Origin of the sequence: Ursidibacter arcticus, from assembly GCF_009761375.1 — a bacterium.
GTDB classification, from domain to species: domain Bacteria; phylum Pseudomonadota; class Gammaproteobacteria; order Enterobacterales; family Pasteurellaceae; genus Ursidibacter; species Ursidibacter arcticus.
This window is the reverse complement of record NZ_LEKM01000221.1, coordinates 57,672-98,929: the sequence shown is the minus strand read 5'-3', so window position 1 is coordinate 98,929 and position 41,258 is coordinate 57,672. Positions and strand designations below refer to the sequence as shown.

Sequence of the window (41,258 nt, the reverse complement as noted above, 5' to 3'; positions counted from 1 at the left end):
ACAACCCCCCAATTTGTTGTATTCAATAAACGGACGCCAGCGTGGCGTCCCTACACAACAAAATAAAATCTGTTATTTTTCAATTGGTTATAACTTTCCTTGTAGGGGCGCCACGCTGGGCGTCCGAATGAAAAAAGACTTTGTCAATAATCTGGCTCGTCTGTGACCACAACTGTTCGAAACCCTAACTCGGAACCCAAACATCATCAACTCTGTTTGGGTCTCCGCCACAAATAATAACCACTTCTTTTATTAATAAACTTTCTAATTCTAACGCCATTTTTAATTTCGGAATCTTATAACCAGATAAATTATTTTCCTTTTTATAAACTAATATTAATATCGCCAAAATTAATGCCATATACATTTCAACTTGCATTCCATTATAGTGGCGAGATAATAAATGACTAAAATTTAAATATTGTTTCAAAAACGTAAAGAAAACCTCAATTTCCCAACGTTTCTTATATAGTTCTGCAATTTATAATGCACTGTATGTCTTATTATTTGTAAGAAAATAAAGACTTTTTTCTTCTTGCTTTAATCTACACTTAATTAATCGTAAAGTATGTTGTGTTTCTTTATTCTTTTTATTAAATAACTTTACCATTAAATCACTCTCAATGATTAATGTCTCATTTTCTTGACCTATTGAATCAGGAGCACTACTTTGCTCAAGGTATCTCACCTCATTTCTGGCTCGAGTAATAAAATTTAAGCCTTTATCACTAAACTCATCAAAGCTCGCTCGTGACTGTATCCCCATATCAAATAACAAAATATTCTCTTTACTTAAAGGAGAATCTAAAATTAATTCTTTTAAGGCAATATCTTCTGAAGCATAAACACGCTCTCGAAATAATTTTGACATAACGGGTACGCCTGAAAAGGCAACACTATATTTAACGCCCTTTACATTGTCACTACTTCCTACTTTAATGCCTTCTTTTAGTAATTTACTGGATAAAATCACTGTTGTTGAATCAAATGCAATGATATTATCTTTCTTACTTAAATATTTACTGGCGTATTTTTCAAATACACTTTCAAAAATAGCTTTAAAATAATTCACATTAATAGTTCTTAACCTATCACTGATTGAATTATATTTTGCTTTTTCTATTTTTTTATCAAATAATCCTGTAAAAGTGGCTGAACTATAAAATTGTTCTAATGTTCTTAGGCTATTTTCTCTTACATTTAAAGATGAAAAGAGTAATAAATAGAACATCACTTCACCACGCAGTTTTTTACCTGTCTATCGACTTTATATTCCAGCCCAAATTCAACCAGTTTTTCTCGTGGCACATAGCTTAAGATTTCTCTCAGTTTCATTTTTTATACCCATTGTCATTAGTCAATATGCCGATAGTTTACTACTTTTTAAGGTTTCGAACAGTTGTGGTGTGGACACGAGCGCCATCGGGGGCGCATCTATAGATAATAAATTTTATTTGGCTAACTTTTTTGATATAGATTGTTTTAAAATTTCCAAATTAATTTTATCAGGACTAATCTTGATTCTATAATTACGTTGCATAAAATTATTAAACTTACTTAATTTTTTTTCTACTGAACTAGTAGATAGTATCCTCAATAGTAACTTTAAATTTTCTTCCTCAATGAAATTTATTAAATTATTAATATCAGAAAAAACTTCAGAAAATATAATCTTATCTATTGTTCTAACACTATTAATTGATATAGAAATTATTGTTGTAATATCTTTGAGAGTAATCTTATTAGCATTATAGTGTTGAATTGTTTTTTTTATATCAATGTTTGCATGTTTTTCTTTTATTTTTGAGCATTCTTTTTCTGAAAAAAGATCGAGATCTATCTTGTGGTCATTCTTCTGATGTACAATCTTATTCCTCCAGTCAACAAGTAATATTAAAATTTTTTCCCAATATACTTCTAATTCATTACTCTTATCCTTCTCTTTTACAAATATAAAAATATCTTTTATCTTATCTTTCGCATCAGAGCTTGATTCTTTATAAATCTTAGATATTTTATTAACCGATTTAAAATAAGATAATATCAATGTTTGTATATATACAAGGGATGAATGGAAAATATAATACTTTGCATCCTCAGAAGCTTTTTTTAAGTCTTTTGGATTCCAATATATAGATAATGAATCAGGTTTCTCAACTTTACGATTGGATACGCCTTCAAGCCCGACGTAAATTGTATTTATTGAAATCACTGATTTTCCAATTTCGTCAAGGAAATATTTTAAGAAAGGGCTTTTGTTACAATTGTTTTCGCTATTCATAGATACTCTTTTGACTGTGAAGGGATTCGAACCAACATTTCCTGCAATATTGAAAAAATAAATATAAAGGGCAGGGGTCTTACCTATTAGACGAACAGTCTTGAGCAGGATAATAAAAAGTATAATAAAAAAGCACTCATCAGAGACAAGTGCTATCATTTCTAACTTAGATTATTTTAATGAAACCCTCGCATTCCTAAACAATCTCATCCACGCGCCGTCTTCGCTCCAGTCTTCTGGGTGCCAAGAGTTGCTGACGGTGCGGAATACACGCTCTGGGTGAGGCATCATAATCGCAACACGTCCGTCTGTGTTACCGATTGCAGTGATACCTTGAGCCGAGCCGTTCGGGTTGGCTGGGTACACTTCGGTCGGTTGTAGGTTGTTGTCGATGTATTGGGCAATCACGAGGTTTTGTGCTTGCAAATTATTGAGCTGATCTGCCCGCTTGAATTCCGCCAACCCTTCGCCGTGAGCAACAGCAATCGGCATATGCGAGCCAGCCATTCCTGCGAACCAGTGGTTGTTGGTGTCGTTAATACGAACTAAGCCAACTCGTGCTTCATAGCGTTCGGATTTGTTACGTACGAAACGTGGCCAGTTTTCTGTACCCGGAATGATTTCCGCTAGGTTGGACACCATTTGACAACCGTTACATACACCAAGAGTTAAGGTATTTGGGTTTGCGAAGAATTGACTGAATTGATCACGCAACATTGGGTTGAATAAGATCGATTTCGCCCAACCGCCACCTGCACCTAATACGTCGCCATAAGAGAATCCACCACAAGCCACTAACGCATTGAAATCTTTTAAGTTTCTGCGTCCGCTCATCAGATCGCTCATATGTACGTCAATACTGTTAAATCCTGCTCTGTCAAAAGCTGCCGCCATTTCGTAATGGCTGTTTACACCTTGTTCACGCAAGATTGCGATGGTTGGTTTTACCCCTTTATTGATATAAGGTGCGGTAATATCTTCGTTGATATCGTAGGTTAAGTGAACTGATAACCCTTTGTTATTCGGGTCTTTTTTCGTCTCAAATTCTTGATCTGCACATTCAGGGTTATCACGCAAACGTTGCATTTGATGGGTTAATTCTGCCCAAATTCCACGCAATTCAGAACGTTTTTCGCTGAGTAATTTGCGTGTACCACGACTGATGTCGAAACGGTCTTCAGCTACCACTGCCCCTAATTCTTTAGTGATATTGAGTAAGTTGTGTGCTTGGAGAATTTCACGCACTTTGGCAAAGTCGCTGTCAGCAATTTGGATTACTGCACCAAGTTCTTCGTTAAATAATACCGCTAAATCGTTATCACCTAAGGCACTGATATCAACTTCTACACCACAGTTACCTGCGAATGCCATTTCCGCTAAGGTCGTAATTAAACCACCGTCTGAACGGTCGTGGTAAGCAAGTAATTTCCTTTCAGAAACAAGTGCTTGCATTGCATTGAAGAAGTTTTTCAAGGTTGCAACATTGACCACATCAGCAGGTTTGTCGCCTAGTTGTTTGTAAACTTGTGCCAGTGCTGTTGCACCTAAGCGATTGTTTCCTTCGCCTAAGTCAATCAATAATAAGCGAGTGGCTCCTTTATCGGTACGCAGTTGTGGCGTAACCGTTTTACGCACATCTTCGACACGAGCAAAGGCTGAAATAACCAGTGAAAGCGGTGCGGTAACGGCTTTTTGTTCGCCATTTTCTTCCCAAGTGGTACGCATTGACATTGAGTCTTTACCCACAGGAATCGTAATGCCTAACGCAGGACAAAGCTCTTCACCCACTGCTTTTACCGCTTCATATAAGCCCGCATCTTCGCCCGTATGACCTGCCGCCGACATCCAGTTTGCAGAAAGTTTAATGCGTTTAATATCACCGATATCTGTTGCTGCAATGTTGGTAATGCTTTCAGCGACAGCCAAGCGAGCAGATGCCCCAAAATCTAATAATGCAACAGGTGCACGTTCACCCATTGACATTGCTTCACCGTGGTAGCTGTCTAAACTTGCAGTAGTGACGGCACAGTCTGCCACTGGAATTTGCCAAGGACCGACCATCTGATCACGAGCAACCATTGCTGTTATAGAGCGGTCGCCAATGGTGATTAAGAATGTTTTTTCCGCAACCACAGGCAAACGTAATACACGATGGAATGCCTCTTTTAGTTGAATATCATCTTGTGCAAGCGGTGGGTTTTCCACAGTTTTTGACGAAACTTGGCGGTGCATTTTTGGTGTTTTGCCAAGTAATACATTCATTGGCAAGTCAATCGGCTTATTCTCAAAATGGCTATCTGCAAGGGTTAAGTGTTTTTCTTCGGTTGCTTCACCGATAACCGCAAAAGGTGCACGCTCACGCTCGCAAAGTGCGGTAAATAATTCGAGTTTTTCAGGTGCAACCGCTAATACATAGCGTTCTTGTGATTCGTTACACCAAATTTCTAATGGCGACATTCCTTTTTCATCACACAGGATAGAACGTAGATCAAATTTACCGCCACGCTCGCCATCGTGGACTAATTCAGGCATTGCATTCGATAAACCGCCTGCACCCACATCGTGAATAAATAGGATTGGGTTATCTTCGCCAAGTTGCCAACAACGGTCGATCACTTCTTGGCAACGGCGTTCCATTTCAGGATTTTCACGTTGAACTGAAGCGAAATCTAAATCTTCTTTGGATTTACCTGATGCCATTGATGATGCCGCACCGCCGCCTAAGCCGATATTCATCGCGGGGCCACCAAGCACGATTAGCTTCGCACCAACTGGGATTTCCCCTTTTTGAACGTGTTCCGCACGAATGTTACCAATACCGCCTGCAAGCATAATCGGTTTATGGTAGCCACGCGTCTCGATGCCACCAAAGCTGTTCACTTTTTCTTCATAAGTACGGAAGTAGCCAAGTAATGCAGGACGACCAAATTCATTGTTAAATGCCGCACCACCAAGTGGACCTTCAATCATAATATCTAATGCAGACGCAATACGGTTTGGTTTTGAGAGTGGATTTTCCCAAGGTTGTTCAAAGTTTGGGATCACCAAGTTAGAGACCGAAAAGCCAGTTAAGCCTGCTTTTGGTTTTGCACCACGACCTGTTGCCCCTTCATCACGAATTTCACCGCCCGAGCCTGTTGCAGCCCCAGGGAAAGGTGAAATTGCTGTTGGGTGGTTGTGTGTTTCCACTTTCATTAAAATATGAGCATCTTCATTGTGATAACGGTATTGTCCGTCTTGATCAGGGAAGAAACGTCCAACCGTTGAACCTTCCATTACCGCCGCATTATCTTTATACGCAGAAAGCACATAATCTGGGGTTTTCTCGAAGGTGTTTTTGATCATTTTGAATAATGATTTTTCTTGTTTTTGACCGTCAATTGTCCAATCCGCATTAAAGATTTTATGGCGACAATGCTCTGAGTTCGCTTGAGCAAACATATATAGCTCAATATCATTCGGGTTACGACCAAGTGCGGTAAAATTCTCCACCAAATAATCAATTTCATCTTCGGCTAACGCTAAACCTAAATTGATATTCGCTTCTTCTAGGGCTTTACGACCGCCTGCTAAAATATCAACAGTAGTAAAGGGTTTTGGCTCGTGCTGAGTAAATAATGTTGCACCTTGTTCTACGTTGTCTAATACCGTCTCTAACATACGGTCGTGTAGTAAGCCTTTTAAGGTGTCGATCTGCTCTGCTGTTGGCTCTGAACTAAACTCAAAATAGTAGGCTAAACCACGCTCAATACGATCTACTGCTTTTAAACCGCAGTTATGGGCAATATCTGTGGCTTTTGAAGACCAAGATGAAATTGTCCCCACACGAGGTGTAACAATTAAACAAAAACCAACTGGCTCGTGCTCTGCAAGCGTTGGACCGTAATGTAATAATTCTTGAATTTTGACTGTTTCTGCATCTGTAAGCGGTGCGTTTAGCTCAACAAAATGCAAATATTCCGCATAAACGGACTTAACAGGTAATTGCTGTTGTTGGAATTTTTGAGAAAGTTGATTTAAACGAAATTCTGATAGGGCTGGAGAGCCACGAAAAGTTTGTACAGTCATTGCTGAAGTTCCATAAAAATGTAAGAAAATTGGCGTGATTATACCCCATTACGCAAACGTTTGCATTAGTTTGCTTATAGACGGTTAGTTGGTATATGATGGACTACCGCTATATTTTCTAACTTGGAGCAAATTTTATGAAAACATCAATCTCATTATCTCTATTAAGTTTAACAATACTATCAGTAACAGCTTGTAGTTCAGGGTCTAATGGTTCGCCAGCATCATCAAATATGGAGAAAAATAACATATCATCAAATACATCTACTTTAAATAATTCACCGAATAACAACTCTGCTACTTCTTCACAAGCATCTTCTGCTCCACAATTAGGTACACTAGATAAATTAGGAGAAAATATTAAGGTCGAAAAGAAAACATCCACTGCTACCATTTCAATTGATGAAAAACCAGTGAAAAATCATAAGTTTATTATTCTTGGTAAAGATTATGGTCACAACGATATTGAACTTGATTTATTCCCACGTTACAAACTTTCGCAAGAAAATTGGGAAGAATCTTTTAATATTGAAAACGAGCATTGGAATGAAAAGGGATTTTGGCGAGTTTATAATCAGCAATATTCTGCAATTGTTGGAAATCTCGAAACTGCGGCATCTGTACGAGACCAAAATAGAAATATTATGACCGAGACTAAGGTTTTTGAAATAGAAGATGTGGTTGGTTATAACACCAAAGAGAATGAATTACCTAAATTAGGAAGCGTTAAGTACAATGGAATTGCTTTTGACAAAGATCAGCAAGGAAATCTAGTTTATCACGTTGATTTTGATAAAAAGCAAGGATATGGTGAAATTACAGGAATTGACAATGTTGGAAAAATTAATTTAGAAAAAGGCGACATCACCACAACAACAGAAAATAAACATAAATACATCACAGAATACTTTAAAGAAAACCAATTAGGTATTTTTGGCACAGCGAAAGCAGAAAAAGCAACTGACGATAAAACTGTTAAAAGTTACCATTTGCAGTTCTTCGGTCCAAATGCAGAAGAAATTAGCGGAACGGTATTTACTCTAAAAGAAGATTGGAAAGCTGAAGATGCTGAAGCATCTATTGGGTTTGCAGGAACCAAATAAAGGTTGGTAAGTGTACACTATTCTAGAAAATAGGAGTATTAGTAATAACGCCCGATAAATCGGGCGTTATTACTAGGTGAACACTAAAATGAAATTAGAAAGTATAATTTACCCCTACACGATATTCACGACCACGACCTGGGAATGCACCACGTTGGCTGTGAGCTTTGTATAGTTTGTTTGCTACGTTATCAACTGCGAAGTTTACATTCATACTATCGTTATTGAATGGTTTCCAGTTAAGGGTAATATCGGTTACGTTATAGCCGTCTTTGCCACTAGTAGCACCAGTTTTTAATGTACCCCCAGTAATAAAGTAGTTATCAGATGCTTTGACTTTTTCTACGATACGGTGGTGTACACCCACTTCTACATTTGGTTGTGCAAAGCGGTAGCTTAGAGAAGCTGTCCAAGTACGACCAATTGCTGATGCGTATTCTGGATTGCCGCTTAATAAGCTAACTTCTTCAAGTCGCCCTTGATTATTTGTCTGCCATCTAGTTTGAGAATGGAAACGAGGTTTGCTATGTGCAACACCTATACGCGCAGTAAAACCGTTATTATGATAGCCTGCATTTAACTCATAGCCACTATTTTTAATCTTACCTGCATTTACAATAGCTTGTGCAGCATTACCGTGGTTATCACGACCATTAGTTGTACCTAACGCATCTTTGATATTTTGCCAGAAGTAACTACCATCAAAGCTGAATGTACCATCATTATAGTTGAAACCGATTTCAGTATTACGAGCTTGCTCTGCTTTGGTATTGTCGCCAATAGTCACTACACCACGGTTACCGTGAGACATAATCGCATCGTGCATACGTGGGCTACGAGTTGCGTAGTTATGGCTCGCACTGAGGCTTAAATATTGGATTGGTTCATAAATTAAACCTACACTTGGGTTAAATGCACCATCGCTACGTTTTTTACCGTCCATTGCTTTAAAATTGAAGTGGTCGTAACGTACACCAGCAGTGAAAGTAATTTTATCAACAGGAGCGGTTATAGCTTCTACATATAATCCAGTATCTTTCTTTTCCTGATTGACTAAATTTGCATTGAATTTAGTGTGTGGCTTAACTTCTTGATGACGATAATTCACACCATATTTTAATAATACATTTTCGTGAACAGCAGAATCAAAGTTGATATTACCACCAGTGGTTACTACTCTATTTTTAGTGGCTCCTGGATTTTTATTTCCACCTGCATAGCCATTACCTTTATCGCTCTCAGACCAACGACTATGAACTAATTGATATACGTTAGCTGTTACTTCTTGGGCAAAACCTAAGTTTTTACCTGTCCACTCCAAGTTCGTATTTGTTACTCTCATCTTACGATCTGCTGGAGCTTGACGATCAAGCGTTAATCGACTACCTGGTGTACCTACTGGTGCAGCATCAAATTCCTCACGAACTAAACGCTCACCTTCGTGTTGTTCATTCATACGACTTAACACAAAACGGTGATCGCCAACAGTTGCTCCTACTTTTGCTAGATAGCTTACTTTATCTAGCCCACTAAACGGTACACGTTTAGTATTAAAGTTGCTTACATAGCCTTTACCACCTTCGTAGTTACTCTCTTTAACAAGATTGCCTGACACTAAAACATCAAAAATATCACCTTTACCGAATAAGGTTGCATTAAAATTATGAGCGTGGTTAGTGCTAAATCCTGCACCTAATTTTGCACCGACATTTTTGTCGCTATTTTTTAATAAATCTAACGCATCTAAGGTTTTTGCAATTACCGCACCGTTAGTTTGACCGATACCAGCTGAAGCACTGCCTGCCCCTTTTTGTACAGAAACAATTTTTACTAATGCTGGGTCTAGCATATGGCGGCCTTGGTGGTAGTGAATTTGGCTATCTGAATAAGCATTATCGACTTTAACATCAATAGAATTTTGACCCATACCACGAATATATAAATATTGAGAAGTACCATTACCACCACCAATACTAATCGCTGGCTCATTTTTAAGTAACCCACGCAAATCCGTTTGAACACTTTCATCTTTTTTCTGCGTAGTAACCACATTGGTTTGAACTTTCAAACCTTGGTTATCAGTAACATTGATCACATCAAGCGTTGCTGTATCTTTATTTTCTGCAAATGCAGAACCTGTAGCTAATGCACTTAACACCATAGCAGATACAGGGAGTAGTTTAAATTTTGCCATATGCATTCCTTAGATAATAACTTTTTACACTTATTTTTACTATTGAAAACAATTCTCAATAGTAAGCCAAATGGAATGGTTACATATTCAAAATTAATTGTCAATTGTTCTTGCATTAAGTATTTACTTGTAAAATTTTTGTAAATACAGACCGCTTGTTATTTATTCAATTTGATTTACATCAATCAATGAGCTATCTATTACTCAATAACTAGAAGTTTTTTGTAGAATAGAGAATGTTTTGATAAATAATTCAAACAATAAAATAAATTATTTTTTAATCGGAGAGCAATATATGAGCTTATTTCAACAAACAAACCCAGCCCGTCGTCGTTATGGGTTAGCCGTTTTCATTGGTATTATCGCAGGTATTATCTCTGCATTTGTAAAATGGGGTGCGGAACACCCATTCCCACCACGAAGTCCGTTAGATCTTTTTACCGCAGCGTGTAAAGATCCATCACAGGCTCTTGAGGTTTGCTCTCGTGCATTCCTAAATCCACCGCACGTTTTCTTGCGTGATTATATTGGAATTGATCCAACTGAAGCGGCATTTATGTTTGCCGACCACGCATTTAACTGGATCGGTGTAACTCATATGATTTTCTCGCTAGTTTTTGCTATCGGTTACTGTGTTGTAGCGGAAATTTTCCCGAAAATTAAATTTTGGCAAGGTATTGGAGCGGGTATTATTGCGAATATCTGTGTTCACTACATTACTTTCCCTGCACTCGGTTTAACACCACCTGTTGCAGAATGGCCACTTTATGAACATATTTCTGAGTTAGTTGGTCATATTTTTTGGTTCTGGACGATTGAAGTTATTCGTCGTGATTTACGCAATCGTATTACGAAACAACCAGATCCTGAAGCGCCTTTAGATCAACCATTCCGTTAATCACTTTACTGTGATAAAAACCGTAATATAGCAATATTGCGGTTTTTATTCTTTATGGTTATAAAAAATATCATATTAAACTTTCATTTTTTATAACAACCGCACAAAATTCCCTTTCATTATTTTCAATTTAATTATGATATGAATTGGTCTTACGTTTTTGATGCTATTCCACGTTTTATTGACGCAGCATTTATTACTTTACAGCTCTCATTTTGGGGGATTTTTTTATCCTTGCTCCTCGGTATTGCCGTAGCAGTTGTAACTGCATATCAAATTAAACCGTTTTACCTTATTGCTCGTAGTTATATTGAGCTATCTCGTAATACGCCATTACTTATCCAGCTATTCTTTCTTTACTATGGCTTACCTAAAATTGGCGTTCATTGGGATGGCTTTACCTGTGGCATTATAGCTTTAACTTTTTTGGGTGGAAGCTATATGGCTGAAGCATTACGAGCAGGTTTATTAGCGATTCCTAAAGGACAAATTGAAGCGGCAAAATCAATAGGACTCACTCGCTACCAAATTTTTGGCTATGTTATTTTTCCACAAGCTTGGGCAATTGCAATTCCTGCATTAGGTGCAAATATTCTCTTTTTAATCAAAGAATCATCGGTAATTAGTGCAGTGGCGGTAGCAGAGCTAATGTTTGTTACTAAAGATATTATTGGAATGGATTATAAAACAAACGAGGCATTATTCCTCTTATTTATCAGCTACTTAGTTATTTTATTACCGATTTCACTATTAGCACGTTATGCAGAAAATCGAGTACGGAGAGCAAAATATGGGATTTGATTGGTTATTTGAAGGTGAGAATGCGCGCCGATTAGCACAAGGGCTATGGATAACGGCTCAAATATCTTTTATCTCTGTTGCTATTTCACTCATACTCGGTACTGTTTTTGGTTTATTGATGCGGATAAAAAATACAGCTCTACAGCTCTTTTGCCGTATTTATCTTGAAACGATTCGGATAGTGCCTATTCTCGTTTGGTTATTTATGCTCTACTTTGGGCTTTCTATTTGGTTTAATATTCATATTAGTGGCTTTTGGGTTTGTGTTTGGGTATTTGTGCTATGGGGAACCGCAGAAATGGGAGATCTTGTTCGTGGCGCATTAACTTCCATCGAAAAGCATCAAATAGAGTCAGCCAAATCTTTAGGGCTAACGCCACTACAAATATTTTGGTATATAGAATTACCACAAGGGACTAAACGTGTTTTACCCGGTGTAATCAACCTATTTACCCGAATGATAAAAACCAGCTCACTTGCTGCTTTAATCGGTGTAATTGAAGTAGTTAAAATCGGACAGCAAATTATTGAAAACGCCTTATTAACTAACCCGAGTGCTTCTTTCTTTGTTTATGGGCTAATTTTTGTTCTATATTTTTTAATCTGTTATCCTCTTTCACTTTTCGCCTCCCGTTTAGAAAGACGTTGGCAAGCTGATTTTTAAACAGTTCTTGTCTATGGTGGGATAAAACCCACCAATTTTATAACTATAGGTTATAAAAAATAGCTCCTTAATCTTTGATTTTGTCATCAATTTTTGAAAAATAGCCTCATTGTTTTACAGAGATGTTTCCCCTATGCCATTACTTTCAATCCAAAATTTACGCAAAACCTACGGTGAAACCGTAGCAATACCAGACCTCAACTTATCACTTCACAAAGGTGAAGTGGTAGTAATCTTAGGGCCTTCTGGTTGTGGGAAAAGTACGCTACTTCGCTGTATCAATGGATTGGAAGAAAAACAAGGTGGCACCATCACTATCAAAAGTGTGGGTGAATTAGGTAAGGATATAAAATGGGAACAAGCAAGACAAAAAGTTGGGATGGTCTTTCAGAGCTACGAACTTTTTGCACATTTGAACGTTATCGAGAATATTCTACTCGGTCCAGTGAAAGCACAAAAACGAAATCGTGCTGAAGCAGAAAAACAAGCGGAAACATTATTGGCTCGAGTTGGGTTACTTGATCGTAAAACGGCTTTTCCACGAGAACTTTCAGGCGGACAAAAACAACGTATTGCGATTGTACGCACACTTTGTATGAACCCTGATGTGATTCTATTGGATGAAATTACGGCAGCACTTGATCCTGAAATGGTTAGAGAAGTATTAGATGTAGTACTGGAACTTGCTAACGAAGGGATGTCAATGCTTATAGTAACTCACGAAATGAGCTTTGCAGAGAAAGTTGCCGATCGCATTATCTTTATGGATAAAGGGGTTATTATCGAAGAAAGTGAACCTCACCAATTTTTTCATCAACCACAAACAGAAAGAGCGAAACAGTTTCTGCGTGGAATGGATTACTAACAAACACCCAAGCGGTAAGTTTTTGTGAAAAATTTACAAAATCATACCGCTTACTTATAAAAATAATCATTTAAGGAGTTTAATATGACATTTAGCACAACATTCAAAACATTATTGGCAACGGCAGTTGCAGCCTTTGCACTGACCGCCTGTGATAACGCAAGCACTAGCTCAAATGCCCCAGCCAAAGATAGCGTTGCTCAAATTAAAGAAAAAGGCGTCATTCGTATCGGTGTATTTGGTGATAAACCGCCATTTGGTTACGTTGATGCTAATGGTAAAAATCAAGGCTTTGATATTGAAATCGCTAAAGAAATTGCGAATGATTTATTAGGTAGTCCAGATAAGGTGGAATTTGTTTTAACTGAAGCCGCAAACCGTGTGGAGTATTTAAAATCGAATAAAGTAGATTTAATTTTAGCAAACTTCACCCAAACCCCAGCTCGTGAAGAGGTCGTCGATTTTGCTTCACCTTATATGGTGGTTGCACTTGGCGTCGCTTCACCAAAAGATGCACCAATTACGGATATTGCTCAATTAAAAGGGAAAACCTTATTGGTAAATAAAGGTACAACTGCAGATACCTATTTTACTAAGAATCACCCTGAAATTAACTTACTCAAATTCGATCAAAATACTGAAACTTTTGATGCATTAAAAGACGGACGTGGTGTTGCTCTCGCACACGATAATGCATTACTCTGGGCGTGGGCAAAAGAAAATCCGAATTTTGACGTTGCGATCGGTAGTTTAGGTCCACAAGAAAATATCGCCCCAGCCGTACAAAAAGGTGATAAAGCATTATTAGACTTTATCAATAAAGAGATTGCGGAGCTAAAAGCAAACGGTAAAATCAAAGCTGCATACCAAAAAACCTTAGTGCCAGTATATGGTGAACGTGAAGATTTATTGGCGAAGTAGTAATTTATTGACAATGGCATAGCCCTAAAAATAACCGCTTGGCTAATCAGTTCAACTGTCTAACCAAGCGGTTATTCTATCTATTACATATGTACTTATTTTAATCTTCTTTCCCTAAAATCTGATTAACTTCACTTTTATATAAAACGGCTTTTGCACCAAAGACCGCCTGTACACCACCGCCTACTTCAAGAACATCTATCGCCCCTAAAGCTTTTAAACGAGATTTATTGACTGCTTTTACATCTTTAACAGCAACACGCAAACGAGTAATACAAGCATCAACATTTTCAATATTGCTCGCCGTACCTAGTGCTTCAATAATATGATGTGCATTTTCAGTTAAGGAAGTGGTTTGTTGTTCTACAACTTCTTCTTGGTCTTCCGCTCTTCCAGGAGTCATTACATTGAACTTACGAATTAAGAATAGGAAAGAGAAGTAATACAAGGCAGCCCAAGGTAAACCAACTAGGACGACACGAATCCAGTGGGTATTTTCATTACCTTGTAAAATTCCAAACAATAAGAAGTCAATAAAACCACCTGAGAAGGTATTTCCGATAGATACATTTAGGAAATCCGCAATATAGAAAGATACACCATCTAAAAATGCGTGGAAGACATATAACCAAGGAGCCACGAATAAGAACATAAACTCGATAGGTTCTGTAATTCCCGTAATAAATGACGTAAGTGCGGCTCCTAAGAATAATCCACCAATCAATTTACGGCGAGCCTTCGGTACGGCGTGATACATCGCTAAACAAGCAGCAGGTAAACCAAACATCATCGTATCAAATCGACCTGCAAAGAAACGAGTTCCTTCGGTAAATAACCCTTGATGATTAGGATCGGCTAATTGAGCGAAGAAGATTTTTTGTGCACCAATAATGGTTTCACCGTTTACGACTTCTGTTCCACCTAATTCAGTGTACCAAAATAGTGGGTAAATCATATGGTGTAAGCCAACAGCACCGCTTAAACGCATTAGGAAACCATAGAAAAATGTGCCTATTTCCCCCATTGACGCAATGCCTTTACCTGCGGAAACTAGCCAGTTTTGGAAAGTCGGCCAAATTAAAAAGAATACTGCACCTACAAAAATCGCCACAAATGCAGTAACAATCGGTACAAAGCGAGAACCACCAAAGAACCCTAAAATCTGTGGCAACTGAATATTGTGGTATTTATTATGTAGCTTAACGGTAATTAGCCCCATTACTAAAGAGCCGATAACGCCTGTATCAATCCCTTTTGTTTCAGGTGAGAAAATTGGAATTAAGGCAGCAATAGTGCCTGTCATAATCAAATAACCAACAACTGCGGCTAAAGCAGCAACGCCTTTATCTCGCTTCGCAAGCCCAATACCTAAACCAATACAGAGCAGTAAAGCTAAGTTAGCAAAAACCACACTGCCTGCTGCCGACATAATTTGGAAAATACCTTGCAATGCAGGGTTATCCAATACAGGATAGGCTTGTACGGTTGCCTTGTTGGATAACGCACCACCAATCCCAAGCAATAAACCTGCAGCAGGTAAAATTGCAATCGGTAGCATAAAAGCCTTTCCGACTTGTTGAAGTTGTTTAAACATAGATTGTCTCCTTTGAATAAAATAATATTCAAAGAATATAACAAATATATGTTCAATTCTGTGATGTATATCTCGTTTTAGCGTAGAAGATCAGACTTGATCTTCCACACATCATTATTAATATTTCAGAATTTCCCATTTGCATAATGAGTTATGTAAGTCTTCAGAAAATAAAGCACTACCCGAAACAAACCAATCTATAGATTGATTTCTATTCAAATATTGTGCCAAATCTAAATTCATTGAACCATCAATATTTATTAACTTTAATATACGATCTTTTCCTAGTAGTTGATTTAACAAGGAAACCCTATTTTCAATATACTCTTTAGAATATTTTTCCCCTGTTCTAGGGTCCAATGTTAATATTTGAAATACATCAACTTTTTCAACATAACACGATAATAGATTAATATCTGTTTTTGGACAGATACTTAATCCAATTAATACAGGTTCATTCTTTCCTAAATATAGGTTTTGTTGCTGAGATAGCCATTCTATTGTATCAGAAAGCCCTTCTTGTTGTTCAACTTGCAATGTAACTAAATTAGCACCGTTTTCAACGCAGGATTTAGCAAAAGTCTGTTGATCTTTAACCATTAAATGAACATCTTTAAAAAAATGATCGTTAAATTGTTTAATAGCCATAGGACCAACAGTAAATAATGGACTAAAATTCCCATCTGCTATATCAAAATGTAATATATTAATATTCTTATCACTTAAAATATCTAATTGCTGTTTAAAAACAAACCAATTTGATGAAAGAATACCTACACTTAAATATTGTTGTTTTAATGTATTTATTAAATTATTTTTTTGTTCTTTTTTATTCATAGCTTACTGGTAAAACCCATTCAAATACAATTTTAGATCTTGGTTCAGACATAATATTTTCTAATTCTTTGACACATCTATGATAATGTGCTGTTTGTCTATGTGCTTCCAATGCATCTTCATTTTCATATACTTCATAAGCATAAAAACGAGTTCTTATTTTAGGATCTCTTAATACATCAAAACGTAGATTCCCCGGTTCTTCACGAGTTCCAATGTGATTTCGTTCAAAAACCTCTAGAAATTCTTTTTCTTTTCCTTCTTTTATATTGATTTCAACCAGCATTGCATACATAACCATTTTCTCCTAAATAAGTTTTGGGCTAGTAGTCTAGCCCAAATGATTATTAACTATTTTTTTCGTTTAAATATAATTCATAGGCTTTTTCAGCTGTTTCTCCACCATGAACAACAGCTTGAACTGCTTTAAGCATTGCAATAGGTGAATCGGATTGGAAAATATTTCTTCCCATATCAACACCTAATGCACCTTGATCGATTGCTCTATAGCACATTTCCAAAGCATCTTTTTCTGGAAGTTTTTTTCCTCCAGCAATAACGATTGGAACTGGACAACCTGCAGTAATACGCTCAAATCCTTTATCAACATAATATGTTTTAATAATATGAGCCCCCATTTCTGCTGCGATACGAGTAGATAAAGAAAAATATCTTTGATCTCGAGCCATATCTTTTCCAACACCAGTAACAGCCATAACAGGCATACCATATCGACTACCTTGATCGACTAGCTGGATTATATTTTTAATTGATTGATGTTCATATTCTGAACCGATATATACCTGTGCGGCCATAGCAGAAACATTTAAGCGAAGAGCATCTTCTATACTCACCGCAACAGCTTCATTTGAAAGTTCGGTTAAGATAGAATTTGCTCCAGATGCTCTTAATGCGATTGGTTTTCGAGTATCAGGTGGAACAACGCTGCGTAAAATTCCTCTTGTACACATTAGTACATCTGTATATTCAAATAATGGAGCTATATTAATATCAATACGCTCAAGCCCTGTAGTTGGGCCTTGAAAATATCCATGATCAAACGCAAGCATAATTGTTTTTCCTGTTTTAGGATTAAATATATTTGCTAGGCGAGATTGCATTCCCCAATCTAGGGCACCAGAACCTTTTAAATAAAATGGTTTATTTATTTGTGGTACACCTAATCCAAAATCTTTTCCATCTCTGATATCATCTAAATCAGCCATTTTTTCCTCCTTAATTAAAAATCGTAATTATCAATGTTATCTTTAGTAAAAATTACTCTTTCAGGTAATAAAACAATACCATTATCTTTGGCTTCATAGTCATACCCTTGAACTTTATTCGGAGATATTTCAACTTCACCAATTCCTTCTACAGTTAATTTATCTCCAATATTAAGAGTTTTTCCTTTTAATAGTTCATTGGAGATCGCTACCGATAATTTTCCTTGTTTCACAACATCCCATAAACCAAATTGATTAACAGTACCTCTTTTTACATATGGTCTCATTACGTTTGGTGTGCTGAACCCAACGATAACGGTTCCTTGACGTTTTAAATTTTCTGTAGCTTGAGCTGCTGCTGGAAGTGCATTTGCATCTGGTGCAATAATTGCATCTAAATCAGGATACGCTTTTAAAATACCTTCAGCAGTTTGTAATGATTTAATAGCATCGTTATATCCAAACTGAGTTGTAACAATTTCCCATTCAGGATGATCTTTTTCAATTTTTGCTTTTGCTTCTTTTACCCATTGATTTTGGTCTGTCACCGTTGGGCTAGAGTAGAAAAATGCGACCTTTGCTTTAGGTTTAGTAATTTGACTAGAAGCCATTTCAACCAGCATTGAACCTAGTTGAGCAGGAGTACCCTGATTGATATAGTAACTACGGCACTCAGGTTTCGTATCAGAATCCCAAGTTAATACTTTAACACCTTTTTTCATCGCTCTTTTCAGAGTTGAACATAGCCCATCAGGAGAAACTGCAGAAACAATAATCGCGTTATATCCTTGATTAACAAAGTTATTAATCATTTGTACTTGGTTAGAAACACTAGGTTCTGCAGGACCATCATAAGTAACATCAAGACCTAATGTTTTTCCCATTTCTACAGCACCTTGACCACCACTGGTAAAGAATCCAACACCAACCAATTTAGGAATAAAAGCAACTTTATCTGCTGCAGATGCTGAGCTAAGGGTTGATAATCCTAACGCAACAGAAAGTGCCACATTTTTTATTAATGAACGTTTCATAAAACTTCTCCTATAAGTGAGTTTTTGGAAAACATACTAAAACAGCAAGTATGTTAGGATTGAGTACAACTTAAATTAGTTTCTTTTTAATAAAATCAGTAAATATAGATTTATTACTGTTAAATGATTTCCCAATTAATACGATTATCAGTAATGCTCCTGACAATGCACTTGATATTTCATTAGATATTCCAATCATTTGTAAGCCTTGTTGCAAATAACCAATTAATAGAGATGCAACAGCTGTCCCAATTACTGAACCTGATCCCCCATATATATTTGCACCACCTAATACAACCGCTGTTAATGCAGGCATTAGTAAGGAGCTACCTAAATCAGAGCGAGCCGAACCAAAATAGGATACTAATAGGATTGCAACAAAGGCGGATACTAAACCGATTAAGGGATATATCGTAAATAATGTTTGATTAATTGGCATTGCACTATATTTCGACACTCTTATATTTTGACCAATTAAAAATGTCGTTCTTCCTATTCGGGTGCGATGCATTAGAAGCCAGAATAAAAATGTAATGATTAGAAAATAAATTATTGGAGTTGGAATGATCCAAATTTTTTGATTAGCAAAGTCTAATAATACATCCGGAAATCCACCAATTCCTTCGTATCCAGTAGCACCTGCAAAACCTGAAAGGAGTAATGCTCCACCACCGAATAAATACATTGTTCCTAAAGTAATTACCAAAGGATTAACTTGTGTATAAATAATGAGAGATGCATTAATAACTCCACAGATTATTCCTACTAAAAATGTAACAAATATTGCGATAATTAGAGGAAATTCCAACTTAAATAAAACGCCAAGAGTAATTGCACATAAACCAACAACTGAACCAAATGAAATATCCATTCCTCCACTAACAATAATAAGTGTTAGTGGTAATGCTAGCATTCCAATATAAATAAAATCACTTGTACTATTGAGTAATACATTTATATCTAATAGTCGAGGATTAATTACACCAAAGCCTAGAATTTCAATAATTAACAGTATGAATAAGGTAAGTTCCCAGCTATATTTTTTTAATATTTTCATTATTTACTCCTTCTAATTATCTTTTAAGAAACGAGCATAACGTTGTTGTTTGATATTATTTGCAATCATTACTCTTATTCTTCCATCAAATACCAAAACAGAAAGTAGAACAACGCCAGCAACAAAATTATTCCAATACGCTGGCACTTTCATTAATACTAATATTGTGTCGATTTGTACTAAGAAATAAGCACCAAGGACTGCACCAATAATATTACCTGCTCCACCTAATAAACTAATACCACCTAATACACAGGCTGCGATAGCTTTCATTTCTAGTCCGTTGCCTGTAGAGTTAGGAACAAAGCCAATTTGAGAAGCAAAAATTATCCCAGCTAATGCAGCCATAGCTCCATTGATTGCAAAAGCACTCATTCTAATCAGATTTATGTTTACACCGAGCTGTAATGCACCTTGTAGATTATCTCCAACTGCATAGAAACATCTGCCAGAGCTGGTTTTGGTAAGAAATAGATAAGCTAAAATGACGAAGACAAAAACAGACCAACCAATAGGGGATATGTTAAGTAAAATGGGCTCTGATAGTTCTTTTAGAGATTGTGGTAATCCTTCAATCCATTTTCCACCTGTTAAAACAAGCATAATCCCTTTATATAGCCCTAATGTTCCTAATGTAGCGACAATTGCAGGAATCCTTAGTATCGTAACTAAAAAGCCATTAATACCACCGACTAAAATGCCACTCAATAATGTTATTAAACAAGCAGTTATTAAGGAATATCCCAAATTCAGTAAACTACCTACAATAACTGCACTTAATCCCATTATAGAACCAACAGAAACATCAATATTACGGGTTAAAATAACGAAAGTTGCTCCAATCGCAAGTAATGCTAGAATTTGAGTTGAGTTAAAAATCATTGTTAATGTTTCTAAGCTAAAATTCCCAAAAACAACTAATGATCCAAATAATATGAATATCGCTAATAATATTGTAAGCTCTCGATTATCTTGGATAAATTTCCACATATTAATATCTCCTTAGCCACTGAATGCCATTTTCATTATTGTGTCGCTATTTATTTCTTCTCCAGTTAATGAACGACTCATCACGCCATCGTGCATTACTAAAACACGAGTAGACATTTGTTCAATTTCTTCTAAATCAGATGAAATAAAAACAACAGCAACATTCTGTTTTGATATGCTTTTTACAAGTTGATAAATATCGCCTCTCGCACCTATATCTACACCTCTTGTTGGTTCATCGACGATTAAAAGTTTTGGATTGGCTTCTAGACATTTTGCAATAAGAATTTTTTGTTGATTTCCACCCGATAAAGTCCTTACCGATTGTTGAGAAGAGTTAAATTTAATTCCAATTGCACGGTGGTATCGTTCGAGAATTGCTTCTTCTTTCTCCTCATTGATCCAAAAACCCATATCGTTATAAGTTAATCCACAGGTATTCCAACTAAGAGGAGAGTCTAAGAACAAGCCAGATGCTTGACGATCTTCTGGTAAATATACAAGCCCTTCATTTAAACGTTGCTTTATTGGTAGGTGAGATATGTCCATATTGCAAAAATGAACTTTCCCTTTTTTAGCTTTTCTTAACCCATATAGTGTTTCCGCCAACTCAGTTCGACCAGAGCCAACTACTCCTGCAATTCCTAGAATTTCACCAGGGTAAACATCAAAAGTTATATTTTTAAATCCTTCACCTGTTAATTCCGCTACAGATAAAATAGGTTTATCAGTGAATTTAATTTTTTTATGACCCGGCATATCTAGCCATAGCTGTTGGCTATCGGTTAGTTTTGTATTTTTAGATTTAGGTTTTATCGCATTAATTACTTCATTATGATCTAATGTTTCAGTTTCACCACTTAATGCAATGTAACCATCTCTCATTACGCTAACCCAATCCGATATTCTCCAAACTTCGGGTAACTTATGCGATATGAAAACAATCCCAACACCTTTTTGTAACAAAGCCTCAATTTGCTTAAATAAATTATCTGTTTCAGCTGGAGTGAGGGATGCAGTAGGTTCATCTAAAATAAGAATAGAAGCATTTCTAATTAACCCTCTCATAATTTCCACTAATTGTTGATCGGCAACATCTAACAAACCTGCAGACATATCTAAATTTAGATGGCAATTCAAATCAGCTAGTAAAGCGGTAAGTTTAGGTAATAAATTTGCAGAATTTGGCAAGCCAAAAAGGATATTTTCTTTCACGCTTAAATTGGGAAAAAGCAAAGGCTCTTGTGGAACTAAATAAATACCCAATTGATGAGCTTTACTTGGTGTCAGAGAAGTTTGTGCTTCTCCTCTAATTTTCAATACGCCAGAATCTGGAGACTGGATGCCCGCTATAATTTTCATTAATGTCGATTTCCCAGCTCCGTTACCGCCCAATAGTGCGTGAACCTGTCCAGCTCGAAGTGAAAAATTAATGTCTTTTAGTACAGACACCCCTGAAAAAGATTTCTGTACATTGGTAACCTCAAGCAATAATGTTTTATCTGCCATACTTACCTCTTTACTTGAACAAATGATTATTTAATTTATCAACTGTTCAAATATTAAAATAAAAAAAGATCAAAAAATGTGATATACATCACAAACTGATGAAGTTAATAGCAATATTTTTCAATTTAATGTGTAAAATGTGAACCAAATCACAAAATTTATAACTCATTAAAATGAACATTTGATTTATAATTAAAACAAATGAATACTATAGGTAAATAAAAATGACAGTAATCGATGAATACAATGGTGTTGTTATCAATGAAGAAGAGCTTTTAGCAAGAATTGCTTGGTTCTATTATCACGATAACTTAACTCAGAGTGAGATTGGTGAAAAACTGATGCTTCCTCGATTGAAAGTATCTCGTCTACTTGAAAAAGGCAGGCAGATGGGGTTGATCAAAGTTCAGATAAACTCTCGCTATAAAGGTTGTTTAGAACTAGAGGAAGTTTTAAAACAGCGGTTCCAGTTACAGCATATCAGAGTATTACCTGAGCTTGATAATTACGAAATTAATGCTCGTTTAGGAGTTGGTGCATCTCAAATGCTAATGACTTTGCTAAAGCCAAAACAAGTTCTCTCTTTTGGTTTTGGCGACACCATTATGCATACAGTGAGATTCAGTAATGATTTTATTAAACAAAATAAGATAAAACTTATTACTCTGACCGGTGGTGTTGGACCATATATGCAAAGTATTGGTCAATTAGATGGAAGCTGTTCTATTAGTATTATTCCAGCGCCTCTAAGGGCTTCATCTCCTGAAGCAGCTCAACTATTTCAAAAAGAAAGTTATGTTCGAGATATTATGCTTGCCGCTAGTATGGCTGATGTCGCTATTGTTGGGATTGGTTCAACAAATCAGAAACAACACTCAACCTTACTTAAAGCTGGATATTTAATTAATGAAGAACAACTAGATAGCTTTAAACAAGCAGGGGCTGTTGGTGATATTTTAGGATATTTCTTTAAAGAAGATGGTTCTTTACAAGAGGATATGTCAATCCATCAAGAACTAATAAGTGTATCTCTTGATAATTTAAAAAGAATTCCAAGTGTAATTGGTGTGGCAGGCGGTGAAAATAAAGTCGATGCTATTTTGGCTGCCTTAAAAGGAAAATATATTAATTCATTAGTAACAGAGGAAAAAACTGCTCGATGTATATTATCTAAGCTAGTATAACAACATAGTAGCACGAATTTCCCTCTACATAGATTAGGAGATTAATATGACACATAACAAACCAAGCTATCTAATGGCTCTTGATGCTGGTACAGGAAGTATTCGTGCGGTTATTTTTGATACTGAAGGAAACCAAATAGGCGCATTTCAACAAGAGTGGACTCATCTATCCGATCCAAATATTCCTGGCTCAATGGAGTTTGATATATCAAAGAACTGGGAATTAGCTTGCTTGTGCATTCAAAATGTACTGAAGCAAAATAATATTCCCTCAGAGCAAATTGTGGCGATATCTACTTGTTCAATGAGAGAGGGTATAGTTCTTTATGATGCACATAAGACACCTATTTGGGCCTGTGGAAATGTTGATGCAAGAGCGGTCAATGAAGTTGTAGAACTTAAATCTCTTTACAATAATACGTTTGAACAATATGTTTACGACATATCAGGTCAAACATTGGCACTGAGTGCTTTGCCTCGTTTATTATGGTTAGCCCACAATCAAAGTGATCTTTATCGTGAAGTGAAATATATTTCTATGATCAGTGATTGGCTTGGGTTTATGCTTAGCGGAGAGCTTGCTGTTGAACCATCGAATGCAGGCACAACAGGAATGTTAAATTTAAAAACTCGCCAGTGGCATTCTGATTTATTAGAAATGGTAGGGTTAAATGCTGATATTCTGCCTCCAGTTAAAGAAACCGGTGAGAAATTAGGTGTAATTACAGAGAGTGTTGCTACTAAAACGGGCTTAAATGCTGGAATCCCAGTTATTGTTGGGGGAGGAGATGTCCAATTAGGTTGTATAGGGTTAGGCATAACGGAACCAGAACAAGCTGCGATCATTGGTGGAACTTTCTGGCAACAAGTTGTAAATCTTCCCTCTACAACTACCGATCCTGTAATGAATGTAAGAATAAATCCACACGTAATTAATCCTCTTGTTCAGGCAGAATCCATAAGTTTCTTTACAGGGCTGACAATGCGATGGTTCAGAGATGCTTTCTGTGAAGAAGAAAAGAATGTAGCAAATAAATTAGGAATTGATGCTTATACATTATTAGAACAAATGGCAGAGAAAGTTCCTGTTGGCTCAAACGATGTCATTCCTGTTTTTTCTGATGCAATGCATTTTAAATCTTGGTATCACGCGTCACCATCATTCATTAATCTCTCAATAGATCCTGAAAAATGCAACAAAGCAGTGCTCTTTAGAGCATTACAAGAAAATGCAGCTATTGTTTCTTCCTCTAACCTAGATCAAGTTAAGGAATTCAGTAAAGTAAATTTAACTTCCGTCGTTTTTGCTGGAGGAGGATCAAAAGGTAAATTATGGAGCCAAATTCTCGCCGATGTAACAGGGCTTATTGTGAATGTTCCTGTAGTTAAAGAAGCCACCGCTTTGGGTTGTGCGATCGCAGCTGGTGTAGGGGCTGGAATTTATCCTTCGTTAGCAGAAGCTGGTAAAAAATTAGTAAAATTTGAAAGACAGCATATTCCAAATATGGAAAACCATAAACTGTATCAAGCACATAAGGTTAAATGGATGGATGTTTATAAAAAACAATTACAACTTGTCGATTTAAATTTAACGAAATCTTTGTGGAAAGCACCTGGTTTGTAATAGAAGGTATAAAGCCTAGTTTAATTAAATACTAGGCTTTATTTTTTACATTAAAAAATCTTCCACTTCTTTTCTCATCGGAATCGCAGTTTGAGCACCCATTCGGGTAACGGAAATTGCGGCAGCGGCGTGAGCAAAGCGGATAGATTCGCTTAAAGTTTTCCCTTCTAACAATGCAGTAACAAGTCCGCCATTAAAGGTATCGCCTGCTGCTGTTGTATCAACGGCTTGAACGCGAAAACCTGCAATAATTTGTCCGTTGCCTTTTTCGCTGACATAAACCCCTTTTGCACCGAGCGTGATGAGTACAGTTTCAATGCCGACTTGATGAAATTTATCCGCAGCAAGTGCGGCAGTTTGCTCATCAACAACTTTCACGCCCGTCAAAATTTCAGCTTCGGTTTCATTTGGGGTAATCATATCCACTAAAGAGAGCAAACTTTGTGGTAAAGGTTGTGCGGGAGCTGGGTTTAAGGCAACTTTTGTCTTTGCCTGTTTTGCTAATTTTGCTGCTAATGTTACCGCTTTGAGCGGGCTTTCTAGTTGCATTAACAACATATCGGCTTGTGCAATAATCGCTTGGTGCTTTTCAACCAATTCAGGAGATAACTCGCCATTCGCTCCCGCAGAAATAACAATGCTATTTTCGCCCGAATCTGCCACTTGAATCATTGCCAAACCCGTGCTTTGATTTGGAATTTCTTCAATCGCTGTAATATCAATACCATCTTGAGCAAATGCATCACGCATTGTATAACCGATTTGATCTTGCCCTATTGCCCCAATAAATTGCACATTAGCACCGAGACGAGCAGCCGCAACAGCTTGATTAGCCCCTTTTCCGCCAAAGGCAATTTGATAATCATAGCCTGTTAAAGTTTCGCCTGCTTTAGGGAAGTAAGGCACTCGAATGACGTGATCGACATTGATACTGCCTAGTACACAAAGTTTGTTTTTCATTTTTACCGCCTTGATAAAAAACAAGCGGTATGATTTTGCAAAAAATTTACGAAAACCAACCGCTTGTATAGATTATTTACTGATAACTTTTAATGGTACTGGAATTTGTGCTTCTACTTTTTCGCCTTTGAGGACTTTTGCCGCCGTTTCTACGCCTAATTCACCAATTTTTTCAGGCTGTTGAGCGATAGTTGCAGCTAATTTGCCACCTTCAACGGCTTTGACTGCATCATCTGTACCATCAAAACCAACAACAAGAATATCTTTACCTGCCGCTTTAATTGCACGCAATGCACCTAACGCCATTTCATCATTTTGAGCAAAAACAGCTTTTGCAGAACCGTGGCTTGCTAATAAATTTTCCATTACATTTAAGCCTTTTGTACGATCAAAATCAGCAGGTTGGCTTGCTAATAATGCAAACTGGTTAGCTTCAACAGCTTGTTTGAAGCCTTCACCACGTTCACGAGCAGCGGATGTTCCTGCAATACCTTCAAGTTGGATCACTTTGGCATTTTTGCCCACTTTTTCAGCAATAAAATCGCCCGCCATTTTTCCGCCTGCAATGTTATCTGACGCAATATGGCTCACTACTGTGCCTTTGTTTGCACCACGATCTAAGGTAATCACAGGAATATTTTTCTTATTCGCCACAGATACTGCATTGCCTACGGCTTCAGAGTCTGTCGGGTTGATCAGTAGCACTTTTGCTCCACGAACGGTAACATCTTCTACATTTGCCAGTTCTTTGGCTGGGTCGTTTTGTGAATCTAATACCACTAATTCATAGCCCAGTTCTTTGGCTTTTTTCTCTGCACCTTCTTTTAAGGTAACAAAGAATGGGTTATCTAGGGTTGAGATAGCAAGTGCGATGGTGTCTTTTGCCATAGCAGATGCACTGAAAGCAAGTCCAACAGCAAGGGCTAATGAAGTTAATTTTTTCATAATGTTCTCCTAATGTAGAGTAAGTAGAGTGAGTTAGGCATTACAACGTTAGTTAAACTGCACCAACTGCCTGTTACTTCTTTTGCATTTGCAAAAAATTGTTGAAATCCGACCGCTTAATTGCGGTTTCAAAGTGAATACCGTTGAGTAAAATGTTAAACAACAGCTACACCTTTTTACGTCCAATAAAATTATCGAGTACAACCGCAGCCAAAATCACTAAAGCTTTAGCGACTAGCTGATAGTAAGAGTCGATATCTAATAAATTTAAAGCGTTACTTAAAAATCCGATAATCAATGCACCGATAAGCGTTCCCATAATGCGACCTTTACCGCCCATTAAAGATGTGCCTCCTACGACAACCGCAGCAATGGCATCTAGCTCATAACCTGTGCCAGCGGTAGGTTGTGCCGAACCTAAGCGAGACGTTACAATTAAACCTGCCAATGCAGCTAACACGCCACTTACCGCAAATACAAAGAGTTTTACTTTATTCACGTTAATGCCAGAGAGTGCCGTAGCAGATTCATTCCCACCAAGTGCATAAATATAACGTCCGATACGCGTTTGAGTTAGCACAAACCAACCGATTGCAAACAGAATAAACATTAACCACACAGGCACAGGAATGCCTAAAATCACGCCCGTACCAATTTCAGCGAAAGCATCTGCACTATCAGAAAACCCTGTACTAATTGGGCGACCACCCATATAAATCATAGTGATCCCACGCAATAACAACATTGTGATTAATGTTGCCATAAAGGCTTGTACTTTACCGAAAGCCACCAGTGAACCATTAAGTAGCCCGATCAAGCCACCAAAAATCAGTACCGCAGGAATAACCAGATAAATGGATAAATCCATTCCAATTAGTGTTGCAGCTACCGCACCAGTCAATGCCAATACCGACCCTACCGATAAATCAATCCCTGCGATTAAGATCACAAAGGTCATTCCAATCGCAATGATGGCATTAACAGATGTTTGACGAAGAATATTTAATAAGTTATCCGCACTGAAGAAGTTCGGGTTTAAGAAAGAAACGACAGCAATCAATGCCAATAAGGCGATAATGGAACGCTGTTCAATTAAAAATTTGCTTAAATTAAATGGTTTGTTCATTGTAAATTTCTCGCTAAAAATAACCGCTTGTTAGTGTGATTTACCAATGGCAGCGGCGAGTAGTTTTTCTTGAGTCGCGTCTTCTCGGCTAAATTCACCAGTAATTTTGCCTGATTTCATTACAAGAATGCGGTCAGACATTCCTAACACTTCTGGCATATCCGAAGAAACCAAGATAATGCTAAGCCCTTCTGCTTTAAATTTATTGATGAGTTGGTAGATCTCTTTTTTGGCACCAACATCAACGCCTCGAGTTGGCTCATCTAAAATTAAGACATTGGGGCGTGTCATCAACCCCTTGGCAATCGCCACTTTCTGCTGATTTCCCCCTGATAATTCACCAATAATCTTATCAGGGCTTGGTGTTTTGATATTAAAGAGATCGATAAAATCAACGACAGTCATTAACTCTTTGGCTTTATCAATTCTGCCTAAGTGGGAAAGATAATCTAATGCTGTCAGCGACATATTTTCTTTCACCGACATACCGAGAACTAAGCCATCGCCTTTACGATCTTCTGAAATATAGACAATGCCATTCTTTAACCCATCTTGTGCGGTTCGGTTGATAATCGGTTTTCCATCTAAATAGATACTACCTGCAGTGCGAGGTAATGCCCCGTAGAGAACCTTCATCAACTCTGTGCGTCCTGCTCCCATTAAGCCAGAAATACCCAAAATCTCACCGCTTTTCAGGTTAAAGCTCACATTATCGACCCCACTTCCTGTCAAGTTCTCAACCGACAGACGAAGCGTACCTTGTGGTACATCAATATGTGGATATTGATCTTCTAATTTCCGCCCAACCATCATTTCAATCAGCAGATCTTCGTTAAGATCAGCGACTGCTCGCTCTCCAATAAACTGCCCATCTCGCAAAACGGTAACGTCATCACAAATTTGGAAAATTTCTTGTAAACGGTGTGAAATGTAAACGATGCCACGTCCTTCTGCTTTGAGTTCACGAATAACCGCAAAGAGTGCTTCAGTTTCAGTATCGGTCAGTGCATCGGTTGGCTCGTCCATTACAATCACTTTGGATTCAAAACTTAGTGCTTTCGCAATTTCTACCATTTGGCGTTCACCTATCGACAGTTCGCTGGCAGGTAAACGACTGGAATGACTAACACCTAAACGAGCTAACAAGCGGTCAGATTCTTGATACATTTTACGCCAATCAATTCCGCCCCAAGCGTTCACAAATTCTCGCCCAAGGAAAATATTTTCTGCAATGGATAAATTACCCAAAATATTTAGCTCTTGGTGAATAATACTAATTCCTGCCTCTTGCGATGCTTTGGGGTTGGCAAACGTTACTTTTTGACCAAGATATTCAATAGTACCCGCATCACGATGGTAAATCCCTGTCAGAATTTTCATCAGCGTTGATTTGCCTGCCCCATTTTCCCCCATCAAAGCCATTGCTTTACCTGCATACACATTTAAGCAAGCGTTTTTTAACGCTTGTACGCCAGGGAAGGCTTTATCAACACCACTAATGTGAAGTAAGGTTTCCATAAGCTCTCCTAAAAAGGTACGCCCGAATAGAGAATAACATTAGCGTAAGGTGAGCATTCTCCAGTTCTTACCACCGCTTTTGCTTGATTACTTTGATACTTAAATTCTGAATGGGGAACATATTCCACACTAATCTTTTTCTGCTGGCTTTCTTCTATTTTTCCTAAAATAGAGAGTACTTGTTGTTCTATTTGTGGATTATGATGCTTAATTTCTTCTGCAAGCAGTACTTTTTCCACAAATAATTCAGATAAAACCACTTCTAATGTGGATAAGAAATCAGGCACACCTTTCGTTAAGGCTAAATCGACACACTGTTGCTCACTGGGAATAGGTAAACCTGCATCACAAATCGTTAAGCCATCGGTATGTCCCATTGTGGCTATCACCTGTGAAAGTTGAGCATTTAAGATTGTTGTTTTTTTCATATAAACCGCCTTTAACCTTCGATAAAAATAGTTCTAATACCAATTCAATTTCACATTAAATTACACTTAAAACCTTCATCGAAACGTTTCGATAACAATGAACTAAAGGGTAGGCAATTTAATTTAGAAAAACAAATAGATTTTATGAAAAGTGTGAAGTGGTTCAAAAAATTATGGCAACACATTTGTTAAAAAGAGTGTTGCCTAATATAAGAGAAATGAAAATAGATTAGAGTTTACTCAAATCAACCAACGCATCTGAAGTAATATCCTTAATGCTTTGATTGCTGGTTAAAGTCATTGCGACACGCATTTCTTTTTTGAAAATATCGAGCATATTTTCTACGCCTGCTTGCCCAGCTGCACCAAGAGCATATACAAATGCACGCCCTAACATACAAGCATCAGCACCTAATGCAATCATTCTGACCACATCTAAGCCGTTACGAATACCAGAATCAGCTAAAATTTTAATATCACCTTTAACTGCATCAGCAATTGATGGTAATGCTTTGGCACTCGATAGAACACCATCTAGCTGACGTCCGCCGTGATTTGATACTACGATACCATCTGCACCGAAACGAACGGCATCTTTTGCATCTTCAGGATCTAAAATCCCTTTGATAACCATTGGACCGTCCCAAAATTCACGGATCCACTCCAAATCTTTCCAAGAAATAGAAGGATCAAAATTTGCGGTAAGCCAACCAATATAATCATCTAAACCGATCTGTTTTCCCATATAGTTTGAAACATTGCCTAAAGTATGTGGTTTACCTTTTACACCAACGTCCCAAGCCCAGAATGGATGTATCATAGATTGTAGTACACGACGAATTTCTTTATAAGGACCACTCATACCTGAGTGCATATCGCGGTATCTTGCACCTGGTGTTGGCATATCGACAGTAAAGACCAACGTTGAGCAACCTGCGGCTTTTGCTCGCTCTAGGGCGTATTTCATAAAGCCACGATCTTTTAATACATAGAGCTGAAACCACATTGGGCGGTTAATGGCTGGAGCGACTTCTTCAATTGGACAAATTGAAACCGTCGAAAGTGTGAAGGGAATACCTTTGTTGTCAGCTGCTTTTGCTGCTTGCACTTCTCCACGACGAGCGTACATTCCACAAGCACCGACAGGTGCAAGGGCAACAGGCATTGAGAGTTTTTCACCGAATAGCTCAATCTCAGTATCCAGTTGCGACATATCTTTCAATACACGTTGCCTTAATGCAATATTTTCCAAATCCGTTACATTGCGTTTAAGGGTCTGTTCGCTATAAGAGCCACCATCGGCATAATGGAACATAAACGGGGGAACACGGCGGCGAGCCGCTCGTTGATAATCTTTTGCTGATGCAATAATCATATAGTAGCCTCATACTTCTCTTAATGGAAATTTGAAACACTATTTTAACATTATTTATTTAAATAAAAATGATTTTTATTTAAAAAGAGTTTCTTTTAATCAATTCTGGAGTGAGTTGTACAATATTTAATGGAATTTTGGGATCTCTGATACGTTTCACTAATTGTTCAACCGCATTTTTGGCTAAACGAGCTTTCGGTTGATGAATTGTAGAAAGTGGTGGCGATAAATACTGAGCTAATTCAATGTTGTCATAGCCAATCACTGCAACATCTTGTGGGATCTGTAATCCCGCTTGCCAAAGTGCTTGATAAACCCCAATTGCAATACTATCACTCATTGCAAAAATTGCATTTGGACGTTGAGGTAAAGCCAATAATTGCTGAGTTGCCTCAATTCCACCTTCAAAATGGAAATGGCTTTCGATAATCCATTCGGGGCGATATTGTAAATGATATTCTGAAATTGCCCGCTTATAACCTTGTAAACGATTAACCGTTAAAGGTTTTGATGATTCTCCAGTGATCACCGCAATATCAGTATAACCTGCATCAATAAGTGCTTTTGTTGCAAGATAACCGCCAAGTTCTGAATTTTCGTGAACAATATCAGCTTTTAAAGACTGTTGCCACCAATCAATAACCACCATAGGTAAGTGAATTTCGGTAAGAAATTCAGCATTGATATCCTGTGGCTCGGCACACATCAGCAATAACCCATCAACTTGTTTTAATAACAGGCGTTCTAAGTGTTTCTGTAAACTTTGATGGTTAGCTTCCGTATTGACCAAAATAAGATGATAATTGTGTCGTTCGCAGTAACGCTCAACGTGGCGAACAACTTCAGCAAAGAAAGGATTATTGCTTGCAGTTACAATCATTCCTATCGTATTGGTTTCTTTTACTTTCAGACTACGGGCGACAAGGGAGGGCTTATAATGCAATTCATCAATCACTTTCTGTACACGCTGTGTGATTTCTTCACTTACAAAACGAGAACGATTGACAACGTGTGAGACGGTGGAAAGCGATACCCCCGCAATTCGTGCAATATCCTTCATTGTTGCCATAGAAAATCCTAGTATCATTTTATCTTAAGATTAGATTTACCTATGATAGCAAAGAATTTTGCTCGAGTTCTAGATTTCTTTTTGTGCAATAATGGTATGCAAAATGATGTTAGGTTTGATCTTCTACAAATTAGATTTTTATTTGTTGCGATACAATTTGTCGCATCACTGAATATACTTCATACCAATTCAACAAAAGAGGAAATAATATGTTCTTTGAATTTTTCAAAAAATCATCAGCAAAATCGTTAATTGAAAAAATTGCAAGTCGAGAGTCGATTGTGTTTGAGAAAGCTGATTTTTATCAGGAGTTAAAGATAGCTCTTGATTCATTAGACAATTGGTCAGCAGAAGAACGAGCTGATTTAGTTGCTGTATCGATTTCATTATTTGAAGGAATGGATGGTTGGGAGTTTATTGCCGCAGATAGTTGGATTAATATTTATGGATTAACTCTTCGTTATGAAAAAAGTGTGAAGTGTTTAGCGTTAATTGCAGAAAAATTACCAAATGAACCTAGCAGTCCCAAATTGCACTACATTCTTTCAGAAGTGGAGCGAATTAAACAAAGACAACGTAACCCGATTTATAACGTGGATCAAAAGCCAAGCGTGATATTTAATGATGTAGGATTTAAGTTCGCAGTCATCAATCAATTGATGTATAGAGATAATGTTCTAAGACCTAAATTTGATGTCGATACGTTTGCTGAAGAGTGTACAACGGAGTTGATTTATCCTTTATTTTACGGTGCAACAATTGCAGGTGGAGAATACTTGCAGAACTTAGATATCCCACAATGTTTGCTCAATCAAATGTATAAATTGGAATTGGATTGTAGGGCAAGTCTGTATTATAAGGTTATTATTCCGTCGGATATATTAAGTTTTGCCTTTATGAAGTATAAAACAGGAAAATACATTCCGATTGGTGAAGAAGCCAGCCTTGATTTAGATCTATTACCTAAATTAAAGGAAATTCATATTCGTAATTCAACTCAGGAAGAAATGACTTTACCGGAGAGTTTTTTACAGGCAATAAAAGAGCGAGGGATTAAGCTATATAAAGAGGGTAATTTGGTTTCTATATGACAAGGGAAGATAAATAAGCGGATACATTTAGGAAATTCTTTGCAAATATCAAAAGGTTAAAATAAATTGAGAGAAGTAATGATATGAAAAAATGTATATTCTTAGCTACATTAGGAATGGCAACTAACACTGTAATAGCAAATGATACGATTGTATTTTCTTGTTTTGCGAAGAACGGTAAACAAATCGCAATATTAGAAAGTAATGGTTATTATGAATACAGCTTCGGCAAACCAGGTAAACCTGAACTCGTGTTTAAAAATTCAATAAAAGAAGTTGAAAAACGTTCTGAAAAATGGAATGGAGTAGGAGCTTGGTATTGGGAAGAGTACAATTTAAAAAATGGGGAATTCTATTATACAGTTTATAGTGCTGTAAATAGAATGACCGAAGAGCACGAGCAGGAAGGCTCTGTTACTGTATTTAAGGGAAATAAAGAATTAGCAAGAATTGTATGTGATCGTTTTTAATTTCTCTATGCAAATAGCTTGAAAAACGATCACGAATTCTGTACACTTCCCTCCCTAATTTACGAGCTAGTATTGCTAGCTCGTATTTTTTGTGTAGCACTTAGTGCATTTAATTCATAGGGGAGCTAGCAATAGCGTTATTACCCATTTCAGAGGAAGCTAAAAATGGCAAAAAAAGTACAAGCCTACGTTAAGTTGCAAGTTGCAGCGGGTATGGCTAACCCATCACCACCAGTTGGTCCAGCATTAGGTCAACAAGGTGTGAACATTATGGAATTCTGTAAAGCATTCAACGCTCGTACTGAGAGCTTAGAAAAAGGTTTACCAATTCCAGTTGTTATCACTGTGTATGCAGACCGTTCTTTCACTTTCGTTACTAAAACTCCACCAGCAGCAGTATTATTGAAAAAAGCTGCGGGTCTTAAATCTGGTTCTGCAAAACCAAATAAAGATAAAGTAGGTAAAGTAACTAAAGAACAAATCCGCCAAATCGCTGAAACTAAAGCAGCTGATATGACTGGTGCAACAATTGAAACTAAGATGAAATCTATTGAAGGTACTGCACGTTCAATGGGCTTAGTGGTGGAGGAATAATACGATGGCTAAATTGACTAAAAAAATGAAAGCAATCAAAGCTGGCGTAGATTCTACTAAAGCATACGAAATCAACGAAGCAATCGCAGTATTAAAACAATTCGCGACAGCTAAATTCGTTGAAAGTGTTGATGTTGCTGTTAACTTAGGTATCGATCCTCGTAAATCAGACCAAAACGTACGTGGTGCAACTGTATTACCACACGGTACAGGTCGTACAGCTCGTGTTGCTGTATTTACACAAGGTGCTAACGCTGAAGCGGCTAAAGCTGCTGGTGCAGACTTAGTCGGTATGGAAGATCTTGCTGAGCAGATCAAAAAAGGCGAAATGAACTTTGATGTTGTTATCGCTTCTCCAGATGCAATGCGTGTTGTTGGTCAATTAGGTCAAGTATTAGGCCCACGCGGTTTAATGCCAAACCCGAAAGTGGGTACTGTAACACCAAACGTTGCTGAAGCAGTTAAAAATGCTAAATCTGGTCAGATCCGTTACCGTAATGACAAAAATGGTATTATCCACACAACTATCGGTAAAGCAGATTTCTCTCCAGAGCAATTAAAAGATAACTTAAACGCATTGTTAGCGGCTTTAGCAAAAGCTAAACCAACAACTGCGAAAGGTGTATTTATCAAGAAAGTAAGCATCTCAACAACTATGGGTGCTGGTGTTGCTGTTGATCAGTCTTCACTATAATTGTTGATAAAACAATCTTTACAAGGTCGTAGATTATCTCTATAATCTACGGCTGTTTTGACCTTTTAGGTCATCTGATGGTGCTTGCCTTTCAAGCCCCATCCAAGACCGTAGGTGAACTTAGGTTCTTAATAACCCTACGTAGATGGTGAACAGACAGAATAATCTGCTTCTGGACACCTTAGCCTCAAAAACGTTGCTTATTGTAACTTAGATAAAATCTAATTATGACAAGCGGTCACTTTTTTGAGATTTTTTGTAAATTCCACGTTTTTTGTGGAGTGTATCAGGAGCTAAACCAATGGCATTAAATCTTCAAGACAAAAAAGCAATTGTTGCCGAAGTAAACGAAGCTGCCAGAGGTGCCCTTTCTGCTGTGGTTGCGGATTCTCGTGGCGTAACAGTAGAGAAAATGACTGAATTACGTAAGTCTGCTCGCGAAGCAGGTGTTTCAATGCGTGTTGTTCGTAATACATTATTACGTCGTGCGGTTGAAGGCACTGAATTTGAGTGCTTAGCAGATACGTTTACAGGTCCAACTCTTATTGCATTCTCTAACGAACACCCAGGTGCAGCAGCACGTTTGTTCAAAGACTTTGCAAAAGCAAACAAAGAGTTTGAAATTAAAGGTGCAGCCTTTGAAGGTAAAGTGCAAGATGTTGAATTCTTAGCAACATTACCAACTTACGAAGAAGCAATTGCACGTTTAATGGGCACAATGAAAGAAGCTGCGGCAGGCAAACTTGTTCGCACTCTTGCGGCATTACGCGACAAATTACAAGAAGCGGCATAATTTTTATCCGCCGTATTCTTAACTCGTTTAACTTATTTACTTTAGGAATTGATTGTTATGTCATTAACTAACGAACAACTTATCGAAGCGATTGCTTCTAAATCAGTATCAGAAATCGTTGAATTAATCGCAGCGATGGAAGAAAAATTTGGCGTATCAGCAGCAGCGGCTGCAGTTGCAGTAGCAGCTGGTCCAGCAGAAGCAGCTGAAGAGAAAACTGAATTCGATGTTATCCTTGCAGAAGCAGGTGCTAACAAAGTAGCAGTAATCAAAGCAGTACGTGGTGCAACAGGCTTAGGCTTAAAAGAAGCTAAAGACTTAGTTGAATCTGCTCCAGCAGCATTAAAAGAGGGTATCTCTAAAGCTGAAGCTGAAGCACTTAAGAAAGAATTAGAAGAAGCTGGTGCAAAAGTAGATATCAAATAATTTTTGATAATACTTTTACCTTCTTTAAGGTTCAGAAAAACCCGATAGCGAAAGTTATCGGGTTTTTTATTTTCATTTTAACTCGCAAAATTTTCTACTAAACCCACCGCTTATATTCCTGAAATTATGACCGTTATTGACATTATTTGAGTAAATCGGGCATTCATTTTCTTCTCAATAGATAAAAATTGTGAGCAAAATCACAAATATTTAACATTTTTCCAACAAAAACCACAAATTTATTTAAAGAGTTGATTTTTTATTCGAAAATATATCTACCCTTTATGACATTTCAACATTAAATGATCATATTTTTGAATAATTACTTACACCAAGGAGTCTATTATGGCTAAATCCTATCAAATGTATATCAATGGTAAATTTACTGATGCCGCACACGGACACACATTAGAAGTATATAACCCTGCAACTGAAGCAGTGATTTCTCTTGTGCCTCGTTCAAGTGATATTGATGCCAAAATTGCAATTGATGCGGCTTATGAAGCTCAGGAATCTTGGGAGCGCTTACCAGCCATAGAAAGAGCTAAATATCTACGTTTAATTGCTAATGGTATTCGAGCACGAGCTGATGAGATCGCAAAGACAATTTCTGAAGAAATGGGTAAAACGTTAGCACTATCTTTAGTTGAAGTGAATTTTACGGCTGACTATATGGATTATATGGCTGAATGGGCAAGACGCTATGAAGGAGAAATTATTCAAAGTGATCGTCCTAATGAGCACATTTTCTTATATAAAAAAGCTATTGGTGTAACAACAGGAATATTACCTTGGAATTTTCCATTCTTTTTGATTGCGCGTAAAACCGCACCAGCATTAGTTACAGGTAATACCATAGTAATAAAACCAAGCGAAGATGCGCCGAATAATGCAATTTTATTTGCTGAAATTGTTCACGAAATTGGCTTACCTAAAGGGGTATTTAATGTGGTGACAGGTTTCGGCAATGAAGTAGGTCCAGAGTTATCATCTAATGAGAAAGTAGGAATGGTATCTTTCACAGGTAGCCAACTTGCAGGACATAAAGTAATGGAAGCTGCAAGTAAAAATATTGTAAAAGTGAATTTAGAGTTAGGTGGTAAAGCCCCAGCAATTATTCTTGATGATGCTGATTTAGATCTTGCAGCAACTGCTGTTGTTAATTCTCGTATTATTAATTCAGGGCAAGTTTGTAACTGTGCGGAACGAATTTATGTTCACAGTAGTGTTAAAGAAACTTTTGTTCAGAAATTAGTAGAGAGAATGAAAGCAGTTCGTTACGGTAATCCGTTAGAAAATCAAGATATTGATATGGGGCCTTTGGTCAATGAGAAAGGCTTAGTTAAAGTAAAAGAATTAGTTGAACGCTCTTTACAACAAGGCGGAAAACTAGTCCTTGGTGGAAACATTGTGGAAGGAACAGGCTACTATTTTGAGCCAACGATTATTGATAATGTAGATAATTCAATGGAGATTATGCGTTCTGAAATCTTCGGCCCAGTTATCCCTGTTGCGACATTTGAAACCATTGATGAAGTGATTGTTCTCGCAAATGATTGTGAATATGGCTTAACATCTTCGGTTTATACACAAAATATCAATAAGGCGATGAAAATTATTTCTCGTTTAAAATTTGGTGAAACCTACGTTAATCGTGAGAATTTTGAAGCAATGCAAGGTTATCATGCAGGTTGGCGTAAATCTGGTATTGGTGGTGCTGATGGTAAACACGGATTAGAAGAGTATTTACAAACCCAAGTCGTCTATTTGCAGTTTGATGATAAGGTGTAACTTTGTAATCCTCTTGAATGAGTAATAGGAAAATCGGTAAAGACAATTTACTCCATTCTTTACCGATTTTTACTGACTAAATTATTTTTTAAGCTTTTTAACAGCCTCTTTCAATAGAGATGTTTTCTCCATTACACCGTTAGATTAGGTTTGATTTTCTACACCTACGAACGTTTCATTACTTCAAAGAACTCATCGTTCGTTTTAGCCACCATCAGTTTATCAATTAAGAATTCCATCGCTTCCACTTCACCCATTGGGTTAAGAATTTTACGAAGAATCCACATTTTTTGTAATTCATCAGGTGTAGTGAGTAAGTCTTCTTTACGAGTACCTGAACGGTTAAAGTCGATTGCTGGGAATACACGTTTTTCAGCAATTTTGCGTGAAAGGTGTAATTCCATATTACCTGTTCCTTTAAACTCTTCAAAAATAACTTCGTCCATTTTTGAGCCTGTATCAACAAGTGCAGTCGCAATAATGGTTAAGCTACCACCTTCTTCTACGTTACGCGCAGCACCGAAGAAACGTTTTGGACGATGTAATGCGTTGGCATCCACACCACCTGATAAAATTTTACCTGAGGCTGGAGTGACTGTGTTATAAGCACGAGCTAAACGAGTAATGGAGTCAAGTAAGATCACAACATCTTTTTTATGTTCAACTAAGCGTTTTGCTTTTTCGATTACCATTTCAGCAACTTGAACGTGGCGTGTTGCTGGCTCATCAAAGGTAGAAGCAATCACTTCACCACGCACTGTGCGTTGCATTTCTGTTACTTCTTCTGGACGCTCATCGATCAAGAGAACGATCAATTCACATTCAGGGTAATTATTCGTAATGCTTTGAGCAATATTTTGTAGAAGAACGGTTTTACCCGCTTTTGGTGGTGCAACAATCAAACCACGTTGCCCTTTTCCGATAGGTGATGCTAAATCTAAAATACGAGCGGTTAAATCTTCGGTTGAGCCGTTACCACGTTCCATTCTTAAACGAGAGTTAGCGTGTAATGGCGTTAAGTTTTCAAATAAGATTTTGCTACGAGAAACTTCAGGCTTATCATCATTTACTTTATCGACTTTTAAAAGTGCGAAATAACGTTCACCTTCTTTTGGCGGACGAATTTTCCCTTCAATCGAATCACCTGTTTGTAAATTAAAACGGCGAATTTGGCTTGGGGAAACATAAATATCATCAGGGCCAGCTAAATAAGAGCTATCGCCTGAACGCAAGAAACCAAAGCCATCTGGTAAGATTTCTAACACGCCCTGTCCGAAAATGTCTTCACCACTTTTGGCGTGTTGTTTAAGAATAGCGAAAACGATGTCTTGTTTGCGTAAACGAGCTAAATTCTCTAGCCCCATTTGTTCTTCACCGATACGGACAAGCTCCGAAACAGGTGTATTTTTTAGTTCTGTAAGATGCATAGAAATGTTATATATGTTTAAGATTGGATTAAATATTAGATTAATTCAGGAATTTCAATAGAATTGAGTTGTTGAAGAATACAGCGAAATTGGCTTTTTTGCAAATTTTTTCTGAAATCTTACCGCTTGTTGCTTGAATTTTTATAAAATTCCCCCATCTTGCACGCTATTGTTTTGCTAAAGTAACTTGATAATGAAACAAAAAGAGACCGAAAACAACGATATTCGCCTAGATAAATGGCTATGGGCAGCTCGTTTTTATAAAACCCGTAGCATTGCGAAAGCGATGATAGAAGGCGGAAAGGTGCAATATAACGGACAACGAGCCAAAGTAAGTAAAGCTGTTGAAGTTGGAGCAACCATTAAACTTCGCCAAGGGAATGAAGAAAAAGAGGTTTTAGTTATTGCTTTAAGTGATCAACGTAAAGGCGCACCTGAAGCACAAAAACTTTATCAAGAAACTGAAAAAAGCATTCAAGAACGTGAGAAATTAGCCTTTGCTCGTAAAGCGAATGCGCTTTCTATGCCACATCCAGATCGTCGTCCAAATAAAAAAGAGCGTCGAGATCTGATTAAATTTAAACTGACTAACTCGGATACATTATGACCTCAATTCAAGCTCATCAAGATAATGACAAACTCTATCGCTTTCTTTTCCAAAATCGTGCAGTACGCGGCGAATGGGTGCGTTTAAACAATACGTTTACCGAAACCCTTAATACTCATCACTACCCTAAAGCGGTACAAAATCTATTAGGGGAAATGTTGGTAGCAACTAGCCTGCTCACTGCAACACTGAAATTTGAAGGTGCTATTACGGTACAAATTCAGGGAGATGGCGCACTAAAATTAGCGGTAGTAAACGGTAATGATCAACAACAATTTCGTGCTTTAGCTCGAGTTGATGGCGATATTGCAGACAATGCTACATTGTCTGAAATGATCGGCAATGGTGTCTTGGTAATCTCAATTATTCCTGAAAAAGGTGAGCGTTATCAAGGCGTAGTTAGTCTTGATAAACCAACTATTAGCGAATGTTTGGAAGATTATTTTGCTCGTTCAGAGCAGTTAGCGACACAATTAGTGATTCGTGTTGGAGAGTATGCTGGACAAGCTGTCGCTGGTGGAACTTTATTACAGATTGTTCCAGATGGTACAGGTACGCCCGATGATTTTGAACATTTAGCGACACTAACATCAACGATCAAAGATGATGAATTATTTAGTTTAAGTGCTGAAGAACTACTTTATCGCTTATTCCACGAAGAAGTGGTTGAAGTTTATCCTGCTCAACAGACTGAATTTAAATGTGGTTGTTCAAGAGAACGTTCAGGTGCTGCGATTATGCTCGTGCCAGATGAAGAAATTGCGGAAATGCTTGCGGAAAAAAATGGGGTAATAGATATGCAATGTGAATGTTGTGGTACACAATATTTCTTTGACGAAAACGCCATCAATGCCCTTAAACAACAAGCATAACAAACTCGCCTGCCTAAGCGGTTTGATTTTGTAAAAAATTTGCGAAATCTAACCGCTTAACGTCTATAATACCCCATCTATTGTACTAGCCTTTGAAGATAAAATGAGCGAACAACCGATATTACGCCAAGTCGTACTTGATACTGAAACAACAGGAATGAATTTCAATGGTGCACCACATATTGGACATAACATCATTGAAATTGGTGCGGTAGAAGTGAT

General features: G+C 37.4%; 39 protein-coding genes (1 of these 39 only partly in view). 18 read left to right on the top strand and 21 right to left on the bottom strand.

Going from position 1 to position 41,258, the window contains the following annotated elements; all coding sequences use genetic code 11:
- Positions 1–184 precede the first annotated feature (184 nt).
- The 4 genes from A1D25_RS11145 to purL form a co-directional block, all read right to left on the bottom strand.
- On the bottom strand, positions 185–361 hold the full coding sequence (locus A1D25_RS11145) for a hypothetical protein (RefSeq protein WP_240327159.1): 177 nt from the start codon (positions 359–361) through the stop codon (positions 185–187).
- Between the two features lie 120 nt (positions 362–481).
- Positions 482–1,231 (bottom strand): hypothetical protein, encoded by a 750-nt coding sequence (locus A1D25_RS10900; RefSeq protein WP_240327157.1) that lies wholly within the window; start codon positions 1,229–1,231, stop codon positions 482–484.
- 219 nt (positions 1,232–1,450) lie between these two features.
- Positions 1,451–2,281 (bottom strand): hypothetical protein, encoded by an 831-nt coding sequence (locus A1D25_RS10895; RefSeq protein ID WP_157395697.1) that lies wholly within the window; start codon positions 2,279–2,281, stop codon positions 1,451–1,453.
- 171 nt (positions 2,282–2,452) lie between these two features.
- Entirely contained in the window at positions 2,453–6,349 is a 3,897-nt protein-coding gene (gene purL, locus A1D25_RS10890) for a phosphoribosylformylglycinamidine synthase (RefSeq protein WP_157395696.1), read from the bottom strand.
- Positions 6,350–6,486: 137 nt separating this feature from the next.
- On the opposite strand from purL, the gene A1D25_RS10885 reads away from it, so the two are divergent.
- Positions 6,487–7,452 (top strand): factor H binding protein domain-containing protein, encoded by a 966-nt coding sequence (locus A1D25_RS10885; protein WP_157395695.1) that lies wholly within the window; start codon positions 6,487–6,489, stop codon positions 7,450–7,452.
- Positions 7,453–7,546: 94 nt separating this feature from the next.
- Here A1D25_RS10885 and A1D25_RS10880 read toward each other — a convergent pair whose 3' ends face one another.
- Positions 7,547–9,646 (bottom strand): TonB-dependent receptor domain-containing protein, encoded by a 2,100-nt coding sequence (locus A1D25_RS10880; RefSeq protein WP_157395694.1) that lies wholly within the window; start codon positions 9,644–9,646, stop codon positions 7,547–7,549.
- A 295-nt stretch (positions 9,647–9,941) separates the two neighbouring features.
- Between A1D25_RS10880 and A1D25_RS10875 the strand changes: the two genes are divergently transcribed.
- The 5 genes from A1D25_RS10875 to A1D25_RS10855 all read left to right on the top strand — a co-directional run bounded on the left by A1D25_RS10875 (position 9,942) and on the right by A1D25_RS10855 (position 13,795).
- A complete protein-coding gene (locus A1D25_RS10875) occupies positions 9,942–10,544 on the top strand; it encodes a YagU family protein (RefSeq protein WP_157395693.1) in 603 nt (200 codons plus the stop codon).
- Between the two features lie 141 nt (positions 10,545–10,685).
- On the top strand, positions 10,686–11,345 hold the full coding sequence (locus tag A1D25_RS10870; protein WP_157395692.1) for an amino acid ABC transporter permease: 660 nt from the start codon (positions 10,686–10,688) through the stop codon (positions 11,343–11,345).
- Positions 11,335–12,009, top strand: coding sequence for an amino acid ABC transporter permease (locus A1D25_RS10865; RefSeq protein ID WP_157395702.1), 675 nt, complete (start codon positions 11,335–11,337; stop codon positions 12,007–12,009). The genes A1D25_RS10870 and A1D25_RS10865 overlap by 11 nt, the downstream gene beginning before the upstream one ends.
- Before the next feature lie 133 nt (positions 12,010–12,142).
- Positions 12,143–12,874: an amino acid ABC transporter ATP-binding protein gene (locus A1D25_RS10860; RefSeq protein WP_157395691.1), complete on the top strand. Its 732-nt coding sequence runs from the start codon at positions 12,143–12,145 to the stop codon at positions 12,872–12,874.
- Positions 12,875–12,958: 84 nt separating this feature from the next.
- On the top strand, positions 12,959–13,795 hold the full coding sequence (locus A1D25_RS10855) for a cysteine ABC transporter substrate-binding protein (protein WP_157395690.1): 837 nt from the start codon (positions 12,959–12,961) through the stop codon (positions 13,793–13,795).
- Positions 13,796–13,895: 100 nt separating this feature from the next.
- On the opposite strand, the gene A1D25_RS10850 is transcribed toward A1D25_RS10855, so the two are convergent.
- The 8 genes from A1D25_RS10850 to lsrA all read right to left on the bottom strand — a co-directional run bounded on the left by A1D25_RS10850 (position 13,896) and on the right by lsrA (position 22,042).
- A complete protein-coding gene (locus tag A1D25_RS10850; RefSeq protein WP_157395689.1) occupies positions 13,896–15,389 on the bottom strand; it encodes a PTS transporter subunit EIIC in 1,494 nt (497 codons plus the stop codon).
- 117 nt (positions 15,390–15,506) lie between these two features.
- Complete coding sequence (locus A1D25_RS10845; RefSeq protein ID WP_157395688.1) at positions 15,507–16,226, bottom strand: beta/alpha barrel domain-containing protein; 720 nt, start codon at positions 16,224–16,226, stop codon at positions 15,507–15,509.
- A complete protein-coding gene (gene lsrG / locus A1D25_RS10840; protein WP_157395701.1) occupies positions 16,219–16,521 on the bottom strand; it encodes a (4S)-4-hydroxy-5-phosphonooxypentane-2,3-dione isomerase in 303 nt (100 codons plus the stop codon). Before lsrG ends, A1D25_RS10845 begins: the two co-directional genes overlap by 8 nt.
- Positions 16,522–16,573: 52 nt before the next feature.
- Positions 16,574–17,452, bottom strand: coding sequence for a 3-hydroxy-5-phosphonooxypentane-2,4-dione thiolase (gene lsrF, locus A1D25_RS10835; RefSeq protein WP_157395687.1), 879 nt, complete (start codon positions 17,450–17,452; stop codon positions 16,574–16,576).
- A 14-nt stretch (positions 17,453–17,466) separates the two neighbouring features.
- Entirely contained in the window at positions 17,467–18,486 is a 1,020-nt protein-coding gene (lsrB, locus tag A1D25_RS10830; RefSeq protein ID WP_157395686.1) for an autoinducer 2 ABC transporter substrate-binding protein LsrB, read from the bottom strand.
- Between the two features lie 70 nt (positions 18,487–18,556).
- Positions 18,557–19,543, bottom strand: a complete 987-nt coding sequence (gene lsrD / locus A1D25_RS10825; RefSeq protein ID WP_157395685.1) for an autoinducer 2 ABC transporter permease LsrD — start codon at positions 19,541–19,543, stop codon at positions 18,557–18,559.
- Positions 19,544–19,555: 12 nt separating this feature from the next.
- On the bottom strand, positions 19,556–20,533 hold the full coding sequence (lsrC, locus tag A1D25_RS10820; RefSeq protein WP_157395684.1) for an autoinducer 2 ABC transporter permease LsrC: 978 nt from the start codon (positions 20,531–20,533) through the stop codon (positions 19,556–19,558).
- Between the two features lie 12 nt (positions 20,534–20,545).
- Positions 20,546–22,042: an autoinducer 2 ABC transporter ATP-binding protein LsrA gene (gene lsrA / locus A1D25_RS10815; RefSeq protein ID WP_157395683.1), complete on the bottom strand. Its 1,497-nt coding sequence runs from the start codon at positions 22,040–22,042 to the stop codon at positions 20,546–20,548.
- Positions 22,043–22,266: 224 nt separating this feature from the next.
- Between lsrA and lsrR the strand changes: the two genes are divergently transcribed.
- Together lsrR and lsrK are read left to right on the top strand one after the other, a co-directional pair.
- On the top strand, positions 22,267–23,226 hold the full coding sequence (gene lsrR / locus A1D25_RS10810; protein WP_157395682.1) for a transcriptional regulator LsrR: 960 nt from the start codon (positions 22,267–22,269) through the stop codon (positions 23,224–23,226).
- Between the two features lie 73 nt (positions 23,227–23,299).
- On the top strand, positions 23,300–24,850 hold the full coding sequence (gene lsrK / locus A1D25_RS10805) for an autoinducer-2 kinase (RefSeq protein WP_157395700.1): 1,551 nt from the start codon (positions 23,300–23,302) through the stop codon (positions 24,848–24,850).
- Positions 24,851–24,895: 45 nt separating this feature from the next.
- Here the strand turns inward: lsrK and rbsK are convergent, their stop codons facing one another.
- The 7 genes from rbsK to A1D25_RS10770 form a co-directional block, all read right to left on the bottom strand.
- Positions 24,896–25,810, bottom strand: a complete 915-nt coding sequence (gene rbsK / locus A1D25_RS10800; RefSeq protein ID WP_157395681.1) for a ribokinase — start codon at positions 25,808–25,810, stop codon at positions 24,896–24,898.
- A gap of 72 nt (positions 25,811–25,882) precedes the next feature.
- Positions 25,883–26,755 (bottom strand): ribose ABC transporter substrate-binding protein RbsB, encoded by an 873-nt coding sequence (gene rbsB / locus A1D25_RS10795; RefSeq protein WP_157395680.1) that lies wholly within the window; start codon positions 26,753–26,755, stop codon positions 25,883–25,885.
- 166 nt (positions 26,756–26,921) lie between these two features.
- Complete coding sequence (rbsC, locus tag A1D25_RS10790) at positions 26,922–27,881, bottom strand: ribose ABC transporter permease (protein WP_157395679.1); 960 nt, start codon at positions 27,879–27,881, stop codon at positions 26,922–26,924.
- 30 nt (positions 27,882–27,911) lie between these two features.
- Positions 27,912–29,399 (bottom strand): ribose ABC transporter ATP-binding protein RbsA, encoded by a 1,488-nt coding sequence (rbsA, locus tag A1D25_RS10785; protein WP_157395678.1) that lies wholly within the window; start codon positions 29,397–29,399, stop codon positions 27,912–27,914.
- A gap of 8 nt (positions 29,400–29,407) precedes the next feature.
- Positions 29,408–29,827 carry a D-ribose pyranase gene (gene rbsD / locus A1D25_RS10780; protein WP_157395677.1) on the bottom strand — a complete coding sequence of 140 codons (420 nt, stop codon included), beginning with the start codon at positions 29,825–29,827 and terminating at the stop codon, positions 29,408–29,410.
- A gap of 229 nt (positions 29,828–30,056) precedes the next feature.
- Positions 30,057–31,202 (bottom strand): FMN-dependent L-lactate dehydrogenase LldD, encoded by a 1,146-nt coding sequence (gene lldD / locus A1D25_RS10775; protein ID WP_157395676.1) that lies wholly within the window; start codon positions 31,200–31,202, stop codon positions 30,057–30,059.
- Between the two features lie 79 nt (positions 31,203–31,281).
- Entirely contained in the window at positions 31,282–32,271 is a 990-nt protein-coding gene (locus A1D25_RS10770; protein WP_157395675.1) for a substrate-binding domain-containing protein, read from the bottom strand.
- Between the two features lie 209 nt (positions 32,272–32,480).
- On the opposite strand from A1D25_RS10770, the gene A1D25_RS10765 reads away from it, so the two are divergent.
- From A1D25_RS10765 to aldA, 7 genes are all read left to right on the top strand, one after another.
- Positions 32,481–33,362, top strand: coding sequence for a DUF6892 domain-containing protein (locus tag A1D25_RS10765; protein WP_157395674.1), 882 nt, complete (start codon positions 32,481–32,483; stop codon positions 33,360–33,362).
- Positions 33,363–33,445: 83 nt separating this feature from the next.
- Complete coding sequence (locus A1D25_RS10760; protein WP_157395673.1) at positions 33,446–33,832, top strand: hypothetical protein; 387 nt, start codon at positions 33,446–33,448, stop codon at positions 33,830–33,832.
- 165 nt (positions 33,833–33,997) lie between these two features.
- Complete coding sequence (gene rplK / locus A1D25_RS10755) at positions 33,998–34,426, top strand: 50S ribosomal protein L11 (RefSeq protein ID WP_123957011.1); 429 nt, start codon at positions 33,998–34,000, stop codon at positions 34,424–34,426.
- 4 nt (positions 34,427–34,430) lie between these two features.
- Positions 34,431–35,120, top strand: coding sequence for a 50S ribosomal protein L1 (gene rplA / locus A1D25_RS10750; RefSeq protein ID WP_157395672.1), 690 nt, complete (start codon positions 34,431–34,433; stop codon positions 35,118–35,120).
- Positions 35,121–35,421: 301 nt separating this feature from the next.
- Complete coding sequence (gene rplJ, locus A1D25_RS10745; RefSeq protein WP_157395671.1) at positions 35,422–35,913, top strand: 50S ribosomal protein L10; 492 nt, start codon at positions 35,422–35,424, stop codon at positions 35,911–35,913.
- Positions 35,914–35,970: 57 nt separating this feature from the next.
- Positions 35,971–36,339, top strand: a complete 369-nt coding sequence (gene rplL, locus A1D25_RS10740) for a 50S ribosomal protein L7/L12 (RefSeq protein ID WP_157395670.1) — start codon at positions 35,971–35,973, stop codon at positions 36,337–36,339.
- Between the two features lie 345 nt (positions 36,340–36,684).
- On the top strand, positions 36,685–38,130 hold the full coding sequence (aldA, locus tag A1D25_RS10735; protein WP_157395669.1) for an aldehyde dehydrogenase: 1,446 nt from the start codon (positions 36,685–36,687) through the stop codon (positions 38,128–38,130).
- 164 nt (positions 38,131–38,294) lie between these two features.
- Here aldA and rho read toward each other — a convergent pair whose 3' ends face one another.
- On the bottom strand, positions 38,295–39,557 hold the full coding sequence (rho, locus tag A1D25_RS10730; RefSeq protein WP_157395668.1) for a transcription termination factor Rho: 1,263 nt from the start codon (positions 39,555–39,557) through the stop codon (positions 38,295–38,297).
- Between the two features lie 193 nt (positions 39,558–39,750).
- On the opposite strand from rho, the gene hslR reads away from it, so the two are divergent.
- The 3 genes from hslR to dnaQ form a co-directional block, all read left to right on the top strand.
- A complete protein-coding gene (gene hslR / locus A1D25_RS10725) occupies positions 39,751–40,164 on the top strand; it encodes a ribosome-associated heat shock protein Hsp15 (protein WP_157395667.1) in 414 nt (137 codons plus the stop codon).
- Positions 40,161–41,036 carry an Hsp33 family molecular chaperone HslO gene (hslO, locus tag A1D25_RS10720; RefSeq protein WP_420825118.1) on the top strand — a complete coding sequence of 292 codons (876 nt, stop codon included), beginning with the start codon at positions 40,161–40,163 and terminating at the stop codon, positions 41,034–41,036. Before hslR ends, hslO begins: the two co-directional genes overlap by 4 nt.
- Positions 41,037–41,139: 103 nt before the next feature.
- Positions 41,140–41,258 carry the beginning of a DNA polymerase III subunit epsilon gene (gene dnaQ / locus A1D25_RS10715; protein ID WP_157395666.1) on the top strand. The gene runs 649 nt beyond the window's last position, so only the first 119 of its 768 coding nucleotides appear in the window; the start codon lies at positions 41,140–41,142; the stop codon falls past the right edge of the window.

Bases quoted from the DNA above. Each gene is read 5' to 3' on its own strand.
- lsrK (WP_157395700.1), top strand. From the start codon at position 23,300: ATGGCTCTTGATGCTGGTACAGGAAGTATTCGTGCGGTTATTTTTGAT.
- lldD (WP_157395676.1), bottom strand. From the start codon at position 31,202: ATGATTATTGCATCAGCAAAAGATTATCAACGAGCGGCTCGCCGCCGT.
- A1D25_RS10760 (WP_157395673.1), top strand. From the start codon at position 33,446: ATGAAAAAATGTATATTCTTAGCTACATTAGGAATGGCAACTAACACT.
- A1D25_RS10850 (WP_157395689.1), bottom strand. From the start codon at position 15,389: ATGTTTAAACAACTTCAACAAGTCGGAAAGGCTTTTATGCTACCGATT.
- lsrC (WP_157395684.1), bottom strand. From the start codon at position 20,533: ATGTGGAAATTTATCCAAGATAATCGAGAGCTTACAATATTATTAGCG.
- A1D25_RS10770 (WP_157395675.1), bottom strand. From the start codon at position 32,271: ATGGCAACAATGAAGGATATTGCACGAATTGCGGGGGTATCGCTTTCC.
- aldA (WP_157395669.1), top strand. From the start codon at position 36,685: ATGGCTAAATCCTATCAAATGTATATCAATGGTAAATTTACTGATGCC.
- lsrF (WP_157395687.1), bottom strand. From the start codon at position 17,452: ATGGCTGATTTAGATGATATCAGAGATGGAAAAGATTTTGGATTAGGT.
- A1D25_RS10865 (WP_157395702.1), top strand. From the start codon at position 11,335: ATGGGATTTGATTGGTTATTTGAAGGTGAGAATGCGCGCCGATTAGCA.
- rplK (WP_123957011.1), top strand. From the start codon at position 33,998: ATGGCAAAAAAAGTACAAGCCTACGTTAAGTTGCAAGTTGCAGCGGGT.
- rbsA (WP_157395678.1), bottom strand. From the start codon at position 29,399: ATGGAAACCTTACTTCACATTAGTGGTGTTGATAAAGCCTTCCCTGGC.
- rplA (WP_157395672.1), top strand. From the start codon at position 34,431: ATGGCTAAATTGACTAAAAAAATGAAAGCAATCAAAGCTGGCGTAGAT.
- rplJ (WP_157395671.1), top strand. From the start codon at position 35,422: ATGGCATTAAATCTTCAAGACAAAAAAGCAATTGTTGCCGAAGTAAAC.
- A1D25_RS10900 (WP_240327157.1), bottom strand. From the start codon at position 1,231: ATGTTCTATTTATTACTCTTTTCATCTTTAAATGTAAGAGAAAATAGC.
- rbsK (WP_157395681.1), bottom strand. From the start codon at position 25,810: ATGAAAAACAAACTTTGTGTACTAGGCAGTATCAATGTCGATCACGTC.
- A1D25_RS10885 (WP_157395695.1), top strand. From the start codon at position 6,487: ATGAAAACATCAATCTCATTATCTCTATTAAGTTTAACAATACTATCA.
- A1D25_RS11145 (WP_240327159.1), bottom strand. From the start codon at position 361: ATGGCATTAATTTTGGCGATATTAATATTAGTTTATAAAAAGGAAAAT.
- purL (WP_157395696.1), bottom strand. From the start codon at position 6,349: ATGACTGTACAAACTTTTCGTGGCTCTCCAGCCCTATCAGAATTTCGT.
- rbsC (WP_157395679.1), bottom strand. From the start codon at position 27,881: ATGAACAAACCATTTAATTTAAGCAAATTTTTAATTGAACAGCGTTCC.
- A1D25_RS10895 (WP_157395697.1), bottom strand. From the start codon at position 2,281: ATGAATAGCGAAAACAATTGTAACAAAAGCCCTTTCTTAAAATATTTC.
- rbsD (WP_157395677.1), bottom strand. From the start codon at position 29,827: ATGAAAAAAACAACAATCTTAAATGCTCAACTTTCACAGGTGATAGCC.
- A1D25_RS10870 (WP_157395692.1), top strand. From the start codon at position 10,686: ATGAATTGGTCTTACGTTTTTGATGCTATTCCACGTTTTATTGACGCA.
- rbsB (WP_157395680.1), bottom strand. From the start codon at position 26,755: ATGAAAAAATTAACTTCATTAGCCCTTGCTGTTGGACTTGCTTTCAGT.
- lsrA (WP_157395683.1), bottom strand. From the start codon at position 22,042: ATGGCAGATAAAACATTATTGCTTGAGGTTACCAATGTACAGAAATCT.
- hslR (WP_157395667.1), top strand. From the start codon at position 39,751: ATGAAACAAAAAGAGACCGAAAACAACGATATTCGCCTAGATAAATGG.
- A1D25_RS10880 (WP_157395694.1), bottom strand. From the start codon at position 9,646: ATGGCAAAATTTAAACTACTCCCTGTATCTGCTATGGTGTTAAGTGCA.
- A1D25_RS10860 (WP_157395691.1), top strand. From the start codon at position 12,143: ATGCCATTACTTTCAATCCAAAATTTACGCAAAACCTACGGTGAAACC.
- hslO (WP_420825118.1), top strand. From the start codon at position 40,161: ATGACCTCAATTCAAGCTCATCAAGATAATGACAAACTCTATCGCTTT.
- A1D25_RS10875 (WP_157395693.1), top strand. From the start codon at position 9,942: ATGAGCTTATTTCAACAAACAAACCCAGCCCGTCGTCGTTATGGGTTA.
- A1D25_RS10765 (WP_157395674.1), top strand. From the start codon at position 32,481: ATGTTCTTTGAATTTTTCAAAAAATCATCAGCAAAATCGTTAATTGAA.
- A1D25_RS10855 (WP_157395690.1), top strand. From the start codon at position 12,959: ATGACATTTAGCACAACATTCAAAACATTATTGGCAACGGCAGTTGCA.
- lsrB (WP_157395686.1), bottom strand. From the start codon at position 18,486: ATGAAACGTTCATTAATAAAAAATGTGGCACTTTCTGTTGCGTTAGGA.
- A1D25_RS10845 (WP_157395688.1), bottom strand. From the start codon at position 16,226: ATGAATAAAAAAGAACAAAAAAATAATTTAATAAATACATTAAAACAA.
- lsrD (WP_157395685.1), bottom strand. From the start codon at position 19,543: ATGAAAATATTAAAAAAATATAGCTGGGAACTTACCTTATTCATACTG.
- rho (WP_157395668.1), bottom strand. From the start codon at position 39,557: ATGCATCTTACAGAACTAAAAAATACACCTGTTTCGGAGCTTGTCCGT.
- lsrG (WP_157395701.1), bottom strand. From the start codon at position 16,521: ATGTATGCAATGCTGGTTGAAATCAATATAAAAGAAGGAAAAGAAAAA.
- rplL (WP_157395670.1), top strand. From the start codon at position 35,971: ATGTCATTAACTAACGAACAACTTATCGAAGCGATTGCTTCTAAATCA.
- lsrR (WP_157395682.1), top strand. From the start codon at position 22,267: ATGACAGTAATCGATGAATACAATGGTGTTGTTATCAATGAAGAAGAG.